The following is a 57671-nucleotide window of genomic DNA, read 5'->3' on the forward strand; positions in this document are numbered from 1 at the left end:
CGCGGCGGTGGCTGTCAGCGTCAATGCGCTCGCCAGCCTGACCGGCCATGCACGCGCGGGCCGTGTGAAATGGCGCTGTGCGGGCGTGTTCGCGGCTGCCGGCGTGATCGGTGCCGGGCTGGGCGCAGAGCTGGGCAAGGCGTTCGACGGCAAGCGATTGCTCGTGCTGTTCGGGGTTCTGATGATCGGCGTCGGATTGTCGATGCTGCGGAAGCGCAAGGCCGCCTGGGCGCCCGATGTGCGGCTGACCCGCACCAGTGCCCGCACACTTCTGCCGCGTCTTTTACCCATCGGTCTCGGAACCGGTCTCGCCGCGGGCTTCTTCGGCATCGGCGGCGGCTTCCTGATCGTGCCCGGGCTGATCCTGGCAACGGCCATGCCGCTGGAGTTCGCCATTGGAACATCGCTGGTGGTCGTCAGTGCGCTCGGCCTCACCACGGCGGGGTCCTACGCGGTTTCCGGCCTGGTTGACTGGGGCATTACCGGTTTGCTGGTAGCCGGCGGTGTTCTTGGGACCATGGCCGGCCTGACGTTTGGCAAGCGACTGGCGGCGCGCGAAGGCGTGCTGGAGCGCGGCTTCGCGGCCGTCGTGATCGCCGTTGGCGGTTATGTTATCCTGACGTCCTTCTAGACGCCGGGTAGAAGCTTCACCCGCGAAGCCTCTTCGCGATGCCTTCCAGCGTTTCGGATAAGGCCGTGAGACGCTTTTGCGCAGGGGCATCACTGCCTTGCGGCAAAGCCTTTGCCATCGCATCCAGCCGTCCCGCGAGCGCCGTGTCGGTGCCGCCGCCGGCAAGCTGCGCGCGTGCCGCATCCAGCGCAGTACCGAGCTGCCCTGCCATCCCAGCGTCCAGCGCGTCGCCACGCTTCAGCTGGTCCAGATAGGCCAGCGCGATCACCGGATCGGCGGGCCATTTTACGGGGAACTGCTGCTGCGGGTTGAAGGTCTTGCCCTGATCGGCCAGCGCTGCCGCCGCGATCTCGTTCGCGGTCAGGTCCGCGCTCGGCTCCAGCTCCAGCACGTCTAGGCCGCGCGCAATCTCCGAACCGTAGATCTTGCCGTCGTAATAGTAGACCGACCAGTAGCCGCCCAAGATGAGGTGCTTGGGATCGATCGGGCCGCGGTCGAAATAGGCGATCTCGCGCGGGTTGGCGCTGTCGGTGAAGTCGATTACCGAAATGCCGCCCTGATACCATGCCTGCACGAAGATATCGCGGCCCGGCACCGGGATGATCGCGCCGTTATGCGCGACGCAGTTTTCCATCTCGCTTTGCGCGGCCGGCAGCTTGTAGTGGCTGCGATACACCAGCTCGCCATCGACAATATCGTAGATCGCGTCCGCGCCATATTCGCGCGGGTCCTGCGCGCGGCACCGCGGGCGCGCGCCGCCGCCCCATTCGTCGGTGTAGAGCACCTTGGTACCGTCATTGTTGAAGGTGGCAGAGTGCCAATAGGCAAAGCCCTTGTCCGTCACCGCATCGATGCGCTTGGGCTTGCGCGGATTGGAGATGTCGAAGATCACGCCATTGCCCGAGCAGGCGCCCGCCGCGATGCCCTTGGCCGGGAAAACGGTAATGTCGTGGCACTGATCGGTCCGACGCGTGTCCTGCGTACCCTCGCCATGGTCGCCGCCGAGCCATAGCCCGGCAATCTGTCCGCTGTCCTGATCGGTGAAGACGGCGGGGCTGTCGATGATGCGCGATTGCGACGGATCGGCGAGGGGGATTTCCACCACGTCGATGCGGAACAGCGCGGTGCGCGCATCGCCCGGTACATCGCCGACGCAGCCTTCCAGCTCCTCGCCATCGCGGACGCCCGCGGTGCCGCTGTTATAAACGATGATCGACTTGTCGTCCTCGGCCACCACCGAATGGGTGTGCGATCCCCGGCACGTCTGCACCTGGCCAACCTGAACGGGGCGGCGCGGATCGGCGATGTTGAAGATGCGCAGGCCCCTGAAGCGCTCGGGGCTCACATCCTCGCTCACCCCCTGCAGTCCGCAATCGATGCGGCCGCGCGTTTGTTCGACCGACATGATCAGGATGTCGCCGACGATGGAAACGTCGCCTTGGCCGCCGGGGCAGACGACCGAGCTCAGCAGCTTCGGCATCCCGTTCTGGCCGAGCCGATAGAGGTTCATGCCGTGATAATTGCCGAGCGCGAGGAGATCGCCCGAGAACGCCATGTCGGTATTCGCGAAGCTGAGCAGCGGAGAACGCTCACCGAAATCACCCTCGACAGGTTCGCCGTCGCTGGCCTGTGCTTCTTCGCCGGGTTTCGCCGGCTTCTTGGGCGGCAGACCGGCGGGATTGTTGACGTCGAAAAAGCCGCTCGGCTTCGGGAGTGTCGCCACCAGGCTCAGCCCCTCGGCCTTTTCGCCCGCGTCGCGGAAACCGGCGGCCAGTGTGGAGCGCGGATCGTCCGAAAGCTGCGTGAACAGCGCGGTCATCCGCTCGATCTCGGATTTCTGTTCGTTCGTCACATCGCTGGTGAACTCGTACAGCACCGGATCATAGGCCGATCCGGGCTGATCGAGCAGATCCTCGACCATGGTCAGCGCGCCGTCATGATGCGCGATCATCAGTTCCAGGAACTTCTTGTCGAACGCGGGACCTTTAAGAGAAGCCAGCTCGGCCATCTGCTGCGGCGTTGCCATCCCGGCCATCATCGCATGGCCCTGAATGGCGCCCATATCGTGTCCCATCGCGGCATGCGCGGCGGGATCGGGCACGGTCTGTCCGCGATCGCGCAGCCAGTCCTGCATGAAGCGGATCTCGTCCGCCTGCGAGGCGTCGATGCGCTTGGCGACATCGAGCATCTTCGGGTTGTTGGTTCGGTCCTTGACCAGCGCCGCCATCTGCACTGCCTGATAGTGATGCTGGATCATGCCCTGCATGAAGGCGACGTCGGCGGGAGAGAAACGCGTGTCGGCGATCTTTACCGCCTCCTCGGAACTCAGCTCGCGGCTCTGCTGGCCGGGCGCGCCGGGCTGTACGATCGGCACCTGCTGCGCACTGGCGGCACCGGCGGTCAGCAGCATGGCCAGCGAAAGGGTCAGCGGCAGCATGCGCATTTGGCTACGGTATTTACGGGACATCGAACTCTCCACCTGTCATCCTCGCCTATCGGCTAGCACGCGGCGCAGCCAAAGGGGAAGCGCGAAGGCTCGGCGGCCGGCGGCGGCACCTCGATCCGGGAACCGCAGCGCCATCTGGTGCGTCCTGAACTGCAACGGGTTCGTATTTTCCCCATTTCCAATCCCCCCGCGGTGCGTCCCGCCGCGTTCACCCAAAGCGCTTGCCCCGTGCCGGGCCAGCGCCGATGAAGGCGTTTGATGAACTCCGAAGACGACAATCAGGATCAGCCCAACCCTACGCATGACTGCGTGCGGCGCGGACAGGAAGACGCGCAGGCGCAGGAAGAGCGGCTTGAGGATCCCGATGACGATGTCGATCTGAGCCGCGAAGAGGGGCTTCAGGTCAGGAAGCGCGCATCGGTCGATAGCTATGTGGTGCATGAGGTCATCCGGCGGCAGGGCCATGACGAGCTGCGCCGTCCGGCGCTGTCGCTGTTCTGGTCCGGCATCGCAGCAGGCATCGCCATCGCGTCCTCCGTCCTGGGCGAGGGCATGCTGGAGTCAGCGCTGCCGGACACGCCTTGGCGGCCGATCATCGCGAGCTTTGGATACACCGTCGGCTTCCTGATCGTGATCATGGGCCGCATGCAGCTGTTTACCGAGAGCACGCTATCCGCCACCATCCCCGTCGCCACCAGCCCGACGCTGTCCAACCTGCTGCGGCTCGGCCGGCTGTGGGGCATTGTGTTCATCGCCAACATGCTCGGTACGCTGTTCATCATGCTCCTCGTCGGCAATCATCTGGTGGGCTGGGAGAGCCATCTTGAGGGCATGATCGCAGTGTCGCGGCCTATCCTGACCCATACGCCGTTCGAGACCGTTCTCGGCGGCATTCCGGCAGGCTTCCTGCTCGCTGCCGTTGCCTGGTCGCTGCCAGTGGGGCGGGGGCAGGAGTTCTGGATCATCCTTTTCTTCACCTATTTCGTCGGCCTCGGCAACTTCGCCCATGTCGTAGCCGGATCGGGCGAGGCGTGGCTGCTGGTGGTAACCGGCAACGCCAGCGTCGGCTTCGCCATCTTCGGCTTCATCTTGCCTGCGCTGCTCGGCAACATCATCGGCGGGACGCTGATCTTCGCGCTGCTCGCCCACGCGCAGGTGAGCCCGGAGATCGAGAACGGGCGCGAGGACTGATGTCTGGCGGGCCCTAGCGCATCTGCTCCTCCAGCGAGCGGGTGCGTTCCGTCACCTCTTCGCCGGTATGTCGGGTGCTGGCAGGCTCGATCAGGAGCACCCAGCACTCTTCCTCGGCCACCGGATTATGGCGCACGCCGCGCGGGATCGTGAGGAACTGGCCCTCGCCGATCTCCGCCGCGCCGTCCTCGAACTCGATGCGCAGGCGACCCTTTACGATCCAGAACAGCTCATCCTCGCCCGCATGGTCGTGCCAGACGAACTCGCCTTTCAGCTTTGCGACCTTGAGCAGCTGATCGTTCACCCGGCCGATCACTTTGGGGGACCAGTGCTCGGTCACGTCCGCGAAGGCGGCTTCGATATCGGTCGGCGCCCACATCAGCGGTTGGCCGCGATATAGGCGTCCACTTGCTCCTCGAGCACGTCGAGCGGCAGCGCGCCCTGGCCCAGGATCACCTCGTGAAACGCCCGGATGTCGAACTTGTCGCCCAGCGCTTCTTCGGCCCGTGCGCGCAATTCGGCGATCTTGAGCTGGCCGATCATGTAGCTCGTCGCCTGGCCTGGATTGTTGATGTAGCGGTTCACCTCCTTCTCGATGTCGCGCTTCGATAGCGGGGCGTTGGCGGTGAAGTAGTCGATCGCCTTCTGGCGGCTCCAGCGCTTGGCGTGCAGGCCCGTATCGGTGACGAGGCGGATCGCCCGCCACATCTGCAGGCTCAGCATGCCGAAGCGGGCGAGCGGGTCGTCATAGCCGCCCATCTCCGCCGCCAGCCGCTCGGAATAGAGCCCCCAGCCTTCGGTATAAGCACCGTAATAGCCGAAGCGGCGGAACTTGGGCAGATCGGGCAGCTCCTGCGCCAGTGCGATCTGGAAGTGGTGGCCGGGCGCGCCTTCGTGGAACGCGATGGCCTCCACCTGCGGCTTCTGCACCTGCGTCATGTCCGCCAGATTGACGTAGAAGATGCCGGGCCGCGACCCATCGGGCGCGGGACGGTTGTAGAAAGCGACCGATGCGGTCTCCTCCCGGAACGGCTCCACCGCGCGCACCTCCAGCGGCGCCTTGGGCAGCCGCTCGAACCATATCGGAGCCACCGCCATGATCCGCGCAATCGCGGCGCGCGCATCGTCCAGATAGGCCTCCCGGCCCGCCGCATCGTTGGAGTACTGATACTTCGGATCGTTGCGCAGTGCCTCGAAGAACTGCTCCAGCGTGCCCTTGTAACCGATCTCCTGCTTCACGGCCTCCATCTCGGCGCGGATCGCGGCGACCTGGTTCAGGCCGATCTGGTGGATCTGGTCGGCGGTGAGATCGGTGGTAGTGTAGAAGTTCAGCCGGGCGTCGTAATAGGCCTCGCCATTGGGCAGGCTCCACGCCCCGTCATTGCCCTTCGCTTGCGGCTCGATGGCGTCGAGCGTGGTGAGCAGGATGTCATAGCCTTCGCGATACGGTCCGGTCATCGCCGTCTTCGCTTCTGCGATCAGCCGGTCCTTCTCGGCCTGGGGCGCGTCCAGCTTGCCGACCTTCTCCTTGAAGTCGGCGAGCAGGCTGCTGTCTTCGCCGTCGGTGAAGGGCGCGCCGGTGAGCACCAGCTTGGCATCCGCCCGCGCGGGTTCGAACACCATCTCGGGCGGCACGATGCCCATCGCCGCCTGCCGCCGCATGGTCGCCGCGGTCTCCTCCATCACGCGCTTGGTATCGCGCAGCCGGGCGATATAGTCCTCGGCATCCTGCACCGTATCGATGCGGTGCTGGTTGATAAGGAACACCGGGATCTCGCCTGCCGGGCTGCCGTTCGTCGAGACCGGGAAGCCATAGTCGCGATAAGCGTACTGCTTTTCGTCGGTCGCCACCTTCTCCTCGAACAGGCGGTAGCTGAGCCGCGCGGTGGGGCCAAGCTTCGCCGGATCGAACTGCGCGCGCATTGCGGCCAGCTGACGCTGTTCCAGCTCCAGCGCGCGCGCTTCGGCGGCAGGCGTGTTGTCGTCCAGCTTGTCGTAGTCCGTCTTGAGGCCGAGGCTGGTCATCGCCTGCGGGCTCATCGCCACCGCCTCGTCGAACGCGGCGTCCAGGAACGCGTTGAGCCGCGCATCCTCGCTGGCCTCGGCCGCGGGCTCCGCGGCGGGCGGGGCGCTCGCGGCGGTGGTCAAGGGCGGCGTGGTGGCGCAGCCTGCGAGGAGGAGGGCGGTGAGCGCGGCGATGGGCTTCATGTCGGGGCTTTCGGTTCGGATCGGGGGCTGGCGGATGCGGCGGCTTAGGGCAGTTCGAACAGCCCGGCCGCGCCCATGCCGCCCGCGGTGCACATGGTGACGACCACATGGCGCACGCCGCGCCGCCGCCCTTCGAGCAGCGCCGCGCCGATCAGCCGCGCGCCCGTCATGCCAAAGGGGTGGCCGATGGCGATCGCGCCGCCATTGACGTTGTAGATGTCGGGATCGATGCCCAGCTCGTCGCGGCAGTAGAGGCACTGGCTGGCGAACGCCTCGTTCAGCTCCCACAGCCCGATGTCGGAGACCTTCAGGCCTGCGCGGTCCAGCAGCTTGGGTACCGCGAACACCGGACCGATGCCCATCTCCTCCGGCTTGCAACCCGCCGACTGGAAGCCGCGGTAGATGCCGAGAATTTCACGGCCTTCCGCCTCGGCGCGCTCGCGGCTCATCAGGATCTGCGCGGCGGCGCCGTCGGAGAGCTGGCTGGCATTGCCCGCGGTGATGTTGGTGCCTTCCTCGATCACCTCGCCGCCCTTCCAGACGGTCTTGAGGCCGGACAGCGCGTCCGCCGTGGTGCCGGGGCGCAGGCCCTCGTCCCGGGAGAGCGTCACCTCTTCACTGCCCGCCTCGCTGCCGTCCTTGTTGTAGAGCTTCTTGGTGGTGGTGATGGGCACGATCTCTTCGCCAAGGCGGCCGGCTTCGGTGGCGGCAACGGCGCGCTGCTGGCTCATCGCGCCATATTCGTCTTGGGCCTCGCGGCTGATGCCGTAGCGCTCGGCGACGATCTCCGCGGTCTCGATCATCGGCATGTAGGCGTGGGGCTGCTTTTCGATCACGCTCTGGTTGACGTAGCGCGGCGCGTCCTTGGTGACGGTGAGGCTGATCGACTCCATGCCGCCGGACAGCGCCACGTCGATATCGCCCGCCATGATCGAGCGGGCGGCGAGCGCGGCGGCGGTGAGGCCGGAGCCGCATTTGCGATCCAGCGTGAAGCCGGGCACCTCGATCGGCAGGCCCGCCTCGAAGATGGCCATGCGCGCGGCGTTGCCACCTTGCGTGCCCCACTGGTTGCCCACGCCCCAGAACACGTCGTCGATCGTAGCGGGATCGATGCCTGCGCGCTCGACCGCGGCCTTCATCACATGGCCGCCCAGAACCGGCGCTTCGGTATCGTTGAAGGCGCCGCGATAGGCCTTGCCGATGGGGGTGCGGGCGGTGGAGACGATGACGGCTTCATGCATGGGCTGTGGGCTTTCGCTGTTGGGGAGCTTCACACCGCTTCACACTGTCCAGAGCGGAAAAGTGCGAACCCCGCGAACACAGCCCGAAAGGCTGAATATCCACCCGAAAGGGCGATGGGGGAGGGCGGTGTGTCATCCCCCATTCCTAACCCAAAGCCCCCCTGTAGGACAGGGCGAATTTGTGCCCGCGCGCGCTACGAACAGCTGGCCCCGCCGAGCACACAGAAACGCGCGCAATGCGGGTGATTCAAGGATACGGTATGGTTGGCCGCCGCCAGCGTGGTCCCCAGATCGAACTCTTCGTCATAGGGCAGCAGCGTACAGGCGACGACGCCTGCGGCCTCCGATCCCTTCTTGCGCACCACCATGCGGCTGGACGAACACATCACGCTGGACGGCGCAACGTCCAATATGCCCCAGCAGGCGGTGGTGATTTCCGGCACGTCCTTGGTTTCGTCCATTTCCGGAAACAGCACGAGCCGGGCGGGATCGGCAGCATCGATCGCGATGCCATGCCGCGCGAACAAGGCGGCATAGCCTGCGCGCGCCGCCGCATCGTCTTCGTGCGGCAGATGGCGCCCGGCGACGGCGATGGAAAAACCTTGGCGCGACAGCCATTGCAGCCCGTCGATCGCGGGCGCCCAGCTATTGGCCCCCCGTTCGCCCTCATGCGCGGCCTGCGTGTAGTGATCCAGGCTGACGCGGATGGTGAGCCGGTCGCCATGCTGTTCCTTTAGCACCAGCAGCGCCTCCTCGCGCCGCCGCATCGGCTTCATCGCGTTGCTCAGCACCAGCACATCGTATCCGCGGCCCAGCGCGTCTTCCAACATGTCCATGATTTCCGGGTTCATGAACGGCTCGCCGCCGGTGAAGCCGATTTCGCGCGTGTCGAAGCCTGCATCCGCTTCGTCCATGAAACGCGCGGTCTCTGCGCGCGTCAGATAGACCAGCGCGTCGTTGGTGGGGCTACTCTCCATGAAGCAGGTGGCGCAGGCCAGATTGCACAGCGATCCCGTGTTGAACCACAGGGTCTCCAGCCGCTTCAGCCCGACATGCGCACGCGGCTCCCCCTTGGCGGTGGTGCGCGGATCGCGGAATTTCTCCTGCGCCAGCGCATCGGCCTCTGCGGGGGTGAACGGCGAAGGACCCGTCGGCATGTTGCGCGCGCGTTTGGTGGAGGTCATGGACTTTCCTTATCGAAGCGCAGCTTGCTATGCGATGAGCCGGCGCCGAAGCGACGCCGCGCGCATCCGCCGATCCGGCGCATGCGTAACAGCATTGGCCTACGCAAAACCACCCACGAAGGATGCCCATGAATCTGGAAAACTCCCGCGATTATTACGGCAAAGTGCTCGGCGGCAGCGCGGACCTGCGCACCGACGCCTGCTGCACGGCAGAGGCACCCGCCCCGCATATCCGCACCGCGCTGGCCGCCGTGCATCCGGAGGTGAAGGCGCGCTATTATGGCTGCGGCCTGGTGGTGCCGGAAGCGATCGAAGGCGCGCATATCCTCGATCTCGGCTCGGGCAGCGGGCAGGACGCCTATATTCTGGCGCAGCTCGTGGGTGAAAAAGGCAGCGTGACCGGCGTGGACGCGACGCCGGAACAGCTCGCCGTCGCCAACGACCATCTCGAATGGCACCGCGAACGCTTCGGCTATGCCAAGAGCAACGTCCGCTTCGTCGAAGGCGATATCGAAAAGCTCGATCAGCTGGGGCTGGAGGAAGCCAGCTTCGACGTCATCGTATCGAACTGCGTCATCAATCTGGTTGCGGACAAGGCCGCGGTCTTCGCCGCCGCGCACAAGCTTCTGAAGCCGGGCGGCGAGTTGTATTTCTCGGATGTGTATGCGGACCGCCGCGTGCCCGCACATCTGCTGAACGATCCGGTGCTGCACGGCGAATGCCTGTCCGGGGCGCTGTATTGGGGCGATTTCGACCGGCTGGCGAAGGAGGCGGGCTTTGCCGATCCGCGCCTCGTCACCGACAGGCCGCTCGGCATCAACGACGCCGAAGCTGCGGCGAAGCTGGAGGGCATAGCCTTCCACAGCGCCACCTTCCGCCTGTTCAAGCTGGACGGGCTGGAGCCGCAATGTGAGGATTACGGCCAGGCCGTGCGCTACAAGGGCACGATCGCAGGGGCCGAGCGCGCGTTCGATCTGGACGAGCACCACCATATCGAGGCGGGCCGCATGTTCGCGGTGTGCGGCAACACGTGGAAGATGCTGGCGGAAACACGGCTGGCCGAACATTTCGAATTTTTCGGCGATTTCAGCCGCCACTTCGGCGTGTTTCCCGGCTGTGGCACCAATAGCCCGTTTGCCGGCGCCGCGGATGTCACCGTTTCGGCGGAAAGTTCCGGCTGTTGCTGAACATCCTCGTCACGGGCGCCGCCGGGCTGATCGGCGGCGAGGTTTGCGCGCGTCTGGCAAAGGCCGGGCACCGCGTCCACGCGCTCGTCCATCGCAACCCGGACGTGCGCGGCAATGACGGCGCTCAGGTCGCCCTAGCGGCGGCGCACAAGGGAGATATCACGCAAGCCTTTTGCGGGATCGATCCGGCGGCACCGGGCGCGATCGATGTCGTTATCCACTCCGCCGCCAGCCTGCGCTTCGATCTCTCGGACGCGGATTATGCCGCGGTGAATGTGGAGGGGACCGCCCACGCGCTGGAGCTGGCGCGGGGTCTCGGCGCGGCGTTCCTCTACGTTTCCACCGCCTATGTGTGCGGGCGCACTGACGGGCCGGTGGCCGAGGAGCCGGTGCGCGCGGATGCCGATTTCGCCAATGGCTATGAGGCGAGCAAGGCCGCCGCGGAGGCGCTGGTGCGCGGCAGCGGGCTGGTTCACGCCATCGCGCGCCCCTCGATCGTGCTGGGCGAGGCGGCATCGGGCCGCATCCGCCAATTCGATACCATCTATCAGGCGTTCAAGCTGTTCGCAGAGGGACGCATCCGGCATGTGCCCGCGCGGGAGGACGCGACGCTGGACTTCGTGGCGATCGACCATGTCGCCGCCGGTATCGCCGCGATCGCGCAGCGGATGGAGGAAGCCGATGGCGGCATCTTCCACCTCGGTTCCGGCGGCGCGTTGCCGGTGAGCGATTTCTGCGACGGCATCGGCGCATGGCCGCAATTCTCCGCGCCCGAGCGGGTCGATCCGGCGGCGTTCGATCCCGCGGCGCTACCCCCGCTGGAGCGCCGCCTCTACGGGCGTGTGGCGGCGGTCTATGCCAGCTATTTCCAGCGCTCCCCCGCGTTCGACGATGCGAACTTGCGCGCACTCACCGGGCTGAATGCGCCGCCGGCGGATGCGGACTATTTCCGGCGGCAGATCACGTTCTGCATCGCGCAGGGGTTCTTGCGGGGGGATTAGGGAGGCAGTCACCCTCACCCTTCCGCCGCTTCGCGGCTCCCTCCCTCTCCCGATGGGAGAGGGAATTGGCGCGCGTCACCCTCTCCCGCCGGGAGAGGGAAGGGGCCCGCTCGGCGCAGCCGAGTGGGAAGGGTGAGGGCGACCAAGCAACCTCTACCGCACATCCGGATAATCCCGCGCCATCCGCGCCCGCGCGCCGACCGCCCAGAGAATGCCGACCTTGAAATAGATCCAGTTCGCTTTCCATGGCCCCCAGGCGGCGATGCGGCGATCGGAGGTGTGGATGAAGCGGGGCACCAGCCGGATGCGGCCGATGCGGGCCAGGCGGATGCACAGGTCCGCCTCTTCCATTACCTGATCGCCGGGCGTGAAGCCGCCGACGCTGAGAAAGTCCGCGCGGCGGAAGAACATCGCATGGTCGCCGAACAGCAGCCGCACCCCGCGCAGGAACAGATGCGGGCGACACAGCAGCGGCGCATACCAGGTCTTCGCCCAATTATGCGCGCTCGTCACCCAGCGGGTCTTTTCGTGCGGCTCTCCGCCGATCAGTGGGGTGAATCCGGCGAGCGCGGTGCGCCGGTCCGTCAGCGTCTCGCCCACCACCGCCACCATGTCGGGCGGGGGGATGGTGTCGGCATGGAGCACCACCACTAGTTCGCCGCGTGCCTCGTCCACACCGAAATTGATTTGCTTCGCGCGGCCTTTCTCGCAGCCGAACACCCGCCAGCCTGCCGCCTTCGAAATAGCGATCGTGTCATCGGTGCTTCCGCCATCGATGCAGAGAATTTCCGCAGGCTTCGGTTCCAGCCGCTCCAGCGCCGCCACAAGTCGGGGCAGCGCGGCGGCCTCGTTCAGCGCGGGGATCAGGACGGTTACGCCGCCCGGTTCTAGGCGCTCAGCCACGGCCAGCGCTCCAGATCTTCGGGCCGGTCGCAATCGGCGAGCGTCTCCAGCAAAGCGGGTTCGATGCCGGCCGCCTCCAGCCGCCGCAGCGTCTCGGGCAACACGCGGTCGGTGCCCCAGTCCATCGCGTCCCACAGCAAAGGGAGGGCGCGGGCAAGGGCGATGCTCCAATAGCCGCCGTCCGCCGCCGGGCCGATCGCCACGGGCGCGGTCTCCAAGGCCGTCGCCATCGCGCGGATGTAGTCGGCCGACAGGTCCGGCACGTCCGCGCCCAGCAGCACCGCGGGTGCTGCCACCCGGCCCATGCGTGCGCCCAGATCGCCATCGCCCTGTTCGATCAGCCGCACATCCGCGCCCAGCCACTCGGCAAACGCCGCTTCGTTCGCGCCGCTGTAGCGCACCGCAAAGGGAAGGCCCGTCGCGCGCATCGCCGCCACCGTCCGCTCGGTCAGCCGCCGGTGCAGCGCCGCCGCGCCGTCCCCGCCCAGCGCCGGGATCAGCCGCGTTTTTACCTTTCCCGGCGCCGGATATTTGGCGAAGAGGTGGACGGTGGCCCGTCCCGTCCCGCTGTGACTGCTACGTTTAGCATTACTTTCGGATGGCTTCGTCGGCACTAATTAACCTTCATTAGTGTATCGGTCACGTTTTCGTTCAGATCGGATTCATAAAAACGGGGCGTCCAATAAGTAAATGGCGTTCGTCGAACTTCGAAAGCGGCCCGCCTCTTTTGCGTTGTTCGAAACCGGAAGTATTCCAATGGGACGCGATGATACCGGACAATGCGACTCTGCTCCATCGCGTCGACCCTGACACGCAGCAAGGCGTGTTCGTTTCGACGTCCCCCGCCAAATTACGAGACGCCACCTTTCTCGATGGCCGCGAACATTTCTGGACGCGCGAGTGCCGGGCCGTGATACCACGCGCCGCCGAAGGGTCGACGGTTCGGAACAAACGGTACATCTTCCACACCTCCTTTTGCGGGTCCACTTTATTGGCGCGGCTACTGGACGATCCCGGCAATGTTCTCGTACTGAAGGAACCGCAGGCACTGGTCGATGCGTCCGAAGCCATGCGTGCGACCGTGGAACATCCATCCTGGCGGGCCATGCTTCATAACATCGAGGCCGCCCTTTTGTCCGGCTCAACCACCGAGACTTTGGTCGTTAAACCATCCAACTGGATAAACAATCTGGTTGGGATGCTGTGCGATCCGGACGAGCGCAACCTTGCAATTTTCGTATCGATCGATCGCTATCACTTCATGCGTGCCGTGCTGCGTGGCGGACGCGACCGGATGGCCTATACCGCGCGTGCTGCAGCGCATTTGTGCATTTCCGAAGAGGATCAGGCTGCGCTGGTTGAAGCGATCAAGTCCACCGACGAACCGCTTGCCCAAATAGCGCGGATGGCCGGTCTGGTGCACATCCTCCAGGAACGGACTTTCCACTCTGCCATGAATAGCAACGCATGGGATGAAGAACATTGGTTCACCCTTTCTCAACTGCAAGACAATCCGCAAGAATGCGCTCTGCGCGCAGCGCGCTGTCTCCAGCTTGACCTAAATGACCGGCGATTGATCCAGCGCATCGAGGCGAGCAGTCAGCGGCATTCCAAAGATCAGCAACTGTTCTTTTCGGCGGAACACCGAGCGACCAACGATCAGGAGGTGGACCGTATTCATGGCGCGACCCTTCGCGAGGCCGACCGTTGGTGTCACGCCTTTATCGGGAGTTGACGCAAGCCCGCGCAATTGCCCTGGCCCCCATTTCCCCATAATCCTGCGCCGATGCAGGACAACAAAGAAGAACCCGCCCCGATGCCGCTCATTTTCGGGCGCGTGCTCGACGGCAAGGGTGGCGGGCGGCCGATCGACTGGGATGAGGCGCGGTGCTGGCAGCCCGCCGCGAAGGGCGAAGTGCTGTGGGTGCATTGCGACCGCGCGCATGACGAGGTGTTCGACTGGCTGCACGAAACGCTCGGCGTGCCCGAAAGCACCGTCGAGGCGCTGACGCTGGAGGAGACCCGCCCGCGCGCCTTTCGCGAGGACGAATGGCTTATCACCATCCTGCGCGGCATCAACTTCAACCCCGGCGCGGAGCCGGAGGACATGATCTCCATGCAGATGCTGGCCGATCATTGCCGCGTCATCACGCTGCGCCGCCGCCCGCTCCATTCCCCGCGCGAGGTGCTGGCCGATATCGACCGGCGGCACGGCCCGCGTTCGGCGGGCGATCTGGTGGTGGAGCTGGCCGAGACGATGGTGGCCAAGATGGGCAGCTCGATCGTCGATATGAACGCCGTGATCGACGATCTGGAGGAGCATGAGGACGATTACGAGCCGGACGATATCCAGGACCAGATCACCGACATTCGCCGCAACTGCCTGTCGCTGAAGCGCCATATGTCCCCCCAGCGCGAGGCGCTGCGCGACATCGGCCGCGCCGCCGTGCCGTGGCTCAACAAGCAGAACCGCCGCGATCTGCGCGACACGATCGACCGGCTGTCGCGCTATCTGGAGGATATTGACGTATCGAAGGAAAGCGCGCTCGTGCTGCAGGACGATCTGAACGCCCGCGCCAATGCGCAATCGAACCGCACGAACTACGTCCTGTCGCTGGTTGCCGCGATCTTCCTGCCGTTGGGTTTCGTCACCGGCCTCTTGGGCATCAATGTCGGCGGCATGCCGGGCGTGAACAGCGCCCATGCCTTCTGGGACACGGTGCTGCTGTGCCTGGGGATCTTCGGCGTGCAGATCGCGATCTTCAAGTGGCTGAAATGGTTCTGAGGTGAGCTGCGCCCCGGGTCGGGTCCGGGGCGACGGGGAGTAAGTAGGAGACCTTCCCCATGCCATCACCCGGGGCTTGACCCGGGGGCCAGCTTCGCCCCGTCAAATCAGATGATCGGACAGATCGCGCCAGCCCGGATTGCCCTTTTCGATCAGCGCGAACTTCCACGAACGCTGCCACCGTTTCAAGCGCTTTTCATGCGCGATGCAATCGGTGATGGAGTCGCCCCGCTCCGCCCAGACGAGGCGGTTCAGACCATAATCGCGGCAATGATCGGAGCCATGGCCGGTGCGGTGCTGATAGATGCGGCGCGCGAGATCGGAAGTGACGCCGACATAGATCGATCCGCGATACCGATTGGCCATGATGTAGACCCAGCCGCCGCGTTGTTCCCGATCCATAGGTCGAAGAAGAAGGAAGCTGGACCCCGGGTCAAGCCCGGGGTGACGTGGCAGGAGAGAACAGCTCTGAAATCCGCGTCGCCCCGGACTTGATCCGGGGCCCAGCTTTTTATTCGCCCAGCCGCTCCGCCACCGCTTCCGCCGTTTCGCGCGTAGCAGCCGTTCCGCCCAAATCCGCGGTGCGTGCGCCGCTGGCCAGATGCGCTTGTACCGCGGCCTCGATCGCGTCCGCCGCTTCGGCCGCGTCCAGCGAGTGGCGCAGCATCATCGCGGCGCTCAGGATCATGCCGAGGGGGTTGGCCTTGCCTTGCCTGGCGATGTCCGGCGCGCTGCCGTGGATGGGTTCGTAAATGCCGACGCCATCGCCCAGCGACGCACTGGGGGCGAGGCCGATCGAGCCTGCCAGAACCGAGGCTTCGTCCGACAGGATGTCGCCGAACATATTCTCGGTCAGGATCACGTCGAACCAGGCGGGCGCTTCGATCAGCTTCATCGCCATCGCGTCGACCAGCATGTGATCGAGCGTGACGTCCGGGAATTCCTCGGCCTGCATCCGCACGACGACGCGGCGCCACAGGCGGCTGGAGGCGAGCACATTCGCCTTGTCGACCGAAGTCAGGCGGCCCGAGCGGCCCTGCGCCGCCTTGAAGGCGATGCGCGCGACGCGCTCGACTTCTTCGGCGCTGTAGGCGCATTCATCGGTGGCGTGCGTCTCGCCTTCCTGGCGCTTGCCGAAATAGATGCCGCCGGTCAGCTCGCGCACGATCAAGAGATCGATGCCTGCCGCGCGGTCTTCCTTCAGCGGGGAGAGATGTTCCAGCCCCTCGAACAGGGTGATGGGCCTGAGGTTTGCAAAGGTGCCGAGCGTCTTGCGCAGGGCCAGCAGGCCCTGTTCGGGACGCACCTCGCCGCCCTCCCATTGAGGGCCGCCGACCGCGCCGAGCAGCACCGCGTCCGCGCCTTCGCAGGCGGCGCGGGTCGCCTCGGGGAAGGGATCGCCATGCTGGTCGATGGCTATGCCGCCGAAATCGTGGGATTCGAAGCTGAGGTCGAGGCCGAAGCGTTCATCCGCGGCTTCCAGCACTGTGCGCGCGCCGTCCAGCACCTCGGGGCCGATGCCGTCACCGGGCAGGCAGACAATTTTACGGCTCATGCGCGGGCGTCCTCATAAGCGGTGATGGCGTCCATCCGGTCGGTGAGATAGCCGAGCGGGTCGTTTCCTTCGAGCAGGCACTGGCGCGCGAACGGCTCCACCGTGAAGCGCGCCTCGATATCGTTGCCGCTGGTCAGGAGGCCCTGTTCCAGATCGATGGTGACCTCGCGGCCCGGCCGGTCGAGCAGCTTGGCGTGGGTTTCGGCGTCGATCTCCACGGGCAGCAGGCCGTTTTTCAGCGCGTTGCTCTTGAAGATATCGGCGATGTCGGAGCTGACGACGGCGCGGAAACCGAAATCGGACAAAGCCCAGGGTGCGTGCTCGCGGCTCGACCCGCAGCCGAAATTGGGGCCGGCGACCAGGATGGCGTGGCCTTCATGCTCCGGCCCGTCGAGCGGGCTGTCCTCGCGCGGGGCACCGGCATCGTCGTAACGCCAGTCGTAAAAGGCGTTCTCGCCCAGCCCCTCGCGGCTCGTCGTCGTGAGGAAACGCGCGGGGATGATCTGATCAGTATCGATATTGGCCTGCCGCAGCACCACGGTGCCGCTCTTGAGGCGCTGGAACGGTTCGAACATCAGGCGATCTCCTGTTCTAGCGCGGGATATTCGCGCGGGTCCGCGATATGGCCCGCGACGGCGCTGGCCGCGGCGGTGGCGGGGCTGGCGAGCACGGTGCGCACGCCCTTGCCCTGACGGCCGATGAAATTGCGGTTCGACGTGGAGACGACGAGCTCGCCCGGCGCGCCCTTGTCGCCGTTCATGGCGATGCACATCGAACAGCCCGGCTCGCGCCATTCGGCCCCGGCGGCGGTGAAGACTTGGTGCAGCCCCTCCGCCTCGGCATCGCGGCGTACCGCTTCGGAGCCGGGGACAACGAGGGCGACGACGCCGTCCGCCACCTTGCGCCCGCGCATCACGGCGGCGGCGGCGCGCAAATCTTCCAGACGCGAATTGGTGCAGCTGCCGATGAACACGCGGTCCACGCCTTGCGCGGTGAAGGGCTGGTCTTCGGCAAAGCGCATATAGTCGTTCGCATGGCGCGCGCCCTCGCTGTCCGTGCCGGGCAAGGTGCCGGAGACGGCGGCGGCGGCATCGGGGGACACGCCGAAGGTGATCATCGGCTGGATCGCCGCGCCGTCCAGCGACACTTCCTTGTCGAACCACGCTTCCGCATCGCTGGCAAGCGTGCGCCAGTCGGCCACCGCGGCGTCCCAATCCGCGGGCACTCGCTCGCGCCCCTCCAGCCAGGCAAAGGTGGTGTCGTCCGGCGCGACCAGCCCGACGCGCGCGCCTGCTTCGATCGCCATGTTGCACAGGGTCATGCGCCCTTCCATCGAGAGCGCGCGCACCGCGCTGCCTGCGAATTCCACGGCATAGCCCTGGCCGCCGTCCGCGCCGACCGCGGCGATGATGGCGAGCGCCATGTCCTTGGCGCTGCTGCCCGGCGGCAGCACCCCGTCCACCGTGACGCGCATCGATTTGGGCTTGCGCTGCAACAGGCACTGCGTCGCCAGCACATGGCCGACTTCGGTGGTGCCGATGCCAAAGGCCAGCGCACCGAAAGCACCGTGCGTGCTGGTGTGGCTGTCCCCGCACACGATGGTCTTGCCAGGCTGGGTCAGCCCCAGCTCCGGGCCGATGACGTGCACGATGCCACGGCGCGGATCGCCTAGGCCGTACAGCTCGATGTCGTGCTTGTCGGTGTTGGCGATGAGGCGCGCGACCTGCGCCTCGGCCTGCTGGGTGGCGTAAGGCAGTTTGCCGTCCGCCCCGGCGGGAAGCGTGGGCGTCGAATGATCGAGCGTCGCCTTGGTCCGGTCCGGACGGCGCACGGGAAGGCCGCGCCGTTCCAGCTCCGAAAAGGCCTGCGGGCTCGTCACTTCATGGATCAGATGCAGATCGATATACAGCACCGCCGGCGCGTCCGCGCTTTCGGGCACGACGACATGGCGATCCCATAATTTGTCGAACAGGCTCCGGGCGGTCATGCCGCAGCCTCTGCAGCTTCGGCCTCTTTCGCGGTCTTGCGCGCATAATTGTTGAACGCGGCGAGCAGCGCTTCGGCGGCGGCGACGATGACGTCGGTGTTCTGGCTGCGGCCGAGGATCTTCTGCCCCTCGACGGTCAGGCCGACCTCGATATCCATCTCGCGCGCCAGCTGGTGCGCGTCGATGCTGTCCAGCGTGCCCTCCACCTCGGCGACGATGCAGAAGGCATCGGACAGCGCCTCGAACGGGCCGGTGCCGTGGCCGATGGCGCTGAGGCGTCCGCGCGTCCGGTGATCGACCACCAGCTTGGCGGTGGGGTTCGCCGTCGCCTTGGTGCCGGTGCGCAGTTCGGCACGCACCAGATGCCAGACGTTCGCCACATCCTCGCCCTCGATCATGGCGACCAGATCGTTATCGGTCACCTCGCGCTTGGAATCGGCGAGGGTCTTGAAGTCCGCGAACAGCGTTTCCATCCGGTTGTCGCCGATATCATAGCCCAGTGCTTCCAGGCGGGATCGCAGCGCGTGCTTGCCCGAATGTTTGCCCAGCACCAGGGTGGAGGGCATGCCGACGTCGGACGGTTCCATGATCTCATAGGTCTGCCGGTTGGCCAGCATGCCGTGCTGGTGAATGCCCGCTTCATGGGCAAAAGCGTTGCGGCCCACCACCGCCTTGTTGCGCGGCGGCGCGTTGCCGGTGCTCTCGGCCAGCAGGCCGGAAGCGGCGTAGAGCCCTTGCGTGCGGATGCCGGTATCGGCGCGGTAATGATCGGCGCGGGTCTTCAGCGCCATCACCACCTCTTCCAGCGCGCAGTTGCCCGCCCGCTCGCCGATGCCGTTGATCGAACATTCGATCTGTCCCGCACCGCCGCGGATGGCGGCCAGGCTGTTGGCGACGGCCATGCCCAGATCGTCATGGCAGTGGGTGGAAAAGATCACATGATCGCGGCGCTTCACATGGGCGCTGAGATCGCGGAACAGCTCGTACATCTCTTCCGGCGATGTGTAGCCCACCGTGTCGGGCACGTTCAGCACGTCCGCGCCCGCATCGGCGGCGACCTGCAGCGCCTCGATCAGAAAGTCGCGCTCGGTACGGATTGCGTCCTCGGCAGAAAATTCGATCTGGCCGAACTTGCCGCGCGCTACGCCGATGGAGCGTTCGATTTCCTTCAGCACCTGATCGCGGTCCATGCGCAGCTTCGCCTCGCGGTGAAGCGGGCTCGTCCCGATGAACAGATGCAGGCGATTGTTGGAGGATTTCTCCAGCGCGCGGTGGGCTGCTTCGATATCGCCGTCGCGGGTGCGCGCGAGCGAGCAGATCACGGGGCCGTCGATCTCCTCGGCCACCTTGGCCACCGCCTCGGCATCGCCGGGGGAGGCGGCGGCGAAACCGGCTTCCATCACGTCCACATTGAGGTCCGCGAGCGCGCGGGCGATGCCGAGCTTGCGCTCGGTGCTCATCGAAAAGCCCGGCGCCTGCTCGCCATCGCGCAAGGTAGTGTCGAAAATCGCGATGCGGCGTACGCCTCCTACATCGCTCTCCGGTTCGGAAATCTTATCCTGCTGCGGCACGGGGAATCTCCCTGATGAAACTGGTCGCGCCGTCGATATGCTGCGCGGAAATGACGCCGTAGACGCGGCTGACCTGGCGGATCAACGTCTCGATCTTGCGGGTGCCGTCGCGCGGCCCCAAGGACAGCGTCATGATCGAACGGTCTCCGTCGGAGCCCATCTGCATGGAATGGATGGCCCACCCGCGCGCCTCGATCACCCCTAGAAGCCGGCGAAGAGCACCTTCGGCAAACGCGAATTCGATGCGAATGTTCTGAATGCTCATCACTTGCTCTCCATCATTTCGGCATTGGACTTGCCCGGCGGCACCAGCGGCCAGACATTTTCTTCCGGATCGATCCGGACATGCGCCAGGATCGGCCCCTTGGCGGCCAGCAGCCGATCGATCGCATCGTCCACCTGGGACTTGAGATCGACCGAAAAGGCCTCGATCCCGAAGGCGTTGGCGACTTCCACGAAATCGGGATTGTCGCTGAGATCGACTTCGGAATAATTGCCCTCGAAGAACAGCTCCTGCCACTGCCGGACCAGGCCCAGCATCGAATTGTCCAGAAGCACGATCTTCACGGGGATATTGTAGCGGCGCAGCGTGGCCAGCTCCTGCACGTTCATCATGAAGCTGCCGTCGCCTGAAACGCACACGACGGTGGCGTCCGGTTCGGCGACCTTGGCACCGATGGCGGCGGGCAGGCCGTAGCCCATGGCGCCCAGGCCCCCGCTGGTCAGATGCGCCTGCGGGCGGGAGAAGCGACAATGCTGTGCCACCCACATCTGGTGCTGGCCGACATCGCAGGCAGCAACGAAATCGTCGCCCGCGCGCTCGGACAGTTTTTTCAGAAGCTCCGGCGCGAACACGCCGTTGCCGGGCGCATCGTAGCGCGGGGCGTGCTCTTCCTTCAGGCGGCGCGTTTCGGCCTGCCATTCGGAAATGTCGCCGGGCGTGAATTCGATGGTGCGCAGGCAGCGCTTCAGATCGCCGCACATGGTGGAATGGGCGTGGCGCAGTTTGCCGAACTCGGCGGCATCGGTGTCGATATGGACGACGGAAGCATTGGGCGCGAAGCTCGCCAGATTGCCAGTCGCACGGTCATCGAAGCGCGCGCCGATCACGATCAGCAAGTCCGATTCCTGCACCGCCATATTGGCCGCCTTGCCGCCATGCATGCCCAGCATGCCGACGAAATTCGGATGCTCGGCGGGCAGAACGCCCAGGCCCTGCAGCGTGGCGACCGCGGGAATGCCCGTCCGCTCGGAAATCTCGCGCACCAGATCGGTCGCGTTCGATCGCCCGACGCCGCCGCCGATATAAAGGAGGGGCTTGCTGGCGCCCGCGATCAGCTTTTCGGCCTGCTCCAGGCTTTCGGGGCTGGGCGAGGGGCGCAGGTCGTCGCCTTCCATCGGATCGTCCCACTGGCCGCAGACGGCCTGTTGCACGTCCTTGGGCAAATCGACCAGAACGGGGCCGGGGCGCCCGCCCTCGGCAATGGCAAAGGCCTCCGCCAGCGCCGCCGGAATGTCCTGCGGATGGCGGATGACGACGCTGTGCTTCACGATCGGCAGCGTCAGGCCGAAGATGTCGATTTCCTGAAAGGCGTCGGTGCCCATCAGCGTCTGCGGCACCTGACCGGTGATCGCGACCATGGGAACGGAATCCATGAACGCATTGGCGATGCCGGTGATCAGGTTGGTCGCACCCGGCCCGCTGGTGGCGATGCACACGCCCGCCCGGCCCGACATGCGCCCCGCCGCATCGGCGGCGAAGGAGGCTGCCTGTTCATGCCGGACGAGGTAATGTTTGACGTTTCCACGGGCGAGCGCGTCGTAAACGGGCATGATCGCCCCGCCAGGATAGCCGAACACCGATTCCACGCCCAGCCGCTCCAGCGTATCGACCACCAGTTCGGCGCCCGTGCGGGTGGCGATGGCGGGTTCTTGCGCGATGCCGGTATCGGCGATTTCGGCTTGAGCGGTGGACATGGGATCGGTTCCTGCTTCCGGAGGACTTAGTTCTTGGCCGTGTTGGAGCCGGTCTGCAGCCACGGCATCAGGGCGCGCAGCTGCTTGCCGGTCTCCTCGATCGGATGGGCGAGATCGTTTTCCAGCATCTTGTTGTAGCGCGTCTTGCCGGCCTGGTTCTCCAGGATCCAGTTATGCGCAAAGGTGCCGTTCTGAATGTCGGTGAGAACGTCCTTCATGCGTGCACGCGTTTCGTCGTTCACGACGCGCGGGCCGGAGACGAGATCGCCGTAGATCGCGGTCTCGCTGATGAACTCGTGCATCTTTTCCAGGCCGCCTTCATAGAGCAGATCGACGATCAGCTTCAGCTCGTGCAGGCACTCATAATAGGCGATTTCCGGCTGATAACCGGCGTTCACCAGCGTTTCGTACCCGGCCAGAACCAGCTCGGTCGCGCCGCCGCACAGAACGGCCTGCTCGCCGAACAGATCGGTTTCGGTTTCTTCCTTGAAGGTCGTCTTCAGCACGCCCGCGGTCGCGCCGCCGATCAGTGCGGCATAGGCCAGCGCCTTTTCCTGCGCCTTGCCGCTGGCGTCCTGATGGACCGCGAACAGGGCAGGGACGCCGCGCTTGCGCTCATATTCGCGGCGAACGAGATCGCCGGGGCCCTTGGGCGCAACCATGATGACGTCGATGCCTTCGGCCGGCTTGATGCGGCCGTAAAGTACGGTGAAACCGTGCGCGACGAGCAGCGCGTCGCCATCCGACAGATTGGGCGCGATTTCAGCATCGAAGATCGCTTCGTGGCTCATGTCCGGCGTTAGCAGCGCGATCAGCTTGGCGGCCTTGGTGGCTTCCGCGACGGTCATGACCTTGAGGCCGTCCGCCTTCGCCTTTTCCGCCGTCTTGCTGCCTTCGCGCAGGCCGACGATCACGTCGCAGCCCGAATCGTGCAGGTTCAGCGCATGGGCGCGGCCCTGGCTGCCATAGCCGATGACGGCGACGGGGGAGTCCTTGACGGCGGCCGGATTGGCGTCGTTTTCAGAATAGACCTTCATGATGCTTCGCTTTCCTTATGAATTTTTCGGAGAGGGTGAGGGGGCGTCGGTCTCGATCGTGACCGCGCCGATCGCGGCGGAGGAAACGAGCCGCGCATATTTGTCGAACACGCCGCCCATCTTGTTGGGCGCTTTGGGCGTGTGCGCCGCGCGGCGTGCCTCAAAATCGCAATCGACGTCGATCCGGCGCGCTTCGGCGTCGATGGTGATGGTGTCGCCGTTCTGGATCAGCCCGATCGGCCCGCCGCGCGCGGCTTCGGGCGAGACATGGCCGATGACGAAGCCGTGGCTGGCGCCGGAAAAGCGCCCGTCGGTGATCAGCGCGACATCGCCTGCCAGGCCCTGGCCCGCCAGCGCGGCGGTGGTCGCCAGCATCTCGCGCATGCCCGGGCCGCCTTTGGGGCCTTCATGGCGGATGACGACGACGTCGCCGGCTTCGATCTCGCGGTTGGAGACGGCGGCGAAGGCCGCTTCCTCGCCGTCGAACACCTTGGCGGGGCCGGAGAAATTCAGCGCGCCTTCGGCAGCGGTTTTCAGGACGGAGCCTTCGGGCGCCAGATCGCCATAGAGGATGCGCAAACCGCCGAATTTTTTGACCGGGCTTTCGACGGTGCGGACGACCAGCTGGCCTTCGGTTTCCTCGGCCTCGTTCAGTTCCTCGAACAGCGTGCGGCCGCTGGCGGTCGCGCCGTCGTGCAGCAGGCCGGCATCGGCCAGGCGCTTGCCGACCAGCCGGACGCCGCCCGCCTCGTACAGGTCGCGCGCCAGATAGCGCCCGCCGGGCTTCAGATCGGTGATGACGGGGACGGTGCGCGTCAGCTCGTCGAACGTCTCGATCGAGAAGGGCACGCCCGCTTCCGCGGCGATGGCGGGCAGATGCAGCACCGCGTTGGTGGAACCGCCCGAGGCGACGACGGCGGTGGCCGCGTTGCGTAAGGACGCTTCCGTGATGAAGCTGCGCGCGCTGATCTTGTCATGCGCCATCTGCGCGGCCAGGCGGCCGCAGCGCTGCGCCTCCAGCCCCTTATCCTTGCTGATCGCGGGCGGATCGCCCGAACCCATCGGGGAAAGCCCCAGAAACGCCATCGCCATCGCCATGGTGTTGGCGGTAAACTGGCCGCCGCACGCGCCCGCGCCGGGGCAGGCCGCGCGCTCGACCTCGTCCAGCTCCGCATCGGACATATCGCCCTTGGCATGCGCGCCGACCGCTTCGAACACGTCCTGAATGGACAGGTCCTTGCCCTTCAGATTGCCGGGCATGATGGTGCCGCCGTAGAAGATGAGGCCTGGGATATCGAGCCGGGCCAGCGCCATCGCCGCGGCGGGAATGGTCTTGTCGCAGCCGACGATGATGACGGCGGCGTCCAGGCTGTGACCCTTCACCGCCAGCTCGATCGAATCGGCAATCACTTCGCGGCTGATCAGCGAGGCGCGCATGCCTTCGCCGCCCATGGCGATGCCGTCGGTGACGGCGATGGTGTTGAAATCCACCGGCGTGCAGCCGCCGTCGCGCAGGCCCTTGCGCAGCGGCTCGGCCAGCATCTGGAGATGCATGTTGCACGGGGAAACGCTGGTCCAGCTGTTGATCAGAGCGACCATCGGCTGGCGCATGTCATCATCGGTGAAGCCTGCGCCGCGCAGCATGGCACGGGCGGGGGCCTTGGCCGCGCCCTTGGTGATCGCGTCGGAGCGTTTGGTACTGGTGTCGGTCATGATCGATCGGCCTGAAGCTGTTTCGGATCGTCCGGATGGCCCAATAAAAAACCCCGCTTCCTGTTCGGGAGCGGGGCGCTGTGCGGTCCGGTGAGCCTGTGGTTCAGCTCAGGGGCGCCCCTCCTGTTCGGGAATAAGAAGTACTACGAGCGGAAGAAGGACGCCGGCAAAGCCGGGGCCCGTTTTGTCTTCGAAAATGGCGGCGGTGGCCGTCATGCGAGTACGTTTCCTTCCACGCGGCATAAGCGCCGCTTGGAGGCTTCCTATATCATCGCAGGATACAAACAAGACCAAATGTTGCGCAAAGAGCGATTTTTTTGATCGTTTTCGATTAGTGCGCTGCGGCGCAACATTATTTGTCGGTCGTTTTGACGCCCACAAGCGTCGCCCGCGCGCCGCCTTTCAGCCGCTCGATCGGGTGCGCGGCCTGGCCGCTGGCGATGATGGTGGCGCAGGCATTTTCCGCGGCAAAGCGCGCCGCGGCGATCTTGGTCGCCATGCCGCCGGTGCCGAGGCCGGAGCGGCTGACGCCCGCCATCGCCTCGATCTCCGGCGTGATTGCGGCAAGCCAGGGCAGATGCTCGGCATCCGGATCGGCGGAGGGATCGGCGGCGAACAGCCCTTCGACATCGGACAGCAGGATCAGAAGGTCCGCGCCCGCCAGCTGGGCGACGCTGGCCGAAAGCCGGTCATTGTCGCCGAAGCGCAATTCTTCGGTGGCAACCGAATCATTCTCGTTGATCACCGGCACCGCGCCTTGCGCGAGCAGCGTCTCCAGCGCGGCGCGGGCATTGGCGCCGCGACGCTCCGCCTCGATATCGCCCGCAGACAGGAGCAGCTGCGCGGCGACGATGTCGTGCGGGCCGAGCGCCGCGTCCCAAGCGCCCATCAAAAGCGTCTGGCCCGCCGCCGCCGCCGCCTGCCGCTCGGTCACGACGTCGGAGCGGGTAAGGCCGAGGCGCTGCCAACCGAACGCCATCGCGCCGCTGGTCACCACGACCACGCGCTTGCCGGATTCACGTAGCGCCGCGAGATCTTCGGCCAGCGCATGCAGCCAGGCAATGCGCGGCCGGGCGCGTTCGCGGTCGAACAGGAGCGAGCTGCCCACCTTCACGACGACGGTGCGGCTCTGCTCGATCAGCGCGGCGGCGGTCTGTCTCTCGTCGGTCATTGCGGGGCTCCCGGATGCGTCGGGACGCTCTGCTATCCGCTTCGGCCTGCAAGACAAAGCCTTAAAGCGGGGCGGGGGGCACCCTCCAGGCCGCTAGCTGCTCGGCATGCGGGGCAAAATTGAGCGCGCAGCGGGCGTGGAAATCGGTCGCTTTCGCGGCGTCGATTTGCTCTTGCGGTGTGGCGGGCGCGCGCAGCTTGGCGTCGTCCGGAAAGGTGCCGTAACCGGCGAAAATGCAGTGCCAGCTCGCGCTGGCGTAGAAGCCCGCAATGTCGAGCCGGGCGATCGTCTCGTCCATATCCTGCCCGGTGAACCAGGCGGTCATCATCGCCTTGAGATCGTCCGAGAGATGATCGAGCCCGGCGGCCTCGCGCCAGTAATCCCCGCTGCGGCGATTGAGCCGGTAATGCGCGACGATATAGTCGCGAATGCCCTCGTAGCGGCGCGCGATGCGCGCGTTGAATTGTGCGCGATGCTGCGCAGCAAAACCGCCCGCTTCATAGGCGCTGATGAACTCTTCCACCGTGGCGATGACGATGTGCAGCGCGGTCGCCTCGAGCGGTTCGATGAACCCCTGCGCCAGGCCGACGGCGAGGCAATTGGCGGTCCAGCTGTCCTCCAGTCGCCCCACCTTCATTTTCAGGAAGCGCGCCTCAGCGGGATCGTCCAGCATGCCGAGATGGCGGCGCAGCTCGGTCTCCGCCGCGTCGTCGGACAGATGCCGGCTGGAATAGACATAGCCATTGCCGGTGCGCGCGGTGAGCGGGATGGACCAGGCCCATCCGGCGCTGAGCGCCGTCGCCTGCGTCGCGATGGGCGGGGCTTCGGCGGCGGGCGTCGGCATCACGACCGCGCGGTCGTTGAACAGATTCTGCGCGAACGGCAGGAAACGCGCGCCCAGCGTCCGTTCGGCCAGCAGCGCGGCAAAACCCGAACTATCGACGAACAGATCGCCCTCGATCCGCCGCCCGTCCTCGCACAGCAAGGCGGCGATAGCGCCACTGGCCGCGCGCTCCACATCGGCGATGCGCGCTTCGACATGGGTAACGCCGCGCCCGCGCGCATGATCGCCCAGGAACGCGCCCAATTTGTGCGCGTCGAAATGATAGCCGTAGCTCGGTTCGAACGGGAAGCACTCGTCGGGATGCGGCCCCAATTTCGCATCGGCCAGCTTCGTCGGCAGGAACCAGTGATCGGGATGCGCGGGCGCTTCGATGCCGCCGCGCTTCAGGCGGCAGGCATGGGCGAACGCGCCCTCCGTGTGCAGGTCGATCGCAGAAGGGAAGGGGTGGAAATAGCTGTCATAGCCCGCCCGCTCGGACCAGCCGGTGAAGCGGATGCCCAGCTTGTAGGTGGCATCGCAGGCGGGCATCCACTCCGCCTCCGTGATGCCGAGCCGATCGAATAATGCCTTGAGCTGCGGCGTGGACCCTTCGCCCACGCCGATGATGCCGATGGCCGGACTTTCCACCAGCGTGATCGAGACGGGCTGCGCCGCATCCTTGCTCAGCCAGCGCGCCGCCATCAGGCACGCCGTCATCCACCCCGCGCTGCCGCCGCCCAGGATGACGATGCGATGCGGGGCGGCCACGGCAGCGCTTACTTCGCCGGTGCCAGGCGTACTGCGAAGCCGCCGCCAGGGGCCATCCTTAGGTCCAGCGTATCGCCGCGCTTCACCGTCTTCGTTTCGATGGCGATGCTGTGGCGCTTGTCGGTGCGGTAATCGGCGTCCGCGCCGTCGCGGTAGATGGTGGCGGTGTAGGTCTTGCCCGCATCGAGGAAGTCGAGCGGCACGGCCACGTCGCGTGCTTCCTCATCGGTCACGCCGCCTAGATACCAGTCCGTGCCGCCGCGTTCCTTGCGCGCCATCACGGCATAATCCGCCACTTCGCCCATCAGCGTGTGCGTTTCCTCCCAGTCGGTCGGCACCTGCTTGATGAAGGCGAATTCGCGCGGATATTTCGCGTAATTCTCCGGCAGGTCTGCAGCCATCTGGATCGGCGAATAGAGCGTGACGTAAAGGGCGAGTTGGCGCGCAATGGTGCTCGGCAGATCGCGGCCGTCGCGGCCCTTCAGGGAGAGGACGCCGGGCGTGTAATCCATCGGGCCGGACAGCATGCGGGTGAAGATCAGGCTGGGCACATGGCTCGGGATATTCCCCGGCACGCCCCAGGCCTGATATTCCATACCGCGCGCGCCCTCGCGGCTCACCCAGTTGGGATAAGTGCGGCGAAGGCCGGTGTCCTTGATCGGCTCATGCGGGTTCACCGCGATGTGATGCTTTGCAGCGGTTTCGACCACCTTCAGATGGTGGCGCGCCATTTCCTGCCCGTCATGCCAGCCATAGCGGACGGGATTGCCGGCGGTCGGCAGCAGCTTCACGCCGCCTGCATCGGCGACATAGCCGGTCTTCACGCTATCGACGCCCAGACGCTCGTACAGCGCCATCGCGTCTTCCAGATGCGGCTCATAATTGGCGATATTGCCGCCGGTCTCATGATGGCCGACAAGGTGCACGCCCTTTTTCAGGCCGTAGCGGGTGACTTCCTCGATATCGAAATCGGGATAGGCTTGCGTGAAGCTGAAGTCCGATCCGTTGCCGAACCAGTTGCCGTCCCAGCCCTTGTTCCAGCCTTCGATCAGGACGCCGCGAAAGCCGTTGGCGGCGGCGAAATCGATATAATCCTTGGCATGGCTCGTCGTCGCACCGTGGTTCGGGCCGCTGTTCCAGGTCCAGTCATTGAGGTGCATCGCCCACCAGATGCCGACATATTTATAGGGCTTCACCCAGCTGACATCGCCCAGCTTATTGGGCTCGTTCAAATTGAGGTCGATATTGTTGTCGTACAGGCCCGCCGCGTCGTCCGAAATGCGGATGGTGCGCCAGGGCGTGGTGAAGGCGCCCTCGCGTACGACCTTCGCCTGGCCGCTGCCGGGCGAAAGCTCTGCGCGGAAACGGCGGCCGTCCATGCGGCGGAGCCACATGCCGGCATAGTCCACCAGCGCGGCCTCATGAAAGGCGAGGTGCGTGCCGTCTTCCAGCTTGAAGGTGATCGGCGTGTGCGCGGTGCCCACGCCCTCGATCGGCGTTTCGCTGTACAGATATTCGTAGCGGTTCCAGTCGCCGCCCGGGATCCACCAGGCGGTGCCCGGCTCGGCGATGTTGAACTCGGTCAGTTCCTCCGCAATGGCGGTGGTGCCGGCATCGGGGAATTCATAGCGGAAGCCCACGCCGTCGTCGAACAGGCGGAAGCGCACGGTGACGCGGCGGTCCTGATAGTCTGTATCGTGCAGCTTCAGGCTGAGCTCATTGTGGCGATCGCGCACCATGCGGTTTTCGCCCCAGGGCTGCTCCCAGCTTGTGTCCGCGTTGTCCGTGGAAACCTCTTCCAGCTCCAGAAAGCGGGAGAGCGGCGGGGCGTTGTCCATCAGGAAGCCGAGGCGCGAATAATCGACCAGGCGCACGCCGTCCTTGGCGATGGCGTAGCTGAAATGCCCTTCGCCATCGCGGTCGATGCTGACGGTGATGTGGCCGTCGGGCGAGCTGGCGGTCGCCACCTCTTCGGCGAGCGCGGGGCTGGCGAGGGCGATTGCGATGATCGGGGCGAGGGGGGCGAGGGTGCGCATGGGGTCAGCTCTCCAACTGGGCGATAAGGGCGGCGTAGGGGGCAAGGTTCGGTTCGTGGGTGCCGGTTGCGGCGATGATGCGCGCGCCGTCCGGCAGGGCGAAGGCGGCCCGTTCGGCGGCGAGGTTGAAGAGGCACAGCAGGCGCTGGCCGTCCTGGCGGCGCTCGAAGGTCAGCACCGATCCGTCGGCGCGGCAATCGTGCAGCGTGCCTTCGCGCAGCGCCGGCTGGGCCTTGCGCAAGGCGATCATGCGCTTCGTCCAATTGAGGATCGACTCCGGATCGCCCGCCTGCCGGTCTACGGCGAGGGCGGCATGGTCCGGGCCGGTGGGGAGCCACGGCTCGCCGGTGGAAAAGCCCAGGCCTTCATGCGTCGCCTGCCAAGGCATCGGCGTGCGCACCCCGTCGCGCGAGAGGGTGAGCGGCCAGTTGGCGATGGCTTCCGGATCCTGCAGCTTGTCGAACGGGATATCGACCTGCGTCAGGCCCAGTTCCTCGCCCTGAAACAGGATGGAATTGCCGCGCAAGGACAGCAGCAGCATCGCCTTCATGCGCAGGAACGCCTCGCGATGCTCGGGATCGGCCCAGCGGGAAACGGCGCGCGGGGCATCGTGGTTTTCGAACGCCCAGCTTGGCCAGCCTTCGCCGTCTCCGCCCGGCCAACCGGCCAGTGCCTTGCACACGGTCTGCGGCGTCAGCTTGTCGGCGTAGAGGAAATCGAAGCCATAGGCGCTGTTAAGGCGCTTATCGTCCGCGGTGAACTCCTTCATCTGCGTCTCGGCGAAATCGCCGCCGACTTCGGCCAGGGTGAAGGTGGCGCCGAATTCGTCCGCCACGCCGCGCACCCGCTCTAGAAAGCGGGCGATGCCTTCATGGCCCTGATTGAACTGCTTCAGCTGGAAGTCGTAGGGCCGGGTGCGCGGCTTGCCGTCTTCCGGCATCGGCGGATTGTCGCGCAGTTCCAGATCGTGCATCGTGTAGTTCAGCGCATCGATGCGGAAGCCGTCGACGCCGCGCGCGAACCAGAATCGCGCGACATCGAGAATGGCCGCCTGCACGTCCGGATTGTGCAGGTTCAGGTCGGGCTGTTCGGCCAGAAAATTGTGCAGATAATATTGCCCGCGCCGCGCGTCCCAGGTCCAGGCCGGGCCGCCGAAGACGGACTGCCAGTTGTTCGGCGGGCTGCCGTCGGGCTTGGGATCGTGCCAGACATACCAGTCGGCGCGGGCATTATCGCGGCTCTGTCGGCTTTCCTCGAACCAGGGATGCTGGTTGGACGAGTGCGACCAGACCTGATCGATCATGAGCTTCAGGCCCAGCGCATGGGCGCGCTCCACCAGCGCATCGAAATCGGCAATCGTGCCGAAGATCGGATCGACGCCGCGGAAATCGGAGATGTCATAGCCGAAATCGCGCATCGGCGATGTGAAGAAGGGCGAAACCCAGATCGCGTCCGCGGCCAGATCGGCGACATGGTCCAGATGGCGGGTGATGCCGTTGAGATCACCGATGCCATCCCCGTTGGAATCGGCAAAGCTGCGCGGATAGATCTGGTATATCACCGCGCCGCGCCACCAGTCGGCGCGCTCGGTCTCGTTCTGCGGCTGCTGCTTCAGGCTCGCGGCGATACTCATTTCGTGGGCATTCCCTTGCAGATGGCATAGCCGAAGGCGGGCAGTTCGATGGCGACGCTTCCCGGCGCGGTCGGCGCGGCGGGACAGGTCCCGGCCAGCGGCATGAAGCTGGTGGTGCCTGTCTCGACGACGATGTTGCGCGTGATTGGCTGGTCGCTGGTGTTGAAGGCGATGAGATATTCCGCGTTCGTCTCCGGATCGAAGCGGGAAACGGCGAACAGCCCCGGCTCCTGCTCATAGCCGCGCACGATCTGGCGGCCTTCGCTCAGCGCCGGGTTCGCCTTGCGGATCGCGGCGAGCGAGGAAATCAGCCGGTAGAGCGGATGGCCGGTATCGAAATTCTCGGCCGCGGTGGTGGCGTCGGTGCCGATCAGGTCGTTGTCGTTATAGACGTCCGTTTGGGAAGCGAACATGTCCTCGCGCGCGAGCTGGTCGTTGCCATCGCCGACGAAGCCTTGTTCGTCGCCATAATAGATCACCGGCGAGCCGCGCAGCGTCATCAGCATGGCATGGCCGAGCTTCACGCGGGCGAGCAGCTCGTCCTGCGAAATATCCGGCATGTCCTGCTTCAGCAGCGTGGAAAAGCGGCCCATGTCGTGATTGCCGAGGAAGGTGGGCAAGGTGCGCGCCGTCGCTTCGCCGCCGTCGTACAGCACATCGCCGTCAAAGGTTTCGGACAGGACGTTGGTGCCCTTGGCCCGGCCCAGCAGATCGCGCACCGCGGCCTGGAAGGCGAAATCGAGCACGGCGGGCAGATGATCGCGCCGCGTATATTGCGCGATATAGCCGTTATCGGGCGTCTCGCGGTAGACCTCCCCGAAGATGTGGAAATTGGGGATGCCGCGCGCTTTTGCCGTCGAAAGCATGGCGGGGACGAAGGCCTGCCAGAATTCCGGGTTCACATGGCGCGCGGTGTCGATACGGAAACCGTCGATGCCGGTGCGGTCGATCCAGTCGGCATAGATATCGATCATGCCCATCAGCACGCGCGGATGCTCGGTGAACAGATCGTCGAGCCCGGAGAAGTCGCCGAAACGGCTGTCCTCGCCGGTGAAGGTCGAATCGCCGCGATTGTGATAATAGATCGGGTCGTTCAGCCAGGCGGGCACCTTTGCGTCCCGCTCGCCCGCCGGAACATAGGGCGTGTAGGCATAATCGGGATCGGTGAGCTTCGCGAAATTCTCCGCCGTCATCACCTGATCGCCTGCGAACCCTTCGTTGATCCGCGCGCCGTCGGGCTTGCCTTTGGTGGAATAGGGATAGTCCGCACGCGATCGGTAGGGATAGCCTTCCGGGCTCGTCTCGCGATATTTGATCACGTCGGCCGTGTGATTGGTGATGATATCCATATAGACCTTCATCCCCCGCGCATGGGCGGCGTCGACGAACGTCTTGAACTCCTGCGGGCTGCCGAAATGCCGGTCCGGCCGGGTAAAGTCGGTGATCCAGTAGCCGTGATAGCCCGCGCTTTCCTGACCCTGCGGCCCCTGCACCGGCTTGTTCTGGAAGATCGGCGAGAACCAGATCGCGGTGATGCCGAGGCCTCGCAGATAATCCAGCCGCTCGGTCAGGCCCTTCAGGTCGCCGCCGTGGAAGAAGCCCTTGGCGGCGGGATCGAAGCCCGTCGTCAGCCGATCGCCCTTCAGGCCGCCGCGATCGTTCGTGCGGTCGCCATTTTCGAACCGGTCGGGCAGCACGAAATAAACGATCTCGTCCTCCGGCGGCCGCTCGCGCAACGCTTCCAGCACATCGGGGGCCGGGTCCTGCGCCGCGGCAGGCGCCGTCAGCGCCAGCGCGGCGAGGAGGGGGAGGGTGTATTTCATGACGGTGTTCCCTGTCCGGCGCGGATCATGCGCGCGAGAAAATCGATATGGTGGTCCATCGGCCTGACCTGTTCGACCAGCGCCGCTTCGGTCTCACCAAGCAGCGCGCGCAAATCCTTTTCGGGCAGCGCATCGGCGACGGGGTTGTAGCTGCGCGCCTCCACGCCTTGTCCGGCGAAGACCTGGAACCAGCCCACTTCGGTAAACAGCTCCTCATGCTCGCGGTGGATGAAGCCGGTGGCCTTCCACTGGTCGATCTTCGCGGCGAGCGTTTCGGGCAGTTTCTGCGCGCGCACCGCATCCCAGAAGGGCTCGCCCCGCCGCTCGTTCGCGACATAATGCAGCACCAGAAAATCGCGGATGCGCGTCCATTCGAATGCGGCCTGCGCGTTGAACCAATCGACGATCGCCGGATCGGGCGCGCCGTTTGGCATGACCGAGAGGAAGCGGCTGATGGCGCTCTGGATCAGGTGGATGCTGGTTGATTCCAGCGGCTCCATGAACCCCGCCGCCAGCCCGATCGCCAGGCAATTGTGCGACCATTGTTCGCGCCGCATGCCGGTGCGGAAGCGGATCGGGCGCGGATCGCCCTGCGGCGTGCCGTCCAGGTTGGCGAGCAGCGTTTCGGCGGCCTCGTCGTCGCTGAGATGGTCAGAGCTGTAGACCATGCCGTTGCCGATGCGATGCTGCAGCGGTATGCGCCACTGCCAGCCCGCCTTGCGCGCGATCGAACGGGTATAGGGCGTGAACTCGCCGCCATTGGCGCAGGGCACGGCCACCGCCCGGTCGCACGGCAGATGGTGCTTCCAGTCCTCGAACGGGCTGCCCAGCGCCTCGCCGATCAACAGCGCGCGAAAGCCGGTGCAGTCTATGAAGAAATCGCCCTCGATTCGGCGGTCGTCCTCCAGCGCCAGCGCGCTGATCGCGCCGCTTTCGCCGTCGCGCTCTACCGATGCAATCCGGCCTTCATGCCGCACCACGCCGCGCGCCTCGGCAAAGCGGCGCAGGAAGGCGGCGTAGAGGCCGGCATCGAAATGATAGGCATAGGGCATTTCCGGCAGGTTGGGTGCCGGGCGGCCGCGCTGCATCCGCATGGTGCGCGCCGCCAGTTCATTGAGCGAATAGCGCTGCAGCGGCTTGGCGATGCCGAGCTTTTTCGCGCGCAGCCAGTAATGCTGGAATGGCAGGAGGCCCACGCCCCGGCCGATATTGCCGAAGGCGTGCATATAGCTTTCGCCCTCGCGCAGCCAGCCGTCGAATTCGATGCCGAGCTTGAAGCTGCCCTTGGTCTCGCGCAGGAACTCCGCCTCGTCGATGCCGAGCGCACCGTTGAACAGATGGATCTGCGGGATCGTCGCTTCGCCCACGCCGACGGTGCCGATCGCCTCGCTCTCGACCAGTTCGATCCGCGATCCCGGCGGCGCAAAGCGCGCGAGAGCCGCCGCCGCAATCCACCCGGCGGTGCCGCCTCCGGCGATGACCAGTTTTTCTAGGCGTTCACGCATTCTCTATCCCCTTTGATCGAGGCGCCGCCTGCTCCGGCTGGAGCGGCGGCGCCCGATGGGAGAGATTAGAAGCGATAGGTGAAGCCTGCCAGGAACCGGCGGCCGTACAGCTGATAATCCAGCACCTGCAGCGGGTTCTCGCTTGAGGTTACGGAGCGGAACGGGGTGTCCGTCAGGTTCTGGCCCTGGAGATAGACTGAGAGGCCATCCAGCGTGCCGCCATCGAAATCATAGCCGATCTGGGCATCGATGATGGTCTCGCCCAGCGCGATGCGACGTGTGGGAGAGCCGCCAAAGCCGGTGAAATCACCGAGGAATTCGGAACGGTACCGAACGCTGCCGCGCGCATTGAACCCGTATTTCTCGAAGTACAGCGTACCATTGGCGACCCATTCCGAATAACCCGGGATCTGGGTGACAGTGCCTTGCGCGTTCTCGATCTCGGTCTTGGTGTATCCTACGCCGCCGGTAACACCGAAACCGTCGAGCGCTTCGGTGGCGATGTTGAAAGGTACCGTGGCCGAAAGCTCGGCACCGTAGAGATTGCCGCCGCCGGTGTTGGTCGGCGCATTGAGAAGGCCGATCCGTGTCGCCGGCAAAGGACCTGCCGGAAGCGGGAAGCCGCTATAATCAAATGTGAAGGGAGCCGTATCGATGAAGCTCTTTACGTCCTTATAGAACAGCTGCAGTGCGATCACGCCGCTGGTGCCGAAATATTTCTCGAAATTGAGGTCCACCGCGTTCGCGCGGTAAGGTCGCAGTTCCGGGTTTCCGCCACCGCCGTTCAGGAACGGGATCTGGCCCGTCGGGCTGAGCGCGGCATTGGTGTTGTCGATGCCGTAGCTGATCGCAACGCGCAGATCGTCGAGGCGCGGGCGCATGATCTCACGCGCTGCAGCTGCACGGATCACGAAACCGCTGTCGAAGCGCATCGACAGGTTCACGCTCGGCAGCACGTCCCAATAGGATGCGCCTGCCGATACTGCGACTCGCTGTCCGCCAGGGAAGGCAAGACCGCTCGATTTCTGTACGGTATTGATCGCCTGAACGCCGAAATTGCCGGTCAGGGTCGCGCCGCCGAAATTCTGCTCGATATTGCCCTGAAGATACATTGTCATCAGGTCTTCGGCGATGCGATATGCCTTGGCGGGCACATCATTGGACGGGTTGCGCACCAGTGTATAGGTGCCTGCATCGATCAGATCGCGCGGATCGTAACTGACGATCGGGCCCAAGCCTAGATAAGCAAGATCGGTCGGGTCTTGCAGCAGGTTCGTCGGCAGCGGAGCGCTCTGCGCGCCGCCGAAGGTGATGAGGAACTCGTCCGGCGTCAGGCTCTTGTCGCGATCGGTGTAGTTCAGGCCGAAAGTCACCGCGCTGATGAAGCTGTCCTCGATCTCCTTGGAGACCTCGACCCGATACTGCTTCAATTCGTCCTTGACGATCCGGTCGTTGAAATAGCCGCCCTGTACGGTGCTGCCGCCCCAGCCGAGCGGGTCGGTGAGCACAATCTGGTTCGGATCGGAATAGTTCAGCGTGGGAGAGAAGAAAGCGCCGGTTTCATCCAGCGTAAAGCCGATCGTATCGGCCGCGCCGCCGGTGGGGCCGTAACCCGTGCCGGAATAGCTTTCGATACTCAGCTCACGTCGGTCGGTGCGCGAGTAGCCGAAATCGGCGAAGAAGTTCCAGCCGTCGTCGCCCTCATAACTGACGTTCAAGCCGCCGGAGTAGAGATCTGCCTCACGATTGAAGACATCGTTGCGGATCACTCCGCGCACATTCTGGAACGTGCCGGATGTATAGGTTCCGTCTGTCACCGTCCCGCTGTTCGGAACGAAGCTGACGCCGTTACCGCCGCCAAAGCCCAGCGGAAGCTCGATGCCGCGCTTGATCTGGTCGTCGTCGAAATTCGAATAGAACGCATCGAGGGTGACCATCCACTCATCGGCAGGGCGATACTGCACCGTGCCGGTCGCGCCGAAGCGCTTCAGGTTTGTGGAGGTGACATAGGGCTTGGCGCCGCCGAGCAGAGCGTCGCCATTCTGGTCGGCATAACCCCAGGCGTTATATTCCTGCAGCTGATAGGGTTCATCGACATAGGATGCCGACAGCGCGAGGCCCAGGCTATCGTCTGCGAACTGATCCACATAAGTGGCGTTGACGCGGTAGCCCGTGTCCTTCGAACCGGAGTTGAGCGCGCCGATGTCGGCATAGCTGCCGCGTGCACCGATCGCGAAGACGCGCTCTTTGGCCTCCAGCGGCCGGATGGTGCGTACGTCGATGGTGCCGACGAGGCCCTGACCGACCAGCGACGCGCTGGGCGTCTTGTAGACTACGACCTGATTTACGACTTCGGCAGGATACTGATCGAACTCGACGGCGCGGGCGTCGCCGGTGGAGGTCTGCTCGCGCCCGTTGAGGAGGGTTTGCGAGAAATCCGGGCCGAGGCCGCGGATGGAGATGACGTTCGCGCGGCCGTTGAGGCGCTGCGAAGTCACACCAGGCAGGCGGGCGATGGATTCGCCGATCGAGTTGTCCGGCAGTTTGCCGATATCTTCCGCCGTCACCGACTCCAGGATCAGCTCGCTATTGCGCTTTTCGGCGACGGAGGTTTCGAGTGCAGCCCGGAAGCCCTGGACCACGATGGGCGAGATGACGCCGTCGTCCTGCGGGACTTCGGTAGGAACGCTTTCGGCGTTCTCGATCTCTTCCTCGGTCGTGTTGACCGGATCACCGGGCAGGGTTTGCGCAAGCAGCGGCGCCGCGCCGAAGGCACCCGCACCAAGTGCGATCAGGCTGCAGCTGCGAACGAAAATACGACGCATCTCGGCGCCACGATTAGAGCACTTCATCAGACTTCCCCTCCAGGAATATGTCTCCGCACCGTTTCAGCCGACAGCTGGGCGTTGAGCGGAGTACTTTCACATTGTGCGGGGGCATGACGCGCCGAACCCGGGCGCGCTAGATGGCATACGTATACGCATAAATGTCACATAGCGCGAAAAAGCGCGGCATTTGGGCGTCGACGAATTGCAAATTATGTGGCGGGGCGTACCAAGATCGCTCAGGCGGCACGCAGAGGCCGCGCGGGTGGAGGATGCCGGTGAAAAGCGGGACGCAGCGGGTCACCTCTTTTGATATCGCCGAGCGGGCGGGGGTGTCCCAGCCCACCGTTTCGCGGGCCTTACGCGGATCGAGCGCGGTCAGCGCGGAAACGCGTGAGCGGATCGAGAAGATCGCGCGCGAGCTCAACTATTCGGTCGATAAGCACGCCTCCTCGCTGCGGCTGCAGCGAGCCAACACGATCGCGCTGCTGTTCTTCGAGGACCCGACGGCGGACGACACGCTGATCAATCCGTTCTTCCTGTCCATGCTGGGATCGATCACCCGCCGCAGCGCACAGGCAGGGTTCGATCTGCTCATCAGCTTCCAGCAGCTGTCGAGCGATTGGCATACCGATTATGAGGACAGCCGGAAGGCTGACGGAATCATCCTGCTCGGCTATGGCGATTATGCCGATTATCGCCCGCGGCTGCGCGCGCTGAACGAGCAGGGTACCCATTTCGTGCGCTGGGGCGCGCCGGAGGCGGATGACAGCGGCCTGACGATCGGTTGCGATAACCGGGCAGGTGGCCGCATGGCGACCGAGCATCTCTTGAAGCAGGGGCGGCGGCGGATCGCCTTCATCGGCCGGTGCGACGAGGGCTATCCCGAATTTCGCGCACGCTATCGCGGCTATTGCGATGCGCTGGCCGAGGCGGGGATCAAGTTCGACCGCGATCTGCAGGTCGATGCGCTGACGCTGGAAAGCGCGGGCGCGGCTGCGGTGGAGCAGTTGCTGGAAAGCGGGGCGGCGTTTGATGCGCTGGTTTGCGCGTCCGATCTGATTGCGCTGGGCGCGGTGCAGGCGCTGAAAGATCGCGGGCGTGACGTGCCGGGCGATGTGGCGGTGACCGGGTTCGACAACATCCCGGCGGCCGCGCAAACCAGCCCGCCGCTCACTACCGTGCAGCAGAATGCGCGGGCGGCGGGCGAGGCGCTGGTCGACACGCTGATCGCGCGGATCGAGAACCAGACCGTTGCTCCCGAACTGCTGCCGGTCGAGCTGATCCTGCGCGAAAGCAGCTAAGCGGCGGCGCTGTCCGCGCGCCGATCACATACGAATACATGACGCCCTGGGGGCCCTTGCAATTGCGCAGGGGAGCGGGCTCGGCCACTGTCCAAGGCATAAAAAGCCGTGGAGAGGGCATTTGGAAGAGGCAATCGAACGTGCCGGTGAAGCTGGCCAGGCGACGGTGAAGCCGCGTCAGGGCTTTGCCGGGCTGTGGAACATCAGCTTCGGATTTTTCGGCATTCAGATCGGTTTCGCGCTGCAGAACGCGAATATGAGCCGCATCTTTCAATCGCTGGGGGAATCGCTCGACAATCTGCCCGCGCTCTGGGTGGCCGCGCCGCTGACGGGCCTGCTGGTGCAGCCGATCATCGGCCATTATTCGGACCGCACCTGGAGCCGCCTCGGCCGCCGCCGCCCTTATTTCCTGGCCGGTGCCGTGCTGGCCGCGATCGCCTTGTTCGTGATGCCGAATAGCCCGGCGCTTTGGTTTGCGGCGATGATGCTGTGGATCCTGGACGCCTCGCTCAACATCTCGATGGAGCCCTTCCGCGCTTTCGTCGGCGACATGCTGGGGAAGGATCAGCACACGGCAGGTTATGCGGTACAGACCGCCTTTATAGGTGCGGGCGCGGTGGTCGGCTCCGTCTTCCCTTACATCCTCGCGCATCTCGGCGTGGCCAATGAGGCGGCGGCGGGCGGTGTGCCTGACACGGTGCGCTTCAGCTTCTGGTTCGGCGGCGCGGCGCTGCTGATCGCGGTGCTGTGGACCATCGTCACTACGAAGGAATACAGTCCCGAAGAGATGCGCGCCTTCGAAGACGCAGCGGCGGAGGAGGAGATGCCGTCCCCCGTGCGGGCGCTGGCGGCGCGTACCTTTACCTCGTCTTTCCTGTGGATCGGCGCGGGCGCGATCATCGCCGCCGTGGTCGCCGAGTTCGATCTGGAGAAGGAGCTTTACCTTCTTGCCGGTCTGTTAGCTGCCTATGGTCTCGCCTCGATCGCGGCGATTTCCATGGCGCGCAAGGGGCGAGAGGCCAATCTGCTCGGCCATATCGTCGGCGATTTTTCCGGCATGCCGGACGTGATGAAGAAGCTCGCGCTCGCTCAGTTCTTCAGCTGGTCCGCGCTGTTCATCATGTGGATCTATACCACCCCGGTGGTGGCGCAATATGCCTATGGCGTCACCGACACCGCTTCGGCGGCGTATAACGACGCGGGCAACTGGGTCGGCATCCTGTTCGCGGTCTATAACGGCGTCGCCGCCGTCTTCGCGCTATTCGTGCTGCCGCGCATGGCCGCGGCGATCGGGCGCGTGCGCACGCATATGGTCTGCCTGCTGGCAGGCGCACTGGGCTATGCGAGTTTCCTCGTGATCCGCGATCCGCAATGGCTGATCGCATCGGAAGTGCTGGTTGGCATAGCCTGGGCATCGATCCTGGCCATGCCTTATGCGATCCTCGCCTCCAGCCTGCCGAGCCGCAAGCTCGGCATTTATATGGGCTTGTTCAACATATTCATCGTGGTGCCGCAGCTCATCGTCGCCACGGTGATGGGCACGGTGCTGAAGGCCTTTTTCCCCAGCGAACCGATCTGGACGATGGCGTTTGCCGCCGTCGTCATGGCCGCGGCCGCGCTCGCAATGTTGCGCGTGCCGCGCGTCGGCAAAGCCGCCCGAACCGAAGGAGTAGCCCTGTGAAGCATGTGACCCTCAGCACGATCGCGGCCCTGGCCGCCGCTATCGCCGCCCCCGCCGCGGCGCAGGACACGCGCCCGCCGCTCGATCAGCGCACGCTCGCCGATTATGCGCCCGAGCCCTATGTCACGCTGAAGCACGCGCCCTGGACCGAGGAGGCGGTGCTGTATCAGATCAACACCCGCCAGTTCACGAAGGAAGGCACCTTCCGCGCCGCGATCAAGGAGCTGCCGCGCCTGAAGAAGCTGGGCGTCGATATCCTGTGGCTGATGCCGATCCAGCCGATCGGGGAAAAGAACCGCAAGGGCACGCTCGGCAGTCCCTATTCGGTGAAGGACTATATCGCGGTGAACCCGGAATTCGGCACCGAGGCGGACCTCAAGGCATTTGTCGATGCCGCGCATGCGCAAGGTTTTCATGTGATCCTCGATTGGGTGGCCAACCACACTGCCTGGGACCATCCCTGGGTGACGCAGCATCCCGAATGGTATGAGCGGGACTGGAAGGGCGATTTCCACCCGACACCCTGGTGGGACTGGTCCGACATCATCGACCTCGATTACGATCAGCCCGGCGTGCGCAAGGCGATGACGGAGGCGATGGCCTATTGGGTGCGCGAATTCGGGATCGACGGCTATCGCGCCGATGTGGCGGGCTATGTCCCCATCGACTTCTGGGAGGGCGTGCGCGCCGATCTGGAGGCGATCCGGCCTGTCTTCATGCTGGCCGAGTGGAAATCGTCCGAGCTTACCCGCAAGGCATTCGACGCAGTGTACGCTTGGGAATGGCACAAGACGGCCAAGGAAGTGGCGCAAGGCAAGGCCGATGCCACCGCCTTCTATGGCTATTATAGCGAGAATGTGAGCGCTTGGCCGGACGAGGCGATGCGGCTGGTCTACATCGCCAATCATGACAGCAATGCCTGGGAAGGCACGCAGTACGAGAATTTCGGCCCCGCGCTGCCTGCGATGATCGCGCTGAGCTTCACCGGCGAGGGCATGCCGATGATCTACAACGGCCAGGAAGCCTGCAACGCCAAGCGCCTGGAATTTTTCGAAAAAGATCCGATCGACTGGAGTCAGGCCAAGGATTGCGATCTGGGCGATCTGTTCACCCGCCTCATCGCCTTTCGCGATGCCCATAAGGTGCTGCACAATGGCCAGTGGGGCGCGCGCATGATCAAGGTGGAAAATACCGCGCCGCAGCAGGTGCTCAGCTGGGTTCGCCGTAACGAGGATGAAACGGTGCTGGGTATATTCAATCTCTCCGACAAGCCCGTCGAGGTGGATTTTCCTACCGAACTGGAACATGGTCGCTATCGAAGCTTTAAGACCGGCAAGAGCGTGACCTTCGACGCCGGCACCCACATGTCCCTCGCTCCCTGGGAGTATCAGCTATTCGCAACGCCATGAATTCGGACGCGGTCCAGCGCTGCCAGAACCTTATCCTCTTCGGTGCCACGGGCGATCTTGCCAAACGCATGCTGCTGCCCTCGCTCTACGCGCTGCATGCGGATGAGCTGATTGCACCGAACCTCAAGATTTTCGGTACCGCCCGCAGCGAACTGACCGACGACGGTTTCCGCTACATGGCGCGTGAGGCGCTGGACGAGTTTTTGCCGAAGGACCGCAAGGACGAAGGCGCGATCTCCAGCTTCCTCGACCGGCTTTATTACCAGCCGCTCGACGCCTCGACGATCGAGGGGTTCGACGATCTGGCGAAGAAGGTGGGGGACATCAGCTGCGGCCTCGCCATCTTCCTGTCGACCGCGCCGTTTCTGTTCGAACCGACCATCAAGGGGCTCGAATCGGCCGGCCTCGCGGGCGACAATGTCCGCATCGGCCTGGAAAAGCCGCTCGGCACCGATTTCGAAAGCTCCGCGCAGATCAACGACGCCGTCGCCGCGGTCTTCCCGGAGTCGCGGACGTTCCGGATCGACCATTATCTGGGCAAGGAGACGGTGCAGAACCTGATGGCGCTGCGCTTTGCCAATATGCTGTTCGAGCCGGTCTGGAATTCGAACAATATCGATCATGTGCAGATCACGGTGACCGAGACGGTGGGTCTGGAAGGGCGCGCGGACTTCTATGACGGCACCGGGGCGCTGCGCGATATGGTGCAGAACCATATGCTCCAGCTGCTCGCGCTCACCGCGATGGAGCCGCCGGTGGATTTCGACGCCACCGCGATCCGCGACGAAAAGGTGAAGGTGCTGCGCGCGCTGCGGCCCGTGCCGGAAGGCGACAGCGTGACCGGCCAGTATAATGACGGCGCGGTGAAGGGCGAAGCGGTCGGCAGTTACGAAAAGGATCTGGGCGAGCCGTCGGACACCGAAACCTTCGTTGCGTTGAAAGCTCATATCGATAACTGGCGCTGGCAGGGCGTGCCCTTCTACCTGCGTACCGGCAAGCGCATGGCCGATCGGCGCAGCGAGATCGTGGTGCAGTTCAAGCCCGTGCCGCACAATATCTTCGGCGCGCGGGACGGGCGGCTGGAGGCCAACACGCTGATCATCCGCCTTCAGCCGGAGGAATATGTCCGCCTGCTGGTGATGGCCAAGGAGCCGGGGCTGGACCGGGACAAGATCGTGCTGCGCGAAGTGCCGCTGGACCTGTCGCTCAGCCAGGCCTTTGCCGGCACGCGCCGCCGCATCGCTTACGAGCGGCTCTTGCTCGATCTGGTCGAAGGCGATCAGACGCTGTTCGTGCGCCGCGACGAGGTGGAAGCGCAGTGGAAGTGGATCGATGCGATCCGCGACAGCTGGAAGACCAGCGGCAAGACGCCCAAACCTTATAATAGCGGTGGATGGGGCCCAAGCTCCGCCATTGCCTTGACGGAACGCGACGGAGTGAGCTGGCATGATTGATCGCAGGCGCTTCGGCACCATCGAGGAACTGCGCGACAAGGTCGCCGCGGACGTCACCAAGACGATTCGCGACGCGCTGCTTGAGCGGGGCCAGGCGCTGATCGCGCTGTCCGGCGGATCGAGCCCGTTTCCGATTTACGAGAAGCTCTCTCGCACCAATGTCGGCTGGAGCAAGGTGTCGATCATCCCCGCGGACGACCGCATCGTGGACGAAGACAGCGAGCTTTCGAACATCGCCGCGCTGCGCCGCACCTTCGGCGATACCGGCGCAACGATTACGCCGCTGTTCGAGACCGCCGGGAACGAGGCGCAGGCCGCGGTCGAGGCGCGCGGCATCGCCGACAAGCTGAACTTCCCGCTCGACCTTATCTGGCTCGGTATGGGCACGGACGGTCATTTCGCCAGCGTGTTCCCGGGTCCGGATTACGACACCGCGTTCGCCCCTCCGGCGCAGGCCAAGGCGGTGCGCGTGCGTCCCGATCCGCTGCCGCCCGAAGCACCGGTCGCGCGGATCAGCCTTTCGGTGCCGTGCATTTCCAACGCCAATTCGATCATCATGGTCATTTCCGGCAAGGAGAAGAGCGCCACGCTCGACCAGGCCGTGGAACAGGGCGAGGCCTCCGGCCTGCCGATCGCGCGGTTCATCGCGCAGCTGAAAAAGAACCTCATCGTCTACGAAGGACCGTAACTCCATGAGCCTTCACCCCAAAGTTGCCGAAGTCACCGAACGCGTGATCGAAAAGTCGCGCGAAGGCCGTGCCCGCTATCTCGATCTGATCGACCGCCAGCGCGAGGAGGGCACCCGCCGCTCCGTCCTGAGCTGCGGCAATCTGGCCCATGCCTTTGCCGCCAGCGGTGAGGACAAGGCGACAATCCGGCAGGAGCGTGCGCCCAATCTGGCGATCGTCACGGCCTATAACGACATGCTGTCGGCCCACGCGCCTTATTATCGCTACCCCGAACAGATGAAGGTGTTCGCGCGCGAAAAGGGCGCGACGGCGCAGGTTGCGGGCGGCGTACCCGCGATGTGCGACGGCGTGACGCAGGGGCAGGACGGCATGGAGCTATCCCTGTTCAGCCGCGACACCATTGCGATGGCCAGCGCCGTAGGCCTCAGCCATGCCATGTATGAAGGCACGCTGATGCTCGGCATCTGCGACAAGATCGTGCCGGGCCTCCTGATCGCTGCGCTGCGCTTCGGCCATCTGCCGACGATCTTCGTGCCTGCCGGGCCGATGCCGTCCGGTCTCGCCAACAAGGAAAAGCAGCGCGTCCGCCAGCTTTATGCGGAAGGCAAGGTGGGCCGCAAGGAACTGCTGGAGGCCGAAAGCGCCAGCTATCACGGCATGGGCACCTGCACCTTCTACGGCACCGCCAATTCCAATCAGATGATGATGGAAGTGATGGGCCTGCACGTGCCGGGCGCCGCCTTCCCCAATCCGGGCACCAAGATCCGGCAGGAGCTGACCCGCGCCGCCGTGCACCGCGTCACCGAAATCGGTGCGGACGGCGAGGATTATCGGCCGGTGGGCCGCGTGGTCGATGAAAAGGCGATCGTGAACGCCATCGTCGGTCTGCTGGCCACCGGCGGATCGACCAACCACACCATCCACATTCCCGCCTTTGCGCGCGCCGCGGGCATCAGTGTCGACTGGCAGGATTTCAGCGATCTGGCCGATGTCGTGCCGCTGCTTAGCCGCATCTATCCCAATGGCTCGGGCGACGTGAACCATTTCCAGGCGGCGGGCGGCATGGGCTATGTCATTCGCGAGCTGATCGGCGGCGGCTTCCTGCATCCCGACATCATGACCGTCTGGCATTCGGACCTCACCGCTTATGGCGATGAGCCGTTTCTGGCCGACGAGACGCTGGAATGGCGCCCTGCGCCGGAGACAAGCGCCGACGATACGATGCTGCGCCCCGTCGATGCGCCGTTTCAGGCAACCGGCGGTCTCGCCCTCCTCGAAGGCAATCTGGGCCGCTGCATCATGAAGACCAGCGCGGTGGACGAGGACCGCTGGACCATCGAAGCGCCGTGCCGGATTTTCGAGGAGCAGGATCAGGTGCGCGCCGCATTCGAAGCGGGCGAGCTGAATAAGGACGTAATCGTCGTGGTACGCCATCAGGGCCCCAAGGCCAACGGCATGCCGGAGTTGCACAAGCTCACTCCGCCGCTCGGCGTGCTGCAGGACCGCGGTTTCCGTGTGGCCCTTCTCACCGACGGGCGAATGTCCGGCGCCAGCGGCAAGGTGCCAGCGGCGATCCATCTGTCTCCAGAAGCACTCGGCGGCGGGCCGATCGGCAAGCTGCGCGACGGCGACATCGTACGCGTCTGCGCGCGCGAGGGCGTGGTCGAGGCGAAGGTGGAGGCCGCCGAATGGGACGCGCGCGAGAACGCGCCCGCGCATCTCGGCAATCTCGGGCTTGGCCGCGAGTTGTTCGGCCTGATGCGCGCCCATGCGGACGAGGCGGAGCTTGGCGGCTCCGCCATGCTGGCTGAAGCGGGGCTGTAAGGCATGAAGATCGTTACCGCAGACATCGGCGGCACCCATGCCCGCTTCGCCATCGCTGAAGTGGAGGGCGGCAAGGTCGTCTCGCTGGGCGAGGCCACCAAGATGCGCGCGGCGGACCATGCCAGCCTGCAGATTGCCTGGGAAGCCTATGGCGAGACGCTGGACGAGCCGCTGCCGCCTTATGGTGCCATCGCGATCGCGGCGCCGATTCGCAGCGATGCGATCAAGTTCACCAACAATCCCTGGATCGTGCGCCCGGCGCTGATGAACGAGCGGCTGAAGCTGGAGCACCGGGTGCTGGTCAATGATTTCGAGGCGGTGGCCCATGCCGTTGCCGCGGTCGATGACGATCAGTTGATGCATATCACAGGGCCGGAAGGTCCGCTTCCGCAAGAGGGCGTGATTTCCGTCGTGGGCCCCGGCACTGGTCTTGGCGTCGCACTGCTCTACCGCGAAAAGGGCAGGGTGCATGTGCTGCCGACCGAGGGGGGGCACAGCGATTTCGCACCGCTGGACGAGGTCGAGGAGCGCGTGCTCACGCATCTGCGCAAGAAGCACAACCGCGTATCGGTGGAGCGCGTCGTCGCGGGCGGCGGGCTGCGCGCCATCTGGGACGTGCTGGCTGAACTTGAAGGCAGCGATGTGCCCAAGGGCGACGACAAGACGCTCTGGAGCATTGCGCTGGAAGGGCGCGACAGCATTGCCGAGGCGGCGCTCGATCGCTTCTGCCTGTGCCTGGGCGCGGTGGTCGGCGATATCGCGCTGACCCATGGGCCCGGCCCGGTCGTCCTGGCGGGCGGCCTCGGCGCGCGCCTTGCCGATTTTCTGCCGCGTTCCGGCTTTGCCGAGCGATTCGCGGCCAAGGGACGCTTCCAGTCTTTGATGGAGCGCCAGCCCGTCAAGCTCATCACCCATCCCGAGCCCGGACTGTTCGGGGCCGCTGCCGCTTTCGCCAAGGATATTGCATGACGCCGATCGAAACCATCATGCGCACCGCGCCCGTGATCCCCGTTCTGGTGATCGATGACGTGGCCACCGCCAAGCCGATCGCCGAGGCGTTGGTCGCAGGGGGGCTTCGCGTGCTCGAAGTGACGCTGCGTACCGAAGCGGCGCTGAACGCTATTTCCGAGATGAAGCAGGTGGACGGCGCGATCGTCGGCGCCGGTACCGTGCTGGATGCGCGCGCGCTGGAACGCTCGATCGCGGCAGGGGCGGAGTTCATCGTCTCGCCGGGATTGACCGACAAGCTGGCCGACGCGGCGCGCCACGAACAGATCCCGTTCCTGCCGGGCATCGCCAATTCGGGCGATATCATGCGCGGCCTCGACCATGGCCTCAAGCACTTCAAATTCTTCCCGGCCGAGGCTTCGGGCGGCATCTCCGCGCTGAAGGCGCTGGCCGGTCCGTTCGGCGGCATCCAGTTCTGCCCCACCGGGGGCATCACCGAATCGAGCGCGCCGGACTGGCTGGCGCTCGATCCTGTTCTTTGTGTGGGCGGAAGCTGGCTGGTGCCCAAAGGCGAGACCGACTATGACGCGATTCGCTCCCGCGCGGAGGCCGCCAGCGGGCTGGCGCGGACGCCGGACTGAATTTCGCCCCGTCGCCGCAGCAGAAGCGGTTGACGGACGGACCGACTTCGCTTATGTGCGGCGCTTGATGCGACCGCGCCGCGATGCGCGGTCTTTTTGTTTTGATGATGAGACCCCGAGGACTTCATGGCCAATACGCCGCAGGCTAAAAAACGGATCCGCCGCAATGAGAAGCGCGAGGCGGTCAACAAGAACCGCGTCAGCCGCATCCGCACCTTCATTAAGAAGGTGGAAACCGCGATCGAATCCGGCGACAAGGATCAGGCCAATCAGGCGCTGAAGGACATGCAGCCGGAGCTGGCGCGCGGCGTTTCCAAGGGTGTTTACCACCGCAATGTGGCGGCCCGGAAGATGAGCCGCCTCAACAAGCGGATCGCCGCCATCTGATTCGGCCTCACCTCCGAACGGTTTCAAGAAACCCCGCGCCGGTCCGCCGCTGCGGGGTTTTTTGTGTCTGCCGAATGACACTGAGATGACGAACGGTGACTCCACGATTCGTGCCTGATGCACGGCCTCCCTCCATTAACTAATCGGCTGAAACACTAGGGTTTTAGGGCCTTTTTCGGGAAATCCGCGCATTGCCGAGTCAATGCGGTATTTCATTTTTTTTTCACTGTGCACCACTTGTGCCCAGCCATTTTTGCTGTCTACAAACGGGGTCTGGGCAGCGAGCGTCGCGATCGCGAACTGTTCCAACAGGCATCGAAATGAGTGGGCATCGGAAGGCGTCGCTTTCCGATGGAGGGATCATTGTGCCTTTTGCTGGCGCGCAGCTGCGCCTGTGAAGAAAGGGGTGGATAAACAGTGGGTAGCAAATTGGCGATCATGCATGAAGGATCGACGGACGAGATGCTGGGCGAAGCCTGGCAGAGCATCGTGGGGGGGCTGCGCCGTGATCTTGGCGCACAGATCTTCGGGCAATGGATCCGCCCAATAAAGCTCGGCAGCTTCAATTCGGATGAAGGCACGCTGGAGCTTCTGCTGCCATCCGACTTTTCGGCCAAATGGGTCCGCGATCATTATGTGGATCGCCTGAGCCTGGCCTGGAAGAGCGTGATTCCCGAAGTCCGCACGCTGGCGATCCGGTCCCAGCCCAATGGCGCGCAGATCCATCGCCTGCGCCCTGTCGAGGATGCGGCGCCGATCGAACGCGACAGCGCAGCGGCGCAGGACAGCGCGCTCGACCCGCGCTACACCTTCGCCAATTTCGTGAAGGCGCAGGCCAATGTGCTGGCCTTCACCGCGGCCGAGCGTATGGCCGCGCCCGAAGCGCCCTTGTTCAATCCGCTCTATCTTCAGGCGGCGACGGGGCAGGGCAAGACCCATCTGATGCACGCCATCGGCCATGCCTGGCGTGAGGCCAATCCGGGCGCGAAGGTGGTCTATATGCCCGCCGAGCGCTTCATGATGGAATTCGTGACGGCGATGCGCGCCAAGGACACGATGGCGTTCAAACAGCGCCTGCGCGCTGCCGATTTGCTGCTGATCGACGACATCCAGTTCATCATCGGCAAAATGTCCACGCAGGAGGAGTTCCTCCACACGATCGATGCGATCGTCGGCTCGGGCCGCCGCCTCGTGGTCGCCGCGGACCGCGCGCCCCAAGCGCTGGACGGAGTGGATCAGCGTATCCTCTCGCGCCTGTCGCAAGGTCTGGTCGCGGACATTCAGCCGGCGGATCTGGAGCTGCGCCGCACGATCCTGGAACAGCGCCTTGAGCGTATGCCTTCGGTGCATGTCGGCGATGAAGTGGTGGAGTTCCTGGCCCGCACCATCAGCCGCAATGTGCGCGAGCTGGAAGGCGGCCTCAACAAGCTGCTCGCTTATGCGCAGCTGACCGGCAAGCCCGTTTCCAAGCAGCTCGCCGAAGAGCAGCTGAAGGACATCCTGAGCGCCTGTCGCCGCCGCATCACGATCGATGAGATTCAGCGCACCGTGTGCGAATATTACCGGATCGATCGCAGCGAGATGAGCTCCAAGCGCCGTGCCCGCGCCGTGGTGCGCCCGCGTCAGGTGGCGATGTATATCGCCAAGATGATGACCCCGCGCAGCTATCCGGAAATCGGCCGTAAATTCGGCGGCCGTGACCATTCCACCGTGATCCACGCCGTTCGTCTGGTGGAGGAGTTGCGCGGCAAGGATAGCGAGATGGATAACGACGTCCGCGCGCTGCTGCGTCAGCTGGAGGCCTGAGCGCCCTTTTTGCTCGACGGAATCGACCCATAAAAAAGGCGGCCTCGCAGGCCGCCTTTTTCGTATTCGCTATCGCCTCGGCTCAGCTCCGCGAGGGCGGCGCAACCGAGATGCGTACCGTTTCTCCGCTGTTGCCGGGGAAGCCGGTGAACATGGCTTCGACCAGATTGGGCACCAGATAGGTAAGATTATCGGTACGCGAATGCGACTGGGCGCGGCCTTCGAACAGACGCTCGCCGGTCCCGGCGCGGTCGATCTTCAGATCGATCTCCCCGGTATAGACGGTATAGCTGCGGATATCCGGCCCGCCGAAGCCCAGACCGCCGCCGTAAATGAACGGGTCGTTCCAGCCGTAAATAAATCGACGACCGTAGAATCCGCGGCCGAAGCGCGGGCCCCAGAACGGATCGTAAAAACCGGCGCGGCCGAAGGGCGAATAGTCGCTTACGATCTTTTCGCGGCCATCATCGACACCGTAACCGAAGCTCACGACCAGATCGGCGGCAGCCGGGCTGGCTGCGGGACGATAGCCCTGCCGGACCATCTCGGACGCAACGATGTTGGCATATTCGCCAAATTCGATACCGCCGGCATTGGCCGGATCTTCAGCGACGATGGTGAACGTCTGCCCCTGCGCGGGCGGCAGCTGCTGAAAACGGGACACATTGGCCTGAAACGGCGTGGCACAGGCCGCTAGTCCCAGCAGCATGGCCGGCGCGGCGATTTTGGCGGCTTTCTTGAACTGAATGGAAAACATGGGCGGGCTCCTCCGATACACACGCCGACACACAAACGGGGCGCGGGATTGATGTTATGACAGAACATAGCGTTCCGCCACTGAACATCAATTGAACGCACACGGAACACGCTTGGCTGCAATTGCCGCCATTTGTTCACGGTCTCGAAAGATGCGCGCGCAGGCGCGCGGCCCCGGTGAGTGCAGGAGGCTCAGCGCAGGAGGCCCAAAGCCTCGTACGCGCTGGCAAGGATCGGTGCGCCGGTCTCGGACGCCTTGGCTGCGCCCTTGGCAAGTATCGCGTCGATTGCGGCGTCATCGCCTTTCAGCGCGTTGAACCGCTCGGAAATCGGCGCCAGCTTCGCAACGGTGAGATCGGCGAGAGCCGGCTTGAACTGGCCGAAGCCCTTGCCGCTATGGTCCGCCAGCACGTCGGCGGGCGCGCGGTCTTCCAGCGCGGCATAGATCGCCACCAGATTGCGCGCTTCGGGGCGAGCTTCCAGCTCTTCCATCGTCTCGGGCAGCGGTTCGGGATCGGTCTTCGCCTTCTTGATCTTCTTGGCGATGGTATCGGCATCATCCGCCAGATTGATCCGGCTCATGTCCGAGGGATCGGACTTGCTCATCTTGGCGCTGCCGTCGCGCAAGGACATGATCCGCGCGGCGTGCTGGCCGATATAGGGTTCGGGCAGCACGAAGGTTTCGGTGCCGGTGTCGTGGTTGAACTTTTCCGCGATATCGCGGGCCAGCTCCAGATGCTGCTTCTGATCGTCGCCCACCGGCACATGGGTGGCGTTGTAAAGAAGCACGTCCGCCGCCTGCAGCACGGGATAGGCGAACAGGGCGATGCTGGCGCCTTCGCGATTCTTGCCGGACTTATCCTTGAACTGCGTCATGCGGTTCAGCCAGCCCATGCGCGCGGTGCCGTTGAGGAGCCATTGCAGCTCCGCATGGGCGGGCACGCGGGCCTGATTGAACAAGGTCGCCTTGTCGGGATCGACGCCGCTGGCGATCAGCGCAGCCGCCATCTCGCGCGTGCCCGCCCGCAAAGTGGCGGGATCATGCGGCATGGAGATGGCGTGCAGGTCCGCCAGGAAGAACAGGCACTCGCCCTCGTCCTGCATCTTCACCCAATTGACGATCGCGCCGAGATAATTGCCGAGGTGGAGATTGCCGGTGGGCTGAATGCCGGAGACGACGCGCATGATCAGTCGGTTTCCTGTTGGGGTGCGGAAGAAGCGGGTGCGCGGCGGCGAACCATCGCGCGGATGTCGCCTAGACGAAAGGCGCCGGTGAGGAAACAGGCGGCGAAATAGACTGCGCCGCCGGCTGAGCAAAGGATGGCAAGCGTGACGGCCTTTTCGATGAGCGACCCGCTCATGTGCGGGACGGCGAGGGGGCGGGAAAACCACAGCGCTGCGCCCATCAGAAGCGCTGCAATCGCAAGGCGCGGCAGACGGCGCACAAGCTGTGCATCGGCCTCGAACTGCCCGCGCTTGCGCAGCGTCCAGAACAACAGAAACGCATTGATGCTCGCCGACACAGCCGTCGCCAGCGGTGGTCCTAGATAGCCGATGGTGGGGATGAGCGCGAGATTGCCGACGATGTTGACCGCAATCGCAATCATGGCGAAACGCACCGGCGTGCGCGTGTCGTGCCGCGCATAATAGCCCGGCGTCAGCACCTTGATCATTACATAAGCGGGCAGGCCGATCGAGAAGGCGGCGAGCACCTGGCCGGTAGCTTGGGTCGCCTCCGCGCTGAACGCGCCGCGCTGGAAAAGCCCGCGCACGATCGGGTCCGCGATGGTCAGGAACGCGATGGTGGCGGGCAGCGTCAGGAACAGCGCCAGTTCGATCCCGCGGTTCTGCATGTGCATCGCCTCGTCCGGCTTGTCTTCGCCCAGAAGCCGCGAGAGCGTGGGGAGCAGGATGGTGCCGAGGCCAATGCCGATCAGGCCCAGCGGCAGCTGGTTCAGCCGGTCCGCATAATAGATGTAGCTGATCGCGCCCGGCGCCAGCAGGCCTCCGGCCAGCGCGGTGGAGATAAGCAGGTTGATCTGGGTCGCGCCCGCCCCCGCGGCGGCAGGGAGGATCAGCTTGAACAGGCGGCGGATATCCTTGTCGATCCGCGGCAGCTTGAGCGACAATTTGATGCCGGCGCGGCGGCAGCCCCAGATCAGGAACAGCAGCTGCAGCACCCCGCCCGCGGTGACCGAAAGCGCCTGCACCATCGCCGTTTCATAGGCATCGTCACCATGGAAAAGGCCGAGGCCCGCGATCATCGCGAGATTCAGCAGAATCGGCGCGGCGGCATTGACCCAATAACGATCGAGCGAGTTCAATATGCCGCCAAGGAGCGACACCAGGCTGATCATCAGCAGATAGGGAATGGTGATCCGCGATAGCGTGACCGCGAACGCGAATTGTGCGGGCGTGGGATCGTTAAAGCCACCCGACAAGGCGTAGGTCAGCGGAAAAGCCGCGATCAGAAGCACGATCGTGAAGACCGCGACGATCGGGAACAGCACGGACAGCGTGCGCTCGGCAAAATCGACGCCGGCGGGCTTGCCGCCGCCCTCGGCCACGCGGCGGTTGAACATCGGAATGAACGCCGCCGAAAACGCCCCTTCCGCGAAGAGCGCGCGGAACATGTTCGGCAGGCGGAATGCGACGAGGAAGGCGTCCGAAGCGAAGCCTGCGCCGACATAGCGGGCCTGCAACGCATCGCGCACGAGCGCGAGCACGCGGCTGACGAGTGTCAGGCCGCCGATGGAGCCGAGAGATTTGGCGAGGTTCACGCCCGCCTCTTTGCAAGCGGTGCGGCCGTCGCCGAGGCGGCGGCCGTCACCGGATCGCTCAGGCCTGGCCGACGGGGGGCTGTTCGCCGCCCGGCTGACCCGCACCCTGCTGGCGCTGCTGCATGTAGAGCTGATTGAAGTCGATCGGCTCCAGCATCAGCGGCGGATAGCCGGCATCGCGCACGGCATCGGCCAGAATGCGACGGGCAAACGGGAAGATGATGCGCGGCGCTTCGGCGAAGAGGAACGGGTGCGCCGCTTCTTCAGGCACATTGCGCAGGCCGAACAGGCCGCAATAGACCAGCTCGACGATGAAGCTAACGCCCTTTTCGCTGTTCGCCTGGACGTTCAGCTTCAGCGCAACTTCGTGAACCTCTTCATTCAGGGCGTTGGACTGAATGTTGACGCTGACATCGATCTGCGGCTGGCCGGCCCAATTGAAGCTGTCCGGAGCGTTCGGGTTTTCGACCGACAGGTCTTTCACATACTGGCTGAGTACGCCAACGGTCGGGCCGTTGTCGGCGCCGTTCGCCATGGTCTCGCCCGCGTTGAGATTTTCCAGATCGATGCCTTCTTCGGCCATGATATGCGTCCTGTCTGTTGGGTGGTGCTGGCGGCCGTTCGGCCCCGGCATCGGATTGCGAGCGCGACTAGCAGTGGCGGGGGGCTAGAGCAACCGGCACCGCAAGCATGCGCCGCTCGGCGCGTCTTAGCACCGCATCGCGGCGCTAGCGGGCCAAACATTGTAAAGAGATTTGAAAGCTGACCGCATTCAACCTATGTATCGGAAAGCCGTACCGCTTTTGGGTTGCGGCCAATTTGCGCTTATCGGAGGCATCGTGACGCCCGAAATCATCATCCTAGCGTTGCTCGCAGGCTTTCTTGGCCTGCGCCTCTATTCCGTGCTCGGCAAGCGCACGGGGCATGAGCAGGAGCCGATGCCGCGCCGTGTGGAAGAAGCGCCGCGCGCACCGGTTGCCGCGCCGCGCCCGAACGAGGACAAGCGCGAGGGTGCACCGCAGATCGGCGATGTTCCCGCCGCTGCTTCCGCAAGCCGCGATCTGGCTGCCATCGCCGCTGCCGATCGGGATTTCGATCCTGCCCGCTTCGTGGAAGGCGCCAAGTCGGCCTATCGCATGGTATTGGAGGCTTTCTGGAGCGGCGACCGCGAGACGCTGGAATATCTGACCGATGAAGAGGTGGGACGCAGCTTCATCGAAGCGATCGATGCCCGCGAGGAGCGCGGCGAGACGTTGGAGCACCGGCTCGTTCGTATCGAGGAAGCCAAGATCACCGAGGCGGATTATCGCCGCCCGATTGCGCGCGTGACGCTGCAGTTCGATTCGGACATTGCGGCGCTGGTGCGGGACAAGGACGGCAATGTGATCGGCGGATCGATGACGGACGCGATCGAGGCCCATGATGTGTGGACCTTCCAGCGCGATCTGACCTCGAACGATCCCAATTGGACGCTTGTCGAGACCGCAACGGTTTGACATCAGACCGGGATGACCGGTCTTTTCCATTCCATGAAAAATTTGGGTGCGGCGGCTTCGGCCGCCGTTCTGCTGTCTGCCTGTTCGGGTATCGTCCCCGATGGCGGCATGCGCAGCGCATCGAGAGAGCGCCCGCCGCAGCTTGGCTATGAAACGCCTTCGACCACTCCTGTGCCGGTGCCGCCCGTGCCGATGCGCGGCCCCGCTTCAGGTGACCGCGCGGCTGTGCCGATCCCGGCGACGGCGCGCGCGCCTTTGCCTTCGGGCGCCGCGCGCGGTGACGGGCTGACAGCGGCGGCCAGCGCCCTGCAGCGCGGCCCGTCGATTGCTTCGCTCAACCTCGATGCCGCCCGTGCGGTTTCGGCTCTCGGCGCTTTCCGGCTGAGCTGCCCCGGCCTGCAACGCCGCACCGATCGCAGCGGTCTGACGCAAAATGGAGACTGGAGCGAAGCGTGCGCCGCCGCTGCCAATGCTTCGGACCGCGATGCCGCCGCCTTCTTTGCGCGCTGGTTCACGCCCGTGCAGGTGAGCGACGGGACCGCCTTCGCAACGGGCTATTTCGAGCCGGAGATTGCCGGATCGCGCCATCGCCGCGCCGGTTACGATACGCCCATCTATGGTCGCCCGCGCGATCTGATCGATGTGGACTTAGGCCAGTTCAACGAAGAGCTGGCCGGCAAGAAGGTCCGCGGAAAAGTCGATGGCACAAGCTTGGTGCTTTATGATGACCGCGCCCAGATCGTGAACGGATCGCTGGAAGGCCGCGCGCCCGTGATTGGCTGGGCCGCCGATCCTGTCGAGCTGTTCTTCCTGCAAGTGCAGGGTTCGGGACGGCTCCGTCTGCCCGACGGCGGCGTGATGCGCATCGGTTATGCCAGCCAGAACGGGCGCGCCTATACCGGCATTGGCAGGCTGATGAAGGATCGCGGACTGCTGGGCCCCGGTGAGAGTTCGATGCAGGGCATCGTGTCTTGGCTCCGCCGCCACCCAGAGGAAGGGCGGCGCATCATGGACGAGAACAAGAGCTATGTGTTCTTTCAGGAACTGACCGGGCCGGGACCGCTGGGCGCGATGGGCTATGCCGTCACGCCGCGCGTGACGGTGGCGGCGGACCCCAATTTCGTGCCGCTGGGCGCGCCGGTCTGGGTTTCGCTCGACCGGGCAGAGCCGAACGGCATCTGGGTGGCGCAGGATACCGGCGGGGCGATCAAGGGCGCGAACCGGTTCGACACTTTCTGGGGCGCGGGGGAGGAAGCGCGCGCTATTGCTGGCGGTATGTCCGCGCGCGGCAGTGCGCTGGTGCTGATTCCCAAGGCCTCGGCTGCACGGCTGGGGCTTTGACCGGCAGGTCTATCCGATGAGCCGCCGCCAACTGGATGCGGAGGAGCAGGCGCTGTGGGCCCGGGTGATCGCGACGGTGCGCCCGATCGAGAAAGCAAGGCCCGCTCCGCCGCCGCCCGTTCCGCCTGCCAAGACTGCGGCCCTGCCGACGTCGCCTGCGACCAAGCCGAAGGGCCGGGTGCCCGCCGCGCGTCCGCTGCCGGTGCCGCCGCCGCCACCGCCGTCATCGCAGCGCCTCGACGGCAGTTGGGACCGCAAGATCAGCAAGGGGCGTCTTGACCCCGATCTCCAGATCGACCTGCACGGCCGCAATCTGGCCGGAGCCTATGACCGGCTGGACGGCGCGCTCGAGCAGGCGGTGGCGATGGGCTATCGCACCATCCTGCTCGTGACCGGCAGGGACCGGGGGCATGACCGGGCGAGCGGCGAAGGGCGGGGTGCAATCCGCGCGGCGGTGCGCGACTGGCTGGCGGCCTCACGCCATGCGGGTCGCATCGCCTCTGTGCGCGGCGCCCATCCGCGCCATGGCGGCGAGGGCGCGCTGTATATCGTGCTGCGAAAGAGCCGGTAGTCGGACCAAAAGTTCGTAGTCCTGAGCCGGTGTCGCTCCGCGCCGTCTCCGACTCCGAAAGACGTCTCTGGACCCGGACGAACGCCCTTCGACAGGCTCAGGGCTTCGGTTATTTAGCTACCCAGACGGATCGCTCAGCGCGCTCAGCAGGATTTCGCGGTAGATTACCGTCAGCTTGTCCAGATCGTCCAGTTCCACCGCCTCGTCCAGCTTGTGCATGGTCGCGTTGCGCAGGCCGAATTCCACCACCGGGCACAGCTTGGACAGGAAACGCGCATCGGATGTGCCGCCGCTGGTGGACAGTTCGGGCTCGATCCCCGTTACCTTCTTGATCGCCCCCGCCACGATTTCGCTGAGTTCGCCAGGCGGCGTCAGGAAGGGTTCGCCCGAGACGATCGCTTCCACTTCGCCGCCGTGCAGCTGCGCGACGGTGCGGACCATCTCGGTCAGCCCCGCGCCGGTGTGCCGGTCGTTGAAGCGGATCGACAGCCGCGCGCTCGCCTCTCCCGGGATGACATTGTGCGCCCGGTTGCCGACCGTAAGATCGGTCACCTCCAGGTTCGACGGCTGAAACCAGTCCGTGCCGCGGTCGAGCGTCACGCGGTCCAGTTCGGCGAGGATGGAGACCAGCTTAGTGATCGGATTGTCGGCATTTTGCGGATAGGCGACATGGCCCCGCGTGCCCTTCACCGTGACCCACATATTCACCGATCCGCGCCGGCCGATCTTCACCATATCGCCCAGCTTGGCGACGGACGTCGGCTCGCCCACCAGGCACATGTCCGGCACGATGGCATGCTCGGCCATATATTCCATCAGCGCGCGCGTGCCGTGGACGGCATCGCCTTCCTCGTCCCCGGTGATGATCAGGCTGATGCGGCCCGCATCTTCCGGCACATCGGCCAGCGCGGCGACGAAGGCGGCGATCGCGCCCTTCATGTCCACCGCGCCGCGACCGTAGAGGAGCCCCTCGCGTTCTTCAGGCACGAACGCATCACCTGTCCAGCCCTTGCCGGCGGGGACGACGTCGAGATGGCCCGCAAAGGCGAAATGGCGGGCGCCGGTGCCGCGTACGGCGTACAGATTTTCTACCGGCCCGGCGGGCGCATCCTCTCCCGCGGTGAAGCGGGTGACGGCAAAGCCCAGCGGCTCCAGCATCGCCTCCAGCGCATCGAACACCGCGCCGGTGGCGGGGGTCAGGCTCTCACAAGCGATCAGACGTTTGGCGAGCTCCGGCGCGCTACTCATGCCGTCTCGGCCCCAAGATCTTCGTACCGATCCAGCGTCCAGTCCTCCGCCTCGGCGGCCTCATACCAGTCGCGCACCCATTGGTGCCCCAGGATGGCGTCGCAATAAGATGCGGCGAAGCCCGGCAGCTTGAAA

The 57671-nt window shown here is 65.0% G+C and carries 48 protein-coding genes (2 of these 48 running past the window's edge); 19 read left to right on the top strand and 29 right to left on the bottom strand.

What is annotated here, in order from left to right; genetic code table 11:
• Positions 1–631 carry the 3' portion of a sulfite exporter TauE/SafE family protein gene (locus I6A82_RS05835; RefSeq protein ID WP_198094121.1) on the top strand. The gene continues 149 nt to the left of window position 1, outside the view, so the window shows 631 of its 780 coding nt (coding positions 150–780); its start codon lies beyond the left edge, outside the window; the stop codon is at positions 629–631.
• A 16-nt stretch (positions 632–647) separates the two neighbouring features.
• Here I6A82_RS05835 and I6A82_RS05840 read toward each other — a convergent pair whose 3' ends face one another.
• The gene (locus I6A82_RS05840; RefSeq protein WP_232343314.1) at positions 648–3098 is read right to left on the bottom strand and encodes a DUF305 domain-containing protein; all 2451 of its coding nucleotides are present in this window, start codon (positions 3096–3098) and stop codon (positions 648–650) included.
• A 237-nt stretch (positions 3099–3335) separates the two neighbouring features.
• Here I6A82_RS05840 and I6A82_RS05845 point away from each other — a divergent pair, with 237 nt between their 5' ends.
• Positions 3336–4268 (top strand): formate/nitrite transporter family protein, encoded by a 933-nt coding sequence (locus I6A82_RS05845; RefSeq protein WP_198094122.1) that lies wholly within the window; start codon positions 3336–3338, stop codon positions 4266–4268.
• A gap of 13 nt (positions 4269–4281) precedes the next feature.
• Here the strand turns inward: I6A82_RS05845 and I6A82_RS05850 are convergent, their stop codons facing one another.
• The 4 genes from I6A82_RS05850 to I6A82_RS05865 all read right to left on the bottom strand — a co-directional run bounded on the left by I6A82_RS05850 (position 4282) and on the right by I6A82_RS05865 (position 8901).
• A complete protein-coding gene (locus I6A82_RS05850) occupies positions 4282–4647 on the bottom strand; it encodes a cupin domain-containing protein (RefSeq protein ID WP_198094123.1) in 366 nt (121 codons plus the stop codon).
• Entirely contained in the window at positions 4647–6476 is a 1830-nt protein-coding gene (locus I6A82_RS05855; RefSeq protein ID WP_198094124.1) for a DUF885 domain-containing protein, read from the bottom strand. Before I6A82_RS05855 ends, I6A82_RS05850 begins: the two co-directional genes overlap by 1 nt.
• Positions 6477–6520: 44 nt before the next feature.
• Complete coding sequence (locus tag I6A82_RS05860; RefSeq protein WP_198094125.1) at positions 6521–7717, bottom strand: acetyl-CoA C-acyltransferase; 1197 nt, start codon at positions 7715–7717, stop codon at positions 6521–6523.
• A 194-nt stretch (positions 7718–7911) separates the two neighbouring features.
• On the bottom strand, positions 7912–8901 hold the full coding sequence (locus I6A82_RS05865; protein WP_198094126.1) for a radical SAM protein: 990 nt from the start codon (positions 8899–8901) through the stop codon (positions 7912–7914).
• A 128-nt stretch (positions 8902–9029) separates the two neighbouring features.
• On the opposite strand from I6A82_RS05865, the gene I6A82_RS05870 reads away from it, so the two are divergent.
• Positions 9030–10088 (top strand): methyltransferase domain-containing protein, encoded by a 1059-nt coding sequence (locus tag I6A82_RS05870; RefSeq protein ID WP_198094127.1) that lies wholly within the window; start codon positions 9030–9032, stop codon positions 10086–10088.
• Entirely contained in the window at positions 10082–11089 is a 1008-nt protein-coding gene (locus I6A82_RS05875) for an SDR family oxidoreductase (protein WP_198094128.1), read from the top strand. The genes I6A82_RS05870 and I6A82_RS05875 overlap by 7 nt, the downstream gene beginning before the upstream one ends.
• Before the next feature lie 153 nt (positions 11090–11242).
• Here the strand turns inward: I6A82_RS05875 and I6A82_RS05880 are convergent, their stop codons facing one another.
• On the bottom strand, positions 11243–11992 hold the full coding sequence (locus tag I6A82_RS05880; protein ID WP_332310936.1) for a glycosyltransferase: 750 nt from the start codon (positions 11990–11992) through the stop codon (positions 11243–11245).
• Positions 11977–12606, bottom strand: a complete 630-nt coding sequence (locus I6A82_RS05885; RefSeq protein WP_198094129.1) for a TIGR04282 family arsenosugar biosynthesis glycosyltransferase — start codon at positions 12604–12606, stop codon at positions 11977–11979. The genes I6A82_RS05880 and I6A82_RS05885 overlap by 16 nt, the downstream gene beginning before the upstream one ends.
• Positions 12607–12758: 152 nt before the next feature.
• Between I6A82_RS05885 and I6A82_RS05890 the strand changes: the two genes are divergently transcribed.
• Together I6A82_RS05890 and I6A82_RS05895 are read left to right on the top strand one after the other, a co-directional pair.
• Positions 12759–13727 (top strand): hypothetical protein, encoded by a 969-nt coding sequence (locus I6A82_RS05890; RefSeq protein ID WP_198094130.1) that lies wholly within the window; start codon positions 12759–12761, stop codon positions 13725–13727.
• Between the two features lie 81 nt (positions 13728–13808).
• Positions 13809–14777 (top strand): zinc transporter ZntB, encoded by a 969-nt coding sequence (locus I6A82_RS05895; protein WP_232343319.1) that lies wholly within the window; start codon positions 13809–13811, stop codon positions 14775–14777.
• A gap of 102 nt (positions 14778–14879) precedes the next feature.
• Here I6A82_RS05895 and I6A82_RS05900 read toward each other — a convergent pair whose 3' ends face one another.
• The 16 genes from I6A82_RS05900 to I6A82_RS05975 form a co-directional block, all read right to left on the bottom strand.
• On the bottom strand, positions 14880–15179 hold the full coding sequence (locus I6A82_RS05900; protein ID WP_198094131.1) for a GIY-YIG nuclease family protein: 300 nt from the start codon (positions 15177–15179) through the stop codon (positions 14880–14882).
• A gap of 109 nt (positions 15180–15288) precedes the next feature.
• Complete coding sequence (gene leuB / locus I6A82_RS05905) at positions 15289–16332, bottom strand: 3-isopropylmalate dehydrogenase (protein ID WP_198094132.1); 1044 nt, start codon at positions 16330–16332, stop codon at positions 15289–15291.
• Positions 16329–16907, bottom strand: a complete 579-nt coding sequence (leuD, locus tag I6A82_RS05910) for a 3-isopropylmalate dehydratase small subunit (RefSeq protein ID WP_232343321.1) — start codon at positions 16905–16907, stop codon at positions 16329–16331. Before leuD ends, leuB begins: the two co-directional genes overlap by 4 nt.
• Entirely contained in the window at positions 16907–18319 is a 1413-nt protein-coding gene (gene leuC, locus I6A82_RS05915) for a 3-isopropylmalate dehydratase large subunit (RefSeq protein WP_198094133.1), read from the bottom strand. The genes leuD and leuC overlap by 1 nt, the downstream gene beginning before the upstream one ends.
• On the bottom strand, positions 18316–19890 hold the full coding sequence (locus tag I6A82_RS05920; RefSeq protein WP_332310937.1) for a 2-isopropylmalate synthase: 1575 nt from the start codon (positions 19888–19890) through the stop codon (positions 18316–18318). The genes leuC and I6A82_RS05920 overlap by 4 nt, the downstream gene beginning before the upstream one ends.
• A complete protein-coding gene (locus I6A82_RS05925; RefSeq protein ID WP_198094134.1) occupies positions 19874–20155 on the bottom strand; it encodes an ACT domain-containing protein in 282 nt (93 codons plus the stop codon). The genes I6A82_RS05920 and I6A82_RS05925 overlap by 17 nt, the downstream gene beginning before the upstream one ends.
• A complete protein-coding gene (gene ilvG / locus I6A82_RS05930) occupies positions 20155–21867 on the bottom strand; it encodes an acetolactate synthase 2 catalytic subunit (RefSeq protein WP_198094135.1) in 1713 nt (570 codons plus the stop codon). The genes I6A82_RS05925 and ilvG overlap by 1 nt, the downstream gene beginning before the upstream one ends.
• A 26-nt stretch (positions 21868–21893) precedes the next feature.
• Positions 21894–22904, bottom strand: coding sequence for a ketol-acid reductoisomerase (ilvC, locus tag I6A82_RS05935; protein ID WP_187335548.1), 1011 nt, complete (start codon positions 22902–22904; stop codon positions 21894–21896).
• A 15-nt stretch (positions 22905–22919) separates the two neighbouring features.
• Positions 22920–24617, bottom strand: a complete 1698-nt coding sequence (gene ilvD, locus I6A82_RS05940) for a dihydroxy-acid dehydratase (RefSeq protein WP_198094136.1) — start codon at positions 24615–24617, stop codon at positions 22920–22922.
• A gap of 352 nt (positions 24618–24969) precedes the next feature.
• A complete protein-coding gene (gene proB, locus I6A82_RS05945) occupies positions 24970–25788 on the bottom strand; it encodes a glutamate 5-kinase (RefSeq protein WP_198094137.1) in 819 nt (272 codons plus the stop codon).
• A gap of 61 nt (positions 25789–25849) precedes the next feature.
• A complete protein-coding gene (locus I6A82_RS05950; protein WP_332310938.1) occupies positions 25850–27379 on the bottom strand; it encodes a tryptophan halogenase family protein in 1530 nt (509 codons plus the stop codon).
• 8 nt (positions 27380–27387) lie between these two features.
• A complete protein-coding gene (locus tag I6A82_RS05955; protein ID WP_198094138.1) occupies positions 27388–29415 on the bottom strand; it encodes a glycoside hydrolase family 97 protein in 2028 nt (675 codons plus the stop codon).
• Positions 29416–29419: 4 nt separating this feature from the next.
• Positions 29420–31048 (bottom strand): alpha-amylase family glycosyl hydrolase, encoded by a 1629-nt coding sequence (locus I6A82_RS05960; protein WP_198094139.1) that lies wholly within the window; start codon positions 31046–31048, stop codon positions 29420–29422.
• Positions 31045–32871 carry an alpha-amylase family glycosyl hydrolase gene (locus I6A82_RS05965; RefSeq protein ID WP_198094140.1) on the bottom strand — a complete coding sequence of 609 codons (1827 nt, stop codon included), beginning with the start codon at positions 32869–32871 and terminating at the stop codon, positions 31045–31047. Before I6A82_RS05965 ends, I6A82_RS05960 begins: the two co-directional genes overlap by 4 nt.
• The gene (locus tag I6A82_RS05970; protein WP_198094141.1) at positions 32868–34376 is read right to left on the bottom strand and encodes a tryptophan halogenase family protein; all 1509 of its coding nucleotides are present in this window, start codon (positions 34374–34376) and stop codon (positions 32868–32870) included. The genes I6A82_RS05965 and I6A82_RS05970 overlap by 4 nt, the downstream gene beginning before the upstream one ends.
• Positions 34377–34441: 65 nt before the next feature.
• Positions 34442–37201 carry a TonB-dependent receptor gene (locus tag I6A82_RS05975; protein WP_198094142.1) on the bottom strand — a complete coding sequence of 920 codons (2760 nt, stop codon included), beginning with the start codon at positions 37199–37201 and terminating at the stop codon, positions 34442–34444.
• Positions 37202–37479: 278 nt separating this feature from the next.
• On the opposite strand from I6A82_RS05975, the gene I6A82_RS05980 reads away from it, so the two are divergent.
• From I6A82_RS05980 to dnaA, 10 genes are all read left to right on the top strand, one after another.
• The gene (locus tag I6A82_RS05980) at positions 37480–38505 is read left to right on the top strand and encodes a LacI family DNA-binding transcriptional regulator (protein ID WP_332310939.1); all 1026 of its coding nucleotides are present in this window, start codon (positions 37480–37482) and stop codon (positions 38503–38505) included.
• A gap of 121 nt (positions 38506–38626) precedes the next feature.
• Entirely contained in the window at positions 38627–40186 is a 1560-nt protein-coding gene (locus I6A82_RS05985; RefSeq protein WP_232343322.1) for an MFS transporter, read from the top strand.
• Complete coding sequence (locus I6A82_RS05990) at positions 40183–41595, top strand: alpha-amylase family glycosyl hydrolase (RefSeq protein ID WP_332310940.1); 1413 nt, start codon at positions 40183–40185, stop codon at positions 41593–41595. The genes I6A82_RS05985 and I6A82_RS05990 overlap by 4 nt, the downstream gene beginning before the upstream one ends.
• A complete protein-coding gene (zwf, locus tag I6A82_RS05995; protein WP_198094144.1) occupies positions 41592–43049 on the top strand; it encodes a glucose-6-phosphate dehydrogenase in 1458 nt (485 codons plus the stop codon). Before I6A82_RS05990 ends, zwf begins: the two co-directional genes overlap by 4 nt.
• Positions 43042–43737 (top strand): 6-phosphogluconolactonase, encoded by a 696-nt coding sequence (gene pgl / locus I6A82_RS06000; RefSeq protein ID WP_198094145.1) that lies wholly within the window; start codon positions 43042–43044, stop codon positions 43735–43737. The genes zwf and pgl overlap by 8 nt, the downstream gene beginning before the upstream one ends.
• Before the next feature lie 4 nt (positions 43738–43741).
• Positions 43742–45562: a phosphogluconate dehydratase gene (edd, locus tag I6A82_RS06005; RefSeq protein ID WP_198094146.1), complete on the top strand. Its 1821-nt coding sequence runs from the start codon at positions 43742–43744 to the stop codon at positions 45560–45562.
• Positions 45563–45565: 3 nt separating this feature from the next.
• The gene (gene glk, locus I6A82_RS06010; RefSeq protein WP_198094147.1) at positions 45566–46531 is read left to right on the top strand and encodes a glucokinase; all 966 of its coding nucleotides are present in this window, start codon (positions 45566–45568) and stop codon (positions 46529–46531) included.
• Positions 46528–47151 carry a bifunctional 4-hydroxy-2-oxoglutarate aldolase/2-dehydro-3-deoxy-phosphogluconate aldolase gene (gene eda / locus I6A82_RS06015; protein WP_198094148.1) on the top strand — a complete coding sequence of 208 codons (624 nt, stop codon included), beginning with the start codon at positions 46528–46530 and terminating at the stop codon, positions 47149–47151. The genes glk and eda overlap by 4 nt, the downstream gene beginning before the upstream one ends.
• Positions 47152–47277: 126 nt before the next feature.
• Entirely contained in the window at positions 47278–47538 is a 261-nt protein-coding gene (rpsT, locus tag I6A82_RS06020; protein WP_187335562.1) for a 30S ribosomal protein S20, read from the top strand.
• 438 nt (positions 47539–47976) lie between these two features.
• A complete protein-coding gene (gene dnaA, locus I6A82_RS06025) occupies positions 47977–49344 on the top strand; it encodes a chromosomal replication initiator protein DnaA (protein WP_198095514.1) in 1368 nt (455 codons plus the stop codon).
• Positions 49345–49426: 82 nt separating this feature from the next.
• On the opposite strand, the gene I6A82_RS06030 is transcribed toward dnaA, so the two are convergent.
• The 4 genes from I6A82_RS06030 to secB all read right to left on the bottom strand — a co-directional run bounded on the left by I6A82_RS06030 (position 49427) and on the right by secB (position 53463).
• Positions 49427–50101, bottom strand: coding sequence for a DUF4136 domain-containing protein (locus I6A82_RS06030; protein WP_187335565.1), 675 nt, complete (start codon positions 50099–50101; stop codon positions 49427–49429).
• A gap of 191 nt (positions 50102–50292) precedes the next feature.
• On the bottom strand, positions 50293–51285 hold the full coding sequence (trpS, locus tag I6A82_RS06035; RefSeq protein WP_198094149.1) for a tryptophan--tRNA ligase: 993 nt from the start codon (positions 51283–51285) through the stop codon (positions 50293–50295).
• Positions 51286–51287: 2 nt separating this feature from the next.
• Entirely contained in the window at positions 51288–52880 is a 1593-nt protein-coding gene (gene murJ / locus I6A82_RS06040; RefSeq protein ID WP_198094150.1) for a murein biosynthesis integral membrane protein MurJ, read from the bottom strand.
• A 58-nt stretch (positions 52881–52938) separates the two neighbouring features.
• Positions 52939–53463, bottom strand: a complete 525-nt coding sequence (secB, locus tag I6A82_RS06045) for a protein-export chaperone SecB (protein ID WP_198094151.1) — start codon at positions 53461–53463, stop codon at positions 52939–52941.
• A gap of 256 nt (positions 53464–53719) precedes the next feature.
• On the opposite strand from secB, the gene I6A82_RS06050 reads away from it, so the two are divergent.
• The 3 genes from I6A82_RS06050 to I6A82_RS06060 are packed head-to-tail and all read left to right on the top strand — an operon-like array spanning position 53720 to position 56288.
• Entirely contained in the window at positions 53720–54376 is a 657-nt protein-coding gene (locus tag I6A82_RS06050; RefSeq protein WP_246449505.1) for a Tim44/TimA family putative adaptor protein, read from the top strand.
• 12 nt (positions 54377–54388) lie between these two features.
• Entirely contained in the window at positions 54389–55717 is a 1329-nt protein-coding gene (gene mltA / locus I6A82_RS06055) for a murein transglycosylase A (RefSeq protein WP_232343323.1), read from the top strand.
• 16 nt (positions 55718–55733) lie between these two features.
• On the top strand, positions 55734–56288 hold the full coding sequence (locus I6A82_RS06060) for a Smr/MutS family protein (RefSeq protein ID WP_198094152.1): 555 nt from the start codon (positions 55734–55736) through the stop codon (positions 56286–56288).
• A 117-nt stretch (positions 56289–56405) separates the two neighbouring features.
• On the opposite strand, the gene dapE is transcribed toward I6A82_RS06060, so the two are convergent.
• The gene (gene dapE / locus I6A82_RS06065) at positions 56406–57536 is read right to left on the bottom strand and encodes a succinyl-diaminopimelate desuccinylase (RefSeq protein WP_198094153.1); all 1131 of its coding nucleotides are present in this window, start codon (positions 57534–57536) and stop codon (positions 56406–56408) included.
• Positions 57533–57671, bottom strand: partial view of a glutathione S-transferase family protein gene (locus I6A82_RS06070; protein ID WP_187335573.1) — the 3' portion only. 533 nt of this gene lie beyond the right edge of the window; 139 of the gene's 672 nt are visible here — the last part of the coding sequence; the start codon falls outside the window, past its right edge — the gene reads right to left on this strand; it ends in the stop codon at positions 57533–57535. The genes dapE and I6A82_RS06070 overlap by 4 nt, the downstream gene beginning before the upstream one ends.

It is taken from the genome of Novosphingopyxis sp. YJ-S2-01, from assembly GCF_016093175.1.
In the GTDB taxonomy this organism is placed as follows: Bacteria; Pseudomonadota; Alphaproteobacteria; order Sphingomonadales; family Sphingomonadaceae; genus Novosphingopyxis; species Novosphingopyxis iocasae.

What these genes read in the sequence shown, in the direction of transcription:
- I6A82_RS05900 (WP_198094131.1), bottom strand. Translation starts at nt 15,179, where the DNA reads ATGGATCGGGAACAACGCGGCGGCTGGGTCTACATCATGGCCAATCGG.
- I6A82_RS05975 (WP_198094142.1), bottom strand. Translation starts at nt 37,201, where the DNA reads ATGCGTCGTATTTTCGTTCGCAGCTGCAGCCTGATCGCACTTGGTGCG.
- I6A82_RS06030 (WP_187335565.1), bottom strand. Translation starts at nt 50,101, where the DNA reads ATGTTTTCCATTCAGTTCAAGAAAGCCGCCAAAATCGCCGCGCCGGCC.
- leuD (WP_232343321.1), bottom strand. Translation starts at nt 16,907, where the DNA reads ATGTTCGAACCGTTCCAGCGCCTCAAGAGCGGCACCGTGGTGCTGCGG.
- I6A82_RS05970 (WP_198094141.1), bottom strand. Translation starts at nt 34,376, where the DNA reads ATGCGTGAACGCCTAGAAAAACTGGTCATCGCCGGAGGCGGCACCGCC.
- edd (WP_198094146.1), top strand. Translation starts at nt 43,742, where the DNA reads ATGAGCCTTCACCCCAAAGTTGCCGAAGTCACCGAACGCGTGATCGAA.
- I6A82_RS05890 (WP_198094130.1), top strand. Translation starts at nt 12,759, where the DNA reads ATGATACCGGACAATGCGACTCTGCTCCATCGCGTCGACCCTGACACG.
- proB (WP_198094137.1), bottom strand. Translation starts at nt 25,788, where the DNA reads ATGACCGACGAGAGACAGACCGCCGCCGCGCTGATCGAGCAGAGCCGC.
- trpS (WP_198094149.1), bottom strand. Translation starts at nt 51,285, where the DNA reads ATGCGCGTCGTCTCCGGCATTCAGCCCACCGGCAATCTCCACCTCGGC.
- I6A82_RS05925 (WP_198094134.1), bottom strand. Translation starts at nt 20,155, where the DNA reads ATGAGCATTCAGAACATTCGCATCGAATTCGCGTTTGCCGAAGGTGCT.
- I6A82_RS05845 (WP_198094122.1), top strand. Translation starts at nt 3,336, where the DNA reads ATGAACTCCGAAGACGACAATCAGGATCAGCCCAACCCTACGCATGAC.
- zwf (WP_198094144.1), top strand. Translation starts at nt 41,592, where the DNA reads ATGAATTCGGACGCGGTCCAGCGCTGCCAGAACCTTATCCTCTTCGGT.
- eda (WP_198094148.1), top strand. Translation starts at nt 46,528, where the DNA reads ATGACGCCGATCGAAACCATCATGCGCACCGCGCCCGTGATCCCCGTT.
- I6A82_RS05850 (WP_198094123.1), bottom strand. Translation starts at nt 4,647, where the DNA reads ATGTGGGCGCCGACCGATATCGAAGCCGCCTTCGCGGACGTGACCGAG.
- secB (WP_198094151.1), bottom strand. Translation starts at nt 53,463, where the DNA reads ATGGCCGAAGAAGGCATCGATCTGGAAAATCTCAACGCGGGCGAGACC.
- rpsT (WP_187335562.1), top strand. Translation starts at nt 47,278, where the DNA reads ATGGCCAATACGCCGCAGGCTAAAAAACGGATCCGCCGCAATGAGAAG.
- leuC (WP_198094133.1), bottom strand. Translation starts at nt 18,319, where the DNA reads ATGACCGCCCGGAGCCTGTTCGACAAATTATGGGATCGCCATGTCGTC.
- I6A82_RS05860 (WP_198094125.1), bottom strand. Translation starts at nt 7,717, where the DNA reads ATGCATGAAGCCGTCATCGTCTCCACCGCCCGCACCCCCATCGGCAAG.
- dapE (WP_198094153.1), bottom strand. Translation starts at nt 57,536, where the DNA reads ATGAGTAGCGCGCCGGAGCTCGCCAAACGTCTGATCGCTTGTGAGAGC.
- pgl (WP_198094145.1), top strand. Translation starts at nt 43,042, where the DNA reads ATGATTGATCGCAGGCGCTTCGGCACCATCGAGGAACTGCGCGACAAG.
- leuB (WP_198094132.1), bottom strand. Translation starts at nt 16,332, where the DNA reads ATGAGCCGTAAAATTGTCTGCCTGCCCGGTGACGGCATCGGCCCCGAG.
- dnaA (WP_198095514.1), top strand. Translation starts at nt 47,977, where the DNA reads ATGCATGAAGGATCGACGGACGAGATGCTGGGCGAAGCCTGGCAGAGC.
- I6A82_RS05840 (WP_232343314.1), bottom strand. Translation starts at nt 3,098, where the DNA reads ATGTCCCGTAAATACCGTAGCCAAATGCGCATGCTGCCGCTGACCCTT.
- ilvG (WP_198094135.1), bottom strand. Translation starts at nt 21,867, where the DNA reads ATGTCCACCGCTCAAGCCGAAATCGCCGATACCGGCATCGCGCAAGAA.
- ilvC (WP_187335548.1), bottom strand. Translation starts at nt 22,904, where the DNA reads ATGAAGGTCTATTCTGAAAACGACGCCAATCCGGCCGCCGTCAAGGAC.
- I6A82_RS05955 (WP_198094138.1), bottom strand. Translation starts at nt 29,415, where the DNA reads ATGCGCACCCTCGCCCCCCTCGCCCCGATCATCGCAATCGCCCTCGCC.
- I6A82_RS05965 (WP_198094140.1), bottom strand. Translation starts at nt 32,871, where the DNA reads ATGAAATACACCCTCCCCCTCCTCGCCGCGCTGGCGCTGACGGCGCCT.
- I6A82_RS05960 (WP_198094139.1), bottom strand. Translation starts at nt 31,048, where the DNA reads ATGAGTATCGCCGCGAGCCTGAAGCAGCAGCCGCAGAACGAGACCGAG.
- ilvD (WP_198094136.1), bottom strand. Translation starts at nt 24,617, where the DNA reads ATGACCGACACCAGTACCAAACGCTCCGACGCGATCACCAAGGGCGCG.
- glk (WP_198094147.1), top strand. Translation starts at nt 45,566, where the DNA reads ATGAAGATCGTTACCGCAGACATCGGCGGCACCCATGCCCGCTTCGCC.
- I6A82_RS06060 (WP_198094152.1), top strand. Translation starts at nt 55,734, where the DNA reads ATGAGCCGCCGCCAACTGGATGCGGAGGAGCAGGCGCTGTGGGCCCGG.
- I6A82_RS05855 (WP_198094124.1), bottom strand. Translation starts at nt 6,476, where the DNA reads ATGAAGCCCATCGCCGCGCTCACCGCCCTCCTCCTCGCAGGCTGCGCC.
- I6A82_RS05865 (WP_198094126.1), bottom strand. Translation starts at nt 8,901, where the DNA reads ATGACCTCCACCAAACGCGCGCGCAACATGCCGACGGGTCCTTCGCCG.
- I6A82_RS05870 (WP_198094127.1), top strand. Translation starts at nt 9,030, where the DNA reads ATGAATCTGGAAAACTCCCGCGATTATTACGGCAAAGTGCTCGGCGGC.
- I6A82_RS05895 (WP_232343319.1), top strand. Translation starts at nt 13,809, where the DNA reads ATGCCGCTCATTTTCGGGCGCGTGCTCGACGGCAAGGGTGGCGGGCGG.
- mltA (WP_232343323.1), top strand. Translation starts at nt 54,389, where the DNA reads ATGACCGGTCTTTTCCATTCCATGAAAAATTTGGGTGCGGCGGCTTCG.